We start from the raw sequence: 55,612 nt of genomic DNA on the forward strand, positions 1-55,612 counted from the left end.
ACCGGCGGAATCCCGGCTCACCGGCTCGACGAACAGGCCCTCCTGCTCGTAGAACCGCAACGTGTGCCGCGTCAGCCCGGTGCGCTCGCTGACGTCCCCGATGCTCAGCCGCGGACGCTCGGCAGTCGTCATGCCCGCCAATCTACGCGCGGTTGACTTCGAGCCGACTCGAGCTCATACGGTCGGTGCCATGGCGAAGACATGGTTCATCACCGGCACCTCCTCCGGCTTCGGCCGCATCCTCACCGAACGTCTCCTGGCCCGCGGTGACCGGGTCGCCGCGACGCTGCGCCGCCCCGAGGCCCTCGACGACCTGCGGGAGGCGTACGGCGATCTGCTCTGGACCGCCCGCCTCGACGTCACCGACCCGGCGGCGGTGCGGCAGGTCGTGGCCGCGGCGTTCGACGCGCTCGGCGGCATCGACGTCGTGGTGAACAACGCGGGCTACGGGCTGTTCGCCGCGGTCGAGGAGGCCTCCGACGAGCAGATTCGCCAGGTCCTCGACACCAACCTCGTCGGCTCGATCGCCGTGATCCGGGCTGCGCTGCCGCACCTGCGCGCCCAGGGCCACGGCCGCATCCTGCAGGTGTCGTCGGCGGGCGGGCAGACCACGTACCCGAACTTCGGCTTCTACCACGCCTCGAAGTGGGGCATCGAGGGCTTCTGCGAGACGATCGCGCGGGAGATCGCCCCGTTCGGCATCGGGCTGACGATCGTGGAGCCGGGAGCGACCCCGACCGGTTTCGGCGCGGGCCTGGCGACCGCCCCGGCCATGCCGGAGTACGACGCGACCCCGGCGGGCGACACCCGCCGCGCGATCGCCGGCGGATCGTTCCGGCTGGACAACGACCCGGCCCGGATCGTCGAGGAGATGATCGCCTCCGCGGACTCCGCCGAGGCGCCGCTGCGGCTGCCGCTGGGGCGCGACACGTACGAGGACGTCCGGGCGTCGTTGGTCGCCCGCCTCGAGTCCCACGACGCCCAGCGCGAGGTCGCCCTCTCCGTGGTCCGCGCCGCGGACCCGGCGTGAGCCGTCAGGACAGGAGCGGGAACAGGGCCTCGGTGGACCGCCCGGTCGCCGCCTCGATGAAGTCGACCGCCGGCGCCATCTCGACGAGGACCGCCGTCGTGTGCGCCAGCCCTCCGGCGGGGACGTCCGGCTCGCGGCCCAGGGCGCGCTGCAGGTCGAGCAGGTGGACGGTCGCCTCCACGATGCCGATGCTGACGGCCTCGGCCAGCGGAAGCAGCGCCCCGAAGTAGTCGACGACCACCGGGCCCAGCTGCCGTGCGGCGGCGATCGCACGGGAGCCGGTGCCGGCGAATGCGTCGATCAGCTGCGCGGTGCTCTGCCGGGCGCCGTCCGCCCGGGCGTTCTCCGCCACCCGGTTCCGCTCGCTGTGGGCCAGGCCGCCGGGTGCGTTGATGTACCGCAGCAGGGCGGCCGCGGTGGGCGCGACCGGTTCGGCGTCACGCACCCGGCCGGTCACCCCGGCCAGGATCTCCGGCCAGGAGGCAACGTGCGCGTAGAGGCTCCGGATGTCCCAGTCGCCCAGCCTGGTCGGCTGTCGCCACTGGTCCTCGGTCATGGCACGGCCGTGCTGCGCCCAGGCGGACCAGAGCGCTTCCAGGGTTGATAGGCGATCGTCGATCGTCACGAACCGACCCTACCGGGCTCTACGGCCGAAGCAGGCGGCTGATCTCCTCGGTGACCGACGGCCAGAGGGGGCGGGGGAGGTCGTGGCCCATGCCCGGGTACGTGACCAGCCGCGCCCCCGGGATGGCCGCCGCCGTCGCCCGGCCCGCCTTCGGGCGCATCATCACGTCCGCGTCGCCGTGGATCACGAGGGCGGGGATGCGCAGGCCGGCCAGCCCTTTCCGGCGGTCTCCCGACGCCGCGACGGCCGCGCGCTGGCGAAGGCCCGCCTCGGGTTCCGGTGGGTGGCGGTCGTACGCCTCCCGTCCGATCGAGCGCACCAGCTCCTCGTCCAGCGGGTAGCCGGGCGAGCCCATCAGCCGGTAGATCGCCACCTCGCGGTCGGCCGCCTCCTCGGCGGAGCGGACCGGCCGGGCCAGCAGCGCGGTCATCGCCCGCAGCACTGTGAGCGGGGGTCGCGTGCCGATGCGGACCGACGGGGTGGAGGACAGGGACGTGAGGCTGCGGACCCGTCCGGGGCGGTCGATGGCGACCGTCTGCGCGATCATGCCGCCCATCGACGTGCCGGCGACGTGCGCCGACTCCCAGCCCATCGCGTCGAGGACCGCCACCACATCGCCGGCCATGTCCGTCAGCCGGTACGGCGCTCTCGCCGGTCGGAGGGCGGCCACCAGCGGTCCCGGTGCCCGTACGCCGGTGAGGTGGGTGGACAGGCCGGCGTCGCGGTTGTCGAACCGCACCACCTGGAAGCCGGCCGCGACCAGGCCCGCACAGAACTCCTCCGGGTACATGACCATCTGCGCGTCCGTGGCGCTGATCAGCAGCAGCGGCTCACCGCCGGCCGGCCCGAACACCTCATAGGCAATCCGGAGGTCCCCGTGTGCAGCCGTCTTGGTCATGGCTACGACGTCACGTCCTTGCGGGTGAAGCGGTAGAACGCCAGCGACCAGAACAGCGTCGCGTAGCAGACCGCCGAGATCGCGCCCTTGACCACGTCGTCGGTCTGCATCGGCGTGGAGAGCAGCCCGAGCCACGCGTCGCTGTAGTGGGTGGGCAGGAAGTTGCGGACCGAGCCCAGCGCGGTGATCTGGTCGAGGATGCTGGACAGGATCCACAGCAGGACCGCGCCGCCGACCGCGCCGAGCGCCGCGTCGGTCAGCACCGACAGCAGGAAGGCCAGGCCGGCGACGCCGAGCAGGGTCACCGCGAGGTAGCCGAGGATCGCGAGCAGGCGCAGCACGCCCTGACCCGCCGGGATCTCCGCGGCCACCGTGCTGCCGAGCGGGTGCCAGCCGTACCGGAGGGTGCCGACCAGCAGGGCCGTGCCGGCGAGGGTGAGCAGCGCGGTCAGCGAGTAGGCCAGCGCGACCACCAGCTTCACGGCGAGCAGGCGGGCGCGGGGCACCGGGATCGCCAGCAGGTAGCGCAGGCTGCCCCAGCTCGCCTCCGACGCCACCGTGTCGCCGCAGAACAGGGCCACGACCACCACGAGCAGGAAGCCGGCCGACACGAAGATCGCGAAGAGCGCGAAGTTGAGGCCGCCCGACGTGGCCAGGTCGACCAGCGACGAGAACGCCCCGCCGCCGTTGTCGTCGTCGTTGCCGCCGCCGAACTCGAACGCCAGCAGCACGATCAACGGCAGCAGAACCATGAAACCCAGGGCCAGTTGGGTACGCCGCCGCGAGGCCTGCCGCCGGATCTCGGCCCGGATCGGGAGCGTGGCGGACGGCCGGTAGCCGGTGGCTGCGCTGCTCATCGGTCCCCACTTCCCCGGGAGTTGTCGCCCACCAGGGCGAGGAACGCGTCCTCGAGGCGGCGGCGGGGCACCACCCGGTCGACGCCGACGCCGGCGCGGACCAGGGACGCCACCACCTCCTCGCGGGGCGTGCCGTTCATGTCGACGATCAGGTCGGAGGCGCCGTCCTGCTTCACCCCGCGGACGTTGAGCGTCTCCAGCACGGAGGTCGCCGCGGAGACGTCGGAGACGGAGAGCTGCACCGACGGCGACTCACCCACGATGTCCGACACCGGCCCGGCCGCCACGATCCGGCCCTTGTTGACCACCACCGCGTGCGTACAGGTCTGCTCCACCTCGGCGAGCAGGTGGCTGGAGACCAGCACCGCCCGTCCGTCGGTGGCGTACCGCCGCAGCACCCGGCGCATCTCGGCGATCTGCGGCGGGTCGAGCCCGTCCGTCGGCTCGTCGAGGACCAGCAGCTCCGGCAGGCCGAGCATCGCCTGGGCGATCGCGAGCCGCTGGCGCATGCCGTGGCTGTAGTTCTTCGTCCGGCGGTGCACCGAGTCGCCCAGACCGGCGATCTCGAGCGCCTCCTCGAAGCGCGCGTCCGCCTCGGGCCGGCCCGTCGCCTGCCAGTACGCCCGCAAATTCTCGTACCCGCTGAGGTGCGGCAGAAAGCCCGGCCCCTCGACCAGCGCACCGACGCGCGACAGGATCGGCGCGCCCGGGGTGAGCCTGCGGCCGAACACCAGCGCGTCGCCGGAGGTCGGCATCGTCAGGCCCATGAGCACCCGCAGCGTCGTGGTCTTGCCCGCTCCGTTGGAGCCCAGCAGGCCGACGACCTGGCCCCGTTCGACGCGGAAGTCCACCTGCTCGACGGCCACGAAGCCGTCCCCGTACGCCTTCCGCAGCCCCCGCACGACCAGCGGCGTGTCGGCGAACTCGGCGACCGGCGGCGCTTCCCGGCGGCGGCGTACGAGCAGCACCGCCACGACGCCGAGGATGATCGCCGCGAGCACACCGAGCAGCACCCACCGCCACACGACCTGCGGGTTGGCGATGGGGGTGCCCACCACGGTCGGCAGCGTCACCGCCGGTTCCACCGCGACGGTGTAGACGGCGGGGTCGGCGGGGGTGAGGAACGCCTGGTCGGACGTGGCGACGACGACGCGTACGGTGTGCCCCGCGTCGATGCGCCGCACGATCGCCGGCAGCGTGACCGTCACCGGCTGCGCGGCCGCGATGTCCTTCGGCAGGCCGGTGAGCCGCACCGGAGCGATCAGGCCGCCGCTGAGCGTGGCCGTACCGTTCGGATCCGCGTCGTAGAGCTTGACGAACACCGTCGCCGAGCCGGTCGGCGAGGCCACCCGCAGCCGCACCGTGGGCGCGCCGACGACCTCGGCCGCGGTGGTCAGCGGCGCCGACTCGAACGTCGCGTGCTGGCCGCCGAGGTCGCCCGCGACGCCGCCGATCAGCGAGCTGAGCTGGCTGCCGACGCCGGGCAACGACGACAGCGCGCCGGGGTTGCCGTTGGGCGGGTTGGCGATCGGCTGCGCCGGCCCGCTGACCGTGACCTCGGTACGCCCGCTCCCCGCCAGCCCCGGGTATGCGGGATCCGAGTAGCCGTTGGTGACGAGCCCGCGGTCCAGGGCGCTGAACCCGGCCACCCGCGAGTACGTGAAGCTGTTCTCCGGCGCGGCGCCCTCACCCTTGACGTAGTGGTCGAGCCACTGGGCGGTGAGGAACTTCGTCCGGTCCTGGTCGGTCTGCGGGCCCTGGCCGCCGTCGTGCCCGCCGGTGAACCAGGCCACGCGTACGGGGGTCCCGGCCGCCGCGATGCCCCGCGCGTTCGCGTCCGCCTCGGAGAGCGGGAAGAGCGTGTCGACCGCGCCCTGGATCAGCAGCGTGGGCGCCTTGATCCGAGCGAGCGCAGTGTCCGGGCTCGACCGGCGCAGCAGCGCGGTGGTGGCGGCATCCGGCGCGCCGGTGGTCGCCATCTTCAGGTAGGCGGCGCACACGTCGGCGGCGAACCGGCCGCACGCCGGATCGCCCTGTGCGCGGGGCGGGCCGCCGACCGGCGACGACGAGCCGTTTCCGAAGAACAGCCCGGCCCAGCTCTTCTTGAACACACCGGGCGCCGTGACACCGTCCGCCGACTGCGGGAAGAACGACTTCCCGAGGTCGTTCCAGGTGATCAGGGGCACGATCGCGTCGACACGCGGGTCCTGGCCGGCCAGCAGCAGGGCGAGCGCGCCGCCGTACGAGCCGCCGACCACGCCCACCCGAGGGTCGCCCGCGGCGTCGGTGCGCACCTCGGGCCGGGCGGCCAGCCAGTCGAGCAGGCGTTGCGCGTCCTTGACCTCGTAGTCCGGGCTGTCCAGGTGGATCTCGCCGCCGCTGGCCCCGAAGCCGCGGGCGGTCCAGGTGAGGACGGCGTACCCGCGGTCGGCCAGCGACTCCGCGTCGTCGTCGACCGAGTCCTTCGTACCCCCGAAGCCGTGTGCCAGGAGCACCGCCGGCACCTTCCCGTCCCGGTCCTTCGGCAGGTAGAAGCGCGTGTCCAGGTCGACCGGCTCGGTGCCCGACGGCCCGGACCGTACGGTGATCCGCTGGTCGGTCGCGGTCCAGGAGTGCCGCTCGGGCAGCGCGGCCCAGGTCACCAGCGCGGCCACGATCACGAGGACCGCCGCGCTCGCCACGACCCGGCGCCGGGTCATCCGGGGGAGGGCGCGGCCTTTGAAGGGGTTCATATTCAGTTTTCCGCTGCGGGCAGGCACAGCCGCGAGGGCAGAGACATGCGGCAACGCTATCCGCGTGCCGCTGAGCGGGAGCTGTGAACCTGATCAGCCGCCCTGCCGGCCCACCGGTCCCTGGTTCGCCTTGCCGCCCTTCTTCGGCGGCTTCTGCGACGACGTGCCCTCGGTGGGCGTCCCGGTCGGCGCGGCGGAGGCGTCGGGTGCCGCGGACGTGGCGCCGGCGGCCGGGGCGCTCGCGGAGCCGCTGGGCGGCACGAAGGCCGGCTTGCCCTTGTCGTCGGAGTCGTCTCCGCAGGCGGCGGTGCCGAGCAGAGCGAAAGCGGCGACGGCTGCGACGAGCGCGGCGCTGCGGCGGTGCCTCATGGTGTGTGCCTCCCCGGGGCGACTGACGGCGATAGCGTGTCAACCTAGTCCCCTTGTCCAAACGGAAGGGCCCCGCGGTGCCAGACGACCTCACGCTGACCGTCACTCAACGGCCGGCGGCCCTCGACGCGCGCCGCGGCATCGTGCGCCTGCACCCGGAGGTGATGGCCGCGCTCGCCATCAACCCGGGCGATCCGCTGCGGCTGACCGGGCGCCGCAGCACCGCCGGCATCGCCGCGAAGGCCGAGCCGGGGGCGAGCCGTGCGCTGCTCTACGCCGACGACCTGACCATCGGCAATCTGGGCCTTCGCGACGGCGGCCAGGTGACGGTCACCCCGGTGCCGGTCGTCGCGGCGCGCCGGGTCGCGCTCACCGGCCCGGCCGAGATCGTCGCGATCGTCTCGCCCGAGATGCTGCGCCTCGCCCTGCTCGGCAAGGTCGTCACCGCCGGCGACGACGTGTCGCTGCTGCCGCAGGACGTGATGCCGGAGGCCGCGCACCGGTCGCTGGTCGAGGCGGCCCGGCGCAGCCTCGCCAACCGCGTCGGCTACGCCTGGACGAGCACGCTGCTGCAGGTGCTCGCGGTCGAGGGCGCGGACGCCGCGCTGGTCACCATGGACACGGTGGTGGGGTGGCAGGACGGGCAGTTCTCCACCGTACGGCCGGAAGCCGAGCCAGTACTGGCCACCGCGCACCCCGCGTCCACCGACCCGGACATGCCGCCGCCCAGCGTGGACGACCTGCCCGGCCTCAGGACCCAGGCGCAGGAATTGACCGAGCTGCTGGACCTGGGCTTCCACCACCGCGAGGTGCTCGGGCGCCTCGGCACCACCGTGTCGCTGGGCGTGCTGGTCTCCGGTCCGGCCGGGTCGGGCAAGTCCGCCCTGGTCCGCGCGGTGGCGGCGAGCCTGGGGGCCGGCGTGCTGCCGGTGTGGGGGCCGGAGCTGGCCGCGCTCACCAACGACGCCGCGGCGACCCGGCTGCGCGGCCTGGCCCGCGACGTCCGGGCCGGCGGCCCCGCGGTGCTGCTGATCGCGGACGTGGAGGCGCTCGCCCCCCGGGACGAGCCGGGGCCGCTGTCCACGGTGTTCCGCCAGATCGTGGCCGAGCTCATCGCGTCCGGGGCGGCCGTGGTGTGCACGACGAGCCGGCCCGAGGCGGTCGACCCGTCGCTGCGGTCGCCGGATCTGCTCGCCGTGCAGCTGGCCGTACCACTGCCGGACGCGGCGATGCGCCGGGAGCAACTGCGGGTGCTCACCCGCGGGATGCCGCTGGCCGAGGACGTGCGGCTGGACGACGTCGCGGGCCGTACGCCCGGCTTCGTCGCCGCCGACCTGGGCGCGCTGGCCCGCGAGGCCGGGGTCCGCGCGGCCCTGCGGCAGAAGGAAGCGGAGTCGCCGACGGTGGCGATGGACGACTTCGAGGCGGCGCTCGACGTGGTGCGCCCGACCTCCATGGCGGAGTCCACGCTGGAGGTCGCCCAGGTCACGCTGGACGAGGTCGGCGACATGGTCGAGGTCAAGCAAACCCTCACCGAGTCGGTGCTGTGGCCGCTGACGTACCCGGACACGTTCGCCCGGCTCGGCGTGCAGCCGCCGCGCGGGGTGCTGCTCTACGGCCCGCCCGGCTGCGGCAAGACCTTCCTGGTCAAGGCCATCGCGGGTACGGGCAAGGCCAACGTGCTGTCGGTCAAGGGCGCCGAGCTGCTGAGCAAGTGGGTCGGCGACAGTGAACGGGCGGTACGCGAGCTGTTCCGCCGTGCCCGCGAGGCCGCGCCGACCCTGGTGTTCCTGGACGAGGTCGACGCGCTGGCCCCCACCCGCGGCCAGGCCACCGACGGCGGTACGACCGACCGCGTGGTGGCGGCGCTGCTGACCGAGCTGGACGGGGTGGAGTCGCTGCGCAACGTCGTGGTGATCGGGGCGACGAACCGGCCCGACCTGATCGACCCGGCGCTGCTGCGGCCGGGCCGCCTCGAACGGCTCGTCTTCGTCCCGCCCCCGGACGGTGAGGCCCGCGCGGCCATCCTGCGGGCGTCGTCGAAGTCGGTGCCGCTGGACGAGGCCGTGGATTTCGACGCGCTCGGCGCCGACCTGGACGGCTTCTCCGCGGCCGACTGCGCGGCGCTCATCCGGGAGGCGGCGCTGACGGCGATGCGGGAGTCCTTGGAGGCGACCACGGTCACGGCCGAGCACGTGGCGGCCGCCCGGAAGCGGGTACGGCCGTCCCTGGACCCGGTGCAGGTGGCGTGGCTGGAGGCGTACGCGTCGACGCACGCGGCGGGCTAACGGCGGCGGGTGCGTGCCCTCGTGGAGCGGAGCCGGCGCAGGCGTCCGACCAGGACGGGGTCGTGCTCCAGCGCCGCGGGGTTGTCCAGCAGGCCGTTGAGCAGCTGGTAGTAGCGGGTCGAGGAGAGGCCGAACGAGTCGCGGATGGCCTGCTCCTTGCTGCCGGCGTGCTTCCACCACTTCTGCTCGAAGGCGAGGATCTGCCGGTCGCGCTCGCTGAGCGCCGGCGCCTCGTCGGCCTCGCGGGGTGCCGGGACGTGCTGCTCGTTCGTGGCGGCGTCGGGTTGCATGGCAGTCCTCGCAGGTGGTGGGAGGTCCCGCGCGGCAGGGACCGCCACCATAGTGACAGCTGACGATCCCCGCCGCGCGCCTTCCTCCGCACGTTACCTCAGGTGATGTCTCGCTTACGGAGAGTCCACATTGCCGTACCCACGACGAGGGCGAGCACGGCCACCAGCCCGACGCCGGCCATGCCCCAGGTGAGCGTCAGGGTCGGCTGCTCGCAGGTGCCCCCGGCGCCGACGCACGGCGCGTTGTAGTCCACCAGCTCCACGGACTTGTTCATCCAGGCCGCGATCCAGGTCGGGGCCAGGTACATCTCCAGGTACTTCACCTGCGCCATGGCGAGCACCGTGCCGAGCCCGGCCTGGAGCACCACCACGACCCCGATCGCCACGCCCATCGCCACGGCGGTGTGCCGGCCGATCGACGCCAGCCCGAAGCCCAGCGCCCCGGCGGCCAGCACGATCACCAGGCCGCGCAGCTCCATCAGCAGGATCGACTGCCACGCCCCGGACGTCATCCCGCCGAACGTGCCGCGCAGGTTCGCCACCAGCGCGAACACGCCCGTCCACACGGCCGAGAGCAGCACCGTGACGGCGGTCAGCACCGCGAGCAGCGCGGCCAGCTTCGTGTTCAGCACCGTGAGCCGCTGGGGCCGCCACAGCAGCAGGTTCATCATGCCGCCGCTGCTCCACTCGGCGCCCACGAACGACGCCCCGATCACGAACGCCGCCATCGCCAGGATCGCCGCGAGCGTCGTCACCATGTCGCCGAAGTTCTTCCGGAAGTTGAAGGTCGGCGGCATGTACCACTGAGCCTGGAATTCCTCGCGGGTCGGCGTCCACATCTGCGAGCAGTCGTTGCCCGGCTGGGCCTGGGCCTCGCAGGCCTTGCGCTCGGCCTCGGCCTGCACGACCGCCTGCTGGAACTCCCGGTCGGCCTTCGCCTGCGCGGCGGCCACCACCTCCGGGGTGTTCTTGTGGTTCGTCAGGAACATGCCGGCCGCGATCGCACCGAGCAGCAGCACGACGCCGATCAGGAAGAACCGGGTGAAGCGGCGCTTGGTCAGCCGCCGGGTCTCCGCCGTGTACAGGCTCACTGTCCCCACCCACCCTGCGCCGGACCCGCCTGGGCCATGACCGTCTGGTCCACCTGCCGGTGCTCGCCGGCCACCGGAGCGGTGCCGGTGAGCTCCAGGAACACGCTCTCGAGGTCCACCGACACCGGGGACAGCTCGGCGACGTAGACCTCGCGGGCGGCGAGCGCCCGGGTGATGGCGCTGGGCTGCGCCAGGCCGCTGACCATGAGGTGGTCGTGCTCCACGACCACCTGCGCGCCGAGCTCGCGCAGTGCACCGGCCGAGGCCGTGAGGTCGCTCGCCGACTCCAGGCGTACGCGTACCGAAGAAGTGGCGTGCTGGGCCAGCACGTCCGTGACCGCACCCGCCGCGACCCGCCGACCGGCCGCGATGATCGTGACGGAGTCACAGATCAGCTGGATCTCGCCCAGGATGTGGCTGGACAGCACCACCGTCATCCCCGACTCGGCGAGGGTGCGCATGAGCGTGCGCATCTCCCGGATGCCGCCCGGGTCGAGGCCGTTCGCCGGCTCGTCCAGGATCAGCAGCCGCGGGTTCTTCAGCAGCGCGGAGGCGACGGCCAGGCGCTGCTTCATGCCCAGCGAGTACGTCTTCACCCGGTCCCCGGCCCGGTCCCGCAGCCCGACCAGCTCCAGCACCTCGTCCACCCGGACCCGCTCGACGCCGCCCGCGTCGGCCAGCAGCGACAGCGTGTCGCGCGCGGAGAAGTTGCCGAAGAACTGGGGGCTCTCCACGATCGCGCCCACCGACCCGGCCACCTCGGGCAGCGACTGGGGAACCTCCCGGCCGAGGATCGCCATCCGGCCGCCGTTCGGCCGAATCAGGCCGAGCAGCGTACGCAGCGTGGTGGTCTTGCCCGAGCCGTTGGGGCCGAGGAAGCCGTGCACCTGCCCCGCCTCGACGACCATGTCGAAGCCGTCGAGCGCCCGGCGTACCCCCTTCCGGCTGCGATAGGTCTTCTGCAGACCCTGGATCTCAAGGACGGCGCTCACGCCGGACCTCCGGAGCGTAGTGGGAATGACGTGCGTCACCCTATGCACTCGGTGCCACCTCGGCGCGCACTTCCCGCGCCGGTCGCCTCGCTCACACCTCGGGACAACCGACTTGTCGTTCCGGCGCGGCCACGTAAGGTGTTGGAAACACAACTGAATACCTCATCCAGAGGGGCTGAGGGATACGGCCCGACGACGCCCCGGCAACCACCGCGCATGACTCGATGACGAGGCAAGCGCGCGGCAGGTGCTAATTCCGTCCCGGAACCGCGGTGATCCCGCGCCCGGGGAAGATGAGAAGGAGCCTCGTTATGACGTCGACGGTCGACGCCCCCGCCAACACCACCAGCCCGGCCCGCGCGCTCGTCTGTCGCGGCTGCGGCACCGAGTTCCCCCTCGCCGCGCAGCACGCGTGTTACGAGTGTTTCGGCCCCCTGGAAGTCGCGTACGACCCCGCCGCCCTCGCCGCCGTCACCCGCGAGCAGATCGAGGCCGGCCCGCAGAACATCTGGCGCTACGCCGCGCTCCTGCCCGCCGGCCAGGACCCCGCCACCCGCGTCACCCTCGACCCCGGCCTCACCCCGCTGATCAGCGCCCCGGCCCTCGCCGCGGAGATCGGCCTGCGCGCGCCGCTGTGGGTCAAGGACGACTCCGCCAACCCGACCCACTCCTTCAAGGACCGGGTCGTCTCCGTCGCCCTCACGGCCGCCCGCGAGCTGGGCTTCTCCCGCTTCGCCTGCGCCTCCACCGGCAACCTGGCCAACTCGGTCGCCGCGCACGCCGCCCGCGCCGGCGTCCCCAGCATCGTCTTCATCCCCAGCGACCTCGAGCCCGGCAAGGTCATCACCTCCGCGGTGTACGGCGGCGACCTGGTCGCCATCGAGGGCTCGTACGACGACGTCAACCGGCTCTGCGGCGAGCTCGTGGAGACCGACGAGTTCGAGGACACCGCGTTCGTCAACGTCAACGTGCGCCCGTTCTACGCCGAGGGCTCCAAGACCCTCGGGTACGAGGTCGCCGAGCAGCTCGGCTGGCGCATCCCCGCCCAGGTCGTCATCCCGATGGCCTCCGGCGAGCTGCTCACCAAGGTCGACAAGGCGTTCAGCGAGCTGGTCGAGATCGGCCTGTGCGAGGCGCCCGAGGGCGGCTGGACCGTCTTCGGCGCCCAGTCCGCCGGCTGCAACCCCATCGCCACGGCGCTGCACAACGGCACCGACCAGATCATCCCCGTGAAGCCCACCGGCATCGCGAAGAGCCTCAACATCGGCGACCCGGCCGCGGGCGCGTACGCCATCGAGGCGGTGGAGCGCACCGGCGGCTGGATGGACTACGCCGACGACGACGAGATCCGGGAGGGCATCCGCCTGCTGGCCCGCACGACCGGCGTCTTCGCCGAGACCGCGGGAGGCGTCACCGTGGCGGTCCTGAAGAAGCTGGTGGCCTCCGGCAAGCTCGACCCGGAGAAGGAGACGGTCGTCTACAACACCGGCGAGGGCCTCAAGACGATCGACGCGGTCGAGGGCCAGGTCGGCCCCACCCACCGGATCAAGCCCTCCCTGCGCGGCGCGCGCGAGGCCGGCCTGCTCGGATAACTCGCTGTAGCGGGCATCCTGCCGTACGTCGAGAATTCCTTCCCGCGAGGGCTTGCGCGAGAGTTCCGGGATCGGCAGGATGCTCTACGCGGGAGGACGCGACGCCGTACGCGGCCCCACCTACGAGCTTGGCGACAATCTCCTAGGGGCCCAACGACCCAGTGCCGGAGGCGCTGTGCGCGTGTCCTCCCGACCAAACTTTCCCGGCCCTTTCCGGGTCGGCCTTGTCAACCGCTGAGCCTCTCAATCGCTGAGCCTCTCAGCCGCCTGCTTCCGGGCGTTGCGGCTCCGGGCGTTGCGGCTCCGGGCGTTGCGGCTCCGGGCCTTGCGGCTCCGGGCCTGTTGCGCGGCTGCGGCGCAGTTTGTGGACCCAGGGGCGCAGCGGCGCGTCGGCGTAGCCGCCCCGCTCCAGGCCCGCGTGCCGCTCGAAGGCGTTGCGGGCGCCGTACGTGCCGGTCGTCAGCCACGAGTAACCGCACGCCGCCCAGTAAGCAGGCCAGAACAGCGGGCCGAGGACGGCGTACTGGCCCGCGTGCCGGCTCTCGTGGGCGAGCAGCTCCGCGCGGCTGTCGTGCAGCAACCAGTCGGCCGTCCGGCGGGTGATGATCACCGAGCCGACGGTGAAGCAGGTGGCCGGCGGCATGCGGCGCCGGTACCCCTCGGCCACCAGGATGCCGTGCCGGCCGCGGCGGACCTTCGCGCCGGCGAGCACCGCGACCGCCAGCCCGACCAGGGTGGTGCCGTTCGCGGCGGTGAGCACCGAGCGGGCCAGCGGCCACCGTCGCAGCGGCGGCCGGTCCATCGGCGGCGGCGGTTCCCGGGGCGGGATGCCGGTCATGCGCGTCGCCGCATCTGGAGTTCGCGGAGGCCGGGGACGACCGGGTGCGGGACGCGGACGCCGGTGTCCTCGAAGCCGAGGCGCTCGTACGCCCGGACCGCCCGGTCGTTGCCCACCACGACCTCGAGCATCAGTTCCCGCCGGCCCACCGTCAGCGACCATTCCGCGACCGCGTCGACCAGCGCGGCCAGCACGCCCTGGCCGCGGTGGGAGGGGGTGATGTAGACGGCGAAGACCACCGTGGCGGCCGGCTCCTCGGGCAGCACCGTGCCGCCGGCGTGGCCGATCAGCCGGCCTCCCGGGTCCGCGACGAACTGCGCCAGCTGGGTGCCCGACGAGGCCTGCATGATCCGCCGGCGGTAGTCGGCGTGCGGCCGGGCCGCGGCCTGGGCGAGCGTCTCCAGGAACGCGAGCGGGCTGTCGGCCAGCATCTCGAGCCGCAGCGCGCGCATCCGCGCCGCGTCCTGCGGGGTCACCCGGTGCACGGTGACGGCGGGGGCCAAAGTGCTGGTCATGCTGCCTGCCTACCCGCTGAGGGCGCGGCAGGCAACCCGGATGGCGAGATGCCGACCGACGGCCCCGGAAGCCCGCGGGCGCCGAGCCGGAAAACGCCGCCGGGAGGTGGCCCGGACAGCACCGCCGCCCCGGCCCGGGTGGGCGGCGGGGCGGCGGCGACGGTTCTCAGCGTTCCGAGCGCAGGTCGTTTCCGAGCTGCAGCATCCGGTCGACCACCCGCTCGGTCGCGTGGCCGTCGTCCAGGTCGCAGAAGCGCTCCTTGAAGGCGGCGCGCTGGTCGGCGTACGCGTTCGGGTCCACCGCGATCTCCACCAGCGACTTGATCACGTCCTCGGACGTCATCAGCAGCGGGCCGGGGGCTTCGTGTTCGAAGTCGAAGTAGAAGCCGCGCAGCTTGTCGCGGTAGTGCTCGAGGTCGTACGTGAAGAGCAGGATCGGCCGGCCGGTGTTGGCGAAGTCGAACATCACCGAGGAGTAGTCGGTGACCAGGACGTCGGTGATGCACAGCAGGTCGGCCATGTCCGGGTACGTGGACACGTCGATGACGAAGCCCGAGCCGTCGTCCGGCATGGGGTCGACCACGTTGGGGTGGCGGCGTACCAGCAGGACGTGGTCGTCACCCAGCATCCGGCGGGCGGCGGCCAGGTCGAGGTGCATCGACAGCTTGTACCGGCCCGACCCGTAGAACTCGTCGTCGCGCCACGTGGGGGCGTAGAGGACGACGCGTTTGCCCTCGGGCGCGCCGACGCGCCGGCGGATGGCGTCGATCGTGGCCGGGTCGTTGCGGAAGAGGATGTCGTTGCGCGGGTAGCCCGACTCGAGCATCTCCCCTTCGTAGCGGAACGCGCGCTTGAAGATCGGCGTGCTGAACCTGTTCGGCGAGACCATGAACGACCAGTTGGGCGTCTCCTTGGCCACGTGGTCCAGGTAGTTGCGGTCGGCATGCCGGATGTCGGCGGCGTCGTACGCGAGCCGCTTGAGTGGCGTGCCGTGCCAGATCTGCGCCACCACCTGGCCGGGGCGGCGGACGAACCAGTCCGGCAGGTGCGAACTGGTGACGATGTAGCGCGCGGTGGCCAGCGCGTCGTACCACTCGATGCCGCCGAACCGGGCCGGGGTGAGCGTGTCCGGCACGGGTGCCTGCCCGTCGCGGACGGTCAGGTACTGCGCGTCGAACTGCAGCCCACGGCGGAGGATCTCCTCATGGACGCGCTTCGGGCTGTCCGAATACTGCCGGCCGCCGAAGCACTCGTACAGCACGACGTCGCGCAGCGGGCTCCGGCGCATGGCCGGCGACCGCTTCTCCCGCAGCTGGGTACGGGCGAAGGCGCCGCGCTCGTCGACGTTGAGCACCGGCCCCGCGCGCAGCGCCACGAAGTCGCCGTCGGACAGCTCCAGGAAGAACTCACGGTGGTCGTCGGGGGAGTACGCCGGGCACATCGTCCGGACGGCGTTCGCCACCATGAGGTTGGTCAGCCTGTTGGGCCGGTCGGCGGTGTGCGAGACCAGGAGGTCCCAGAGTCCGGGCCGCAGCTCGATGAGGTCGCCCCAGGACGGGACCTTGCTCGGGTTGAACCTCGCCACCCACCGGTCACCGTCCACGGTGACGTCGAGCGGGCGCTCCTCGGCGCCGCCGCTGCGGGCCCGGAGTTTGATCTGGGGCGGGCCGTCGACCGGTCGGAAGTCGCCGGTCAGCACCAGCGTGCCGTCCGGTTCCCATTCCGCGGTGTTCGCCACCGGGCCCTGGGGCCGGGCGCACAGCCACAGGAAGCCGGCGGCGGTGCGCCGGACGAACACGTGACGGTCGAACACGGCCGCCCGGGCGTCGGGGATGCTGTCGCTGAGCAGGTGCTCGGACTGCTGGCCGCCGCTGAAGAACCCGATCTGGATACGCCAGCGGTCCATCGGGCCGCCGGGCGGCGGCATGGCGGGCGTACCGGCGTCGGCGAACAGCTGCTTGAGCTCCAGGACCGACCGGAACGGCGTGCTGCCGTTGCGGGTCTCGCCGAACTCCACCGACGCGTGGGCGTCGGCGACGTCGGGAATCCGGCACAGCCGGATCCGTCCGGCGCTCGGCTGACCGCCGAGGATGGTGCCCGCGATGACCAGCTTGTCGTCGTCGAACGTGATGGAGGTCGCCCGGGCGGTGACCTTGTCGACGCGGAGGTTGAGGTAGGTGCCGTCGGTCACCGGGGTCAGCTGGGTGGAGGCGTCCAGGGCCAGCGGGGTGAGGCGCAGCTTGGTCGGGAGCGGGGCGGCCTTGAGCCGGCCCTTGCGCAGCTTCGTGCCGGAGAGGATGCCGACCGCGATCTGCCAGCGGCCCTCGCTCCAGCGGCCGCCGGACTGCAGGGCCACCGGGTCGATGGTGACCTCGAAGCCGGACCAGTCGTACGACTGGTTGGGGCGGGTGGAGCTGGCGGTCGCCTCGGGCTCGCGGCGCGGGGTCGCGGGCAGGGTGACCGTACGGCCGGTCGCGCGGTCCCGCAGGCGCACGACGCGCACGGAGGTCCACCGGGAGTTGGCGGCCGTGCCGTCCACGTACGCGTAACCGCGGATGACCAGCTTGCCGTTCCGCCAGGAGACATCCGTGACCCGGCTGCGGAACGGCGCCTTGCCGAGATCGTAGAACTCGCGCGGGACCCCGGCGGTCGGGTCGTCGAGGAAGGGCAGCTCGGCGTAGCGCTTGCTGCCCTCGTGCTTGGTGCCGACGGCCATGCCGGGGCGGCTGGCCTGCAGCACCTCGATGACCTCGGCGAGCTTGTCCTGGCGGACGAGGTGCCAGAGCACCTTGAACTTCGCGGGCAGGCTGTCGAAGGTGGCGGGGGAGACGCGGGCGAGGAACAGCTTGGCCTCGCGCATGAACGCCGCCTGGAACTCCGCGTCGGCGTCGGGCAGCTGGCGGGCCACGATGGCGAAGTCGTCGACCAGGACGTTGTAGTCGTACGCCTGCTTGACGTCGTTCTGGCCGTGGTCCTCCAGGAACGTGGTGACCGTGTGGATGGCCCGGAACCGGTCGCCGGTGGTGCTCCAGTCGTTGCGGCGCTGCGTGATCGAGTGCTCGCCGGCCTCGCGGCGGCGCCAGTAGTAGACCGGCACGTTCAGCACGTCGACCGTGGTGGCCATGGCGTGCGCGATCAGCGACGGCGGGATGTCCTCGTGCAGGCCGGGCGGGAAGGTGATCCCGTTCTCGTCCCAGAACCGGCGACGGTAGACCTTGTTCCACATCGTGCGGTCCTTGAGCAGGGTGTGCCGCTCGCGGACGTGGGTGCGCAGCACGGTCCTGCTGAAGATCGCCGTGTGCAGGCCCGACGGGGTGGCGCCCTTGGAGGTCAGCAGCCGGACCGCGCCGCAGGCGAAGTCGGAGCCGGTGTGGTCCAGGGTGTTGATGAGCATCTCGTAGGCGTACGACGGCACGACGTCGTCACCGTCGCAGAACGCCAGGAAGGTGCCCTGGGCGGCCGCGATGCCGGTGTTGCGCGCGATGCCGGGCCCGCTCTCGACCTGGTGGATCGCCTTGAAACGCGGGTCCTGGGCGGCCCACCGGTCGGCGATCGCGCCGGTGCCGTCGACCGAGCCGTCGTCCACGACGATGACTTCGAGGTTGTGGTACGTCTGCCGGGCGAGCGACGTCAGGCACTCGTCGAGGTAGATCTCGATGTCGTGCGCGGGCACCACGACGCTGAGCAGGGGCCGGGTGGCGGTGGCCGGACGCACCGGCCGGTGGTCCGCCGATTCGGTGCTGCCGGGTGATCGTTGCGCAGGGATCTGCTGGTCCCCCGCCTCCCGTAGGTGGGCGCGCCCGTCCACACCGACAGTACGGTTGTCCACTCCGCTCACTCCTCAATCCGGTCAGAACGACCACCCGCAGTGCCGCGCCACGCGATCTGTTCCCGCGCGCTTCAGGCAATGTCAACAGCCTGTTGTTGTCCGCTTCAGCCTGCGGCAGTGCTGAAATTTAGCATTGATCCGCGCGGATCGAAAACGGTCATATGTGCACATATATCGGTAACTGACGTAGCGATCCGGTGCCATGGTGAGGCGCCGGATGCTGGCTTGATGCAAGCGCGGAGCACCGTGCGGAGGCCATCCCCCGCCCGGGTGGATTGTTCACGCATCGTGATCAGGGCGACCGGCGCGAGAGCCGCCCCGGGCATGGCCGTTGTCCTTGCACTCGCCCCACCAGAGTGCTAAACAAGTCATTGGCACTCGCGAGGTGTGAGTGCCAACAGGTCGGGACGGTGGGGTCACGGCTGCGGCGCCGCCATCGGCGCCGGGCACGGGACCGGTCGTCGCGGGCTATCCGGCTCGACCTGAGGACGTCGCATCGCCAGGTGGCGACGTCCGCAGAGTTCCTCAACGTGCGGAGGGCGGGGCCGACGAGGCCCGGCACCGCGGATGTCCAGGAGGACACAGCCGTATGGCCAAGATCATCGCATTCGACGAGGAAGCGCGTCGCGGCCTCGAGCGGGGCATGAACCAGCTCGCCGACGCCGTCAAGGTGACGCTCGGCCCCAAGGGTCGCAACGTCGTGCTCGAGAAGAAGTGGGGCGCGCCCACCATCACCAACGATGGTGTGTCGATCGCCAAGGAGATCGAGCTCGAGGACCCCTACGAGAAGATCGGCGCCGAGCTGGTCAAGGAGGTCGCCAAGAAGACCGACGACGTCGCCGGTGACGGCACGACGACGGCGACCGTCCTCGCCCAGGCGCTGGTCCGTGAGGGTCTGCGCAACGTCGCGGCCGGTGCGAACCCGATGGCCCTGAAGCGGGGCATCGAGGCCGCCGTGGCGAGCGTCTCCGAGGGCCTCACCCAGATCGCCAAGGACGTGGAGACCAAGGAGCAGATCGCCTCCACCGCCTCCATCTCCGCGGGCGACTCCACGGTCGGCGAGATCATCGCCGAGGCCATGGACAAGGTCGGCAAGGAAGGCGTCATCACCGTCGAGGAGAGCAACACCTTCGGGCTCGAGCTGGAGCTCACCGAGGGCATGCGCTTCGACAAGGGCTACATCTCGGCGTACTTCATGACCGACGCGGAGCGGATGGAGGCCGTCTTCGACGACCCGTACATCCTCATCGCGAACAGCAAGATCTCCGCCGTGAAGGACCTGCTCCCCGTGCTGGAGAAGGTCATGCAGGGCGGCAAGCCGCTGGTCATCATCGCCGAGGACGTCGAGGGCGAGGCCCTGGCGACCCTGGTCGTCAACAAGGTCCGTGGCACCTTCAAGTCCGTCGCCGTCAAGGCCCCGGGCTTCGGTGACCGCCGCAAGGCCATGCTGGACGACATCGCCATCCTCACCGGCGGCACGGTCATCAGCGAGGAGGTCGGCCTCAAGCTCGACGCCGCCGACCTGAGCCTGCTGGGCCAGGCCCGCAAGGTCGTCATCACCAAGGACGAGACCACCATCGTCGACGGTGCCGGCAACGCCGAGCAGATCCAGGGCCGGGTCAACCAGATCCGCGCCGAGATCGAGAAGTCGGACTCCGACTACGACCGCGAGAAGCTGCAGGAGCGCCTGGCCAAGCTGGCCGGCGGCGTTGCGGTCATCAAGGTCGGCGCGGCCACCGAGGTCGAGCTCAAGGAGCGCAAGCACCGCATCGAGGACGCCGTTCGCAACGCGAAGGCGGCCGTCGAGGAGGGCATCGTGCCCGGTGGTGGCGTCGCGCTGGTGCAGGCCGGCAAGACCGCGTTCGACAAGCTGGACCTGGTCGGCGACGAGGCGACCGGCGCGCAGATCGTGAAGATCGCGCTCGACGCCCCGCTGCGTCAGATCGCCGTGAACGCCGGCCTCGAGGGCGGCGTCGTGGTGGAGAAGGTGCGCAACCTCGAGGCGGGTCACGGCCTCAACGCCGCGACCGGCGAGTACGTCGACCTGCTGGCCGCGGGCATCATCGACCCGGCCAAGGTCACCCGTTCGGCGCTGCAGAACGCCGCGTCGATCGCCGCGCTGTTCCTCACCACCGAGGCCGTCGTGGCCGACAAGCCCGAGAAGAACCCGGCTCCGGCCGGTGCCCCGGGCGGCGGGGACATGGACTTCTGAGTCCACCCCTCCCAGCACCACGAGAACGGGCCGTCCCGCGAGGGACGGCCCGTTTTTCCGTACGCACTACCGGACCGCTGCGGGCAGGGCGACATCGGTCAGGTCGCGCAGGCCGCGTACCGGCGACAGGAGCCAGGCGGCGGGGGCGCACAGGGTCACCGCGGCCAGGGCGAGCAGCGTCCACCGGGCGCCGATCGGGCCGGCGAGCGCGCCCGCAGCCAGACCACCGACGGGGATGACACCCCAGGTGACGAACCGTACGGTGGCCATCACGCGGCTGAGCAGCTCGGGCGGGCTGGCGATCTGCCGGTACGTGCGGGTGGTGACGCTGAGCACCACCACGCCGGCCGAGAAGACGAGGTTGCCGACGACGAAAGCCGCGTACGCGCCCAGCCCGTTGCCCCACGGCACCAGCAGCGCGCCGGCCGAGGAGGCGAATCCGGCGAGGATCAGGCCCCGAGCCGTGCCGACGGCGTCGGTGAACCGGGTGGTCAGGGCGGCGCCGGCCAGCGAACCCACCCCGTCCGCGGCCAGCAGTACCCCGACGAGGCCGGGTGCGGTGTGCAGCTCGCGGACGAGGTAGAGCGGGTACAGGGCGAGCTGGGCGCCGCAGACGAAATTGACCGCCGCGGCGGCCCACATGCCCGGCCCCATCGCGGGATGCCGGACGACGAACCCGAACCCCTCGCGGATCATCTCGCCCACCGGCGGCCACCGGTCGGGGCGGTCCACGCGCCGGGCGGGCAGGGTGCGGAGCAGGGCCGCCGAGACGAGATAGCTGACGGCGTCGACCAGCATCGTCGGTACGGCGCCGAGCGCCTGCACGGCGAGGCCGCCCAGGGACGGGCCACCCAGCTGCGTCGCTGCGTGCGTACCCGAGGTCAGGCTGTTGCGGGACTGCAGCTGGTCGCGGTCGACGATCTCCGGCAGGAACGTCATGTTCGCGACGTCGAAGATCACGTTGGCGAAGCTGACCACCAGCGCGGTCACCACGAGGTGCGTGACGGTCAGGTGGCCCCACCACCACGCGAGCGGCACCGATCCCACCGCCGCGGCGCGGGCCAGATCGGCACCGACCTGGGCGCCGCGCAACGGGAGCCGCTGCACGATCACGCCCGCCGGGAGCCCGATGACGATCCAGGCGGCGAAGCCCGCGGCGGCGATCAGGCCCATCTCGAACGGCGTCGCGTCGAGGACCGCGAGCGCGGTCAGCGGCAGTGCCACGCCCCCGATGGCCGAGCCCAGGCTGCTGGTCGTACCGGCCGTCCACCACCGCCAGAACACGCTCACGGTCCCCGCCCCGTTCCAGTGAGTTTCACTTTGGAACGGACTATAGTGAGCGGCGTGCGCCAGGTCGATCCCATAGATGCCGATTGCGGCATCTCGCAGGCCCTTGGCGTGCTCACCGACTGGTGGACGTTCCTCATCGTGCGCGACGTCGCCGGCGGCGTGACCCGCTTCGACGCCCTGCAGCGCGAGCTCGGCATGAGCCGCCGCGCGCTCAGCGAACGGCTCGGGAGCCTCGTCGCGCACGGCGTGCTCCGCCGCGCCGCGTACTCGGACCGCCCGCCGCGCTACGACTACCTGCTGACGGACAAGGGCGAGGGCCTGCTGCCGGTGCTCATCGCGCTGCAGGACTGGGGTACGCGGCACGTGATGGGTGACGGCTCGCTGACCGCCACGGCCGCGCCGACCTCCGCCGAGGCGCGCCGCGTCCACGGGCTCAACGGCCACCGCATCCCCGCGTTCACCGTCGAGGCGCCCACTGTTCTGTACTTCTTCCCCGGCGCGTACGCCCCCGGCGCGCAGGGCTATCCCCCCGGCTGGACGGACATTCCGGGCGCGGCCGGCTGTACGCTGGAGTCGGCGACGTACGCGGCCCGGGCGGACGAGTTCGCGGCCCACGGCGTACGCATAACCGGTGTGAGCACCCAGCGCCCGGACCAGCTGGAAGCCTTCGCCGAGCACGCCCGGCTGCCGTTTCCCCTGCTCTCGGACCAGGACGGCAGGATCGCGGCGAGCCTGCGCCTGCCCACCTTCCGCGCCGGGGGTACGGACCGGTTCAAGCGCCTGACGCTGCTCGTGGACGAGCGGGCGACGATCCGGGCCGTCCAGTTCCCGGTCACCGACCCGGCCGGCTCGGTGGCCGAGATGCTGGACGCGGTGAAGGCGTCGTTCTGAAAGGCGCGGCGCTACGGTGGGGTGGTGCGCTCTCCCTCGGTTTCCCGGTATTCGGCCGGACGGCTCTCGCCCATCCGCCGCGCCGCCGACCTCGAGCGGCTGCGTGACGAGCAATTCGACGTGCTCGTCATCGGCGGTGGCGTCACCGGCGCCGGCGCGGCCCTGGATGCGGCGTCGCGCGGGCTGAACGTTGCGCTGGTCGAGGCGCGCGACCTGGCCGCCGGCACGTCCAGCCGGTCCAGCAAGCTCATCCACGGCGGCCTGCGCTATCTGGAGCAGCTCGAGCTGCACCTCGTGCACGAGGCGCTGACCGAGCGTGGCCTGCTCACCAGCCGGCTCGCGCCGCACCTGGTGCGCCCGGTGCCGATCCTCGTCCCGCTCGAGACCGCCACGCCGCCCGCCCGGGTGTGGCACCGCCTCTACTACGGCCTCGGCGTCGCCGCGTACGACGTGTTCGCCGGAGTGTTCGGCCAGGGCCGGGGGATGCCGCTGCACCGGCACCTCACCCGCGACGGCGCCCGGCACCTCTTCCCGAGCCTGCGCGCCGACAAGATCACCGGCGCGATCCGCTACTACGACGGCCAGGTCGACGACGCCCGCCTCGTGGTCAACCTCGCCCGCACCGCGGCCAGCCTCGGCGCGGCCGTGGTCACCAGCGCCCGCGTCACCGGCTTCGTCCGCGACGCCCGCCAGGTCGTCGGGGTCCGGGTGCGTGACCTGGAGGCGCCGGACTCACCCGACTTCGAGGTACGCGCCCGCACGGTCGTCGCGGCCACCGGCGTGTGGAGCGACGACATGTCCCGGATGCTCAGCGACGTGGGCGTACGCCCGGGGTTCCGGGTACGCGCGTCGAAGGGCGTCCACCTCGTGGTGCCCCGCTCGGCGATCACGGGCGACGCCGGCCTGATCCTGCGTACGCCCACCTCGGTGCTGTTCGTGATCCCGTGGGGCGGCCACTGGATCATCGGCACCACCGACACCGACTGGCAGCTCGACCGCTCGCACCCGGCCGCTTCCGCGCGCGACATCAGCTACCTGCTCGACCAGGTCAACACCGTGCTCGAGCGGCCGCTCACCGTCGACGACATCGAGGGTGTGTACGCCGGCCTGCGCCCCCTGCTCTCCGGCGAGGCCGACTCCACCTCCAAGCTCTCCCGCGAGCACGCCGTGATCGAGCCGATGCTGGGCCTGATGCTCGTGGCCGGCGGCAAGTACACGACCTACCGGGTGATGGCCGCCGACGTGGTGGACCGCGCGATGCGCCGGCTGGGCCTGGACACGCCCTCCCGCACCGACCAGCTTCCCCTGCTCGGCGCCGACGGGTACGCGGCCGCGTGGCGCGACCGGCACGACCTCGCCCGCCGCCACGGGGTGACCGCGGGCGTGGTGGAGCACCTGCTGGAGCGCTACGGCACCATGACCATCCACCTGCTCGCGATGATCACCGCGGAGCCGGAATTGGCCACGCCGCTCGCCGGGGCCCCGGAATACCTCGCGGCCGAGATCGCGTACGCGGCCACCGCCGAAGGCGCCCTGCACCTGGAGGACGTGCTCACCCGGCGTACCCGGATCTCGATCGAGACGCCGCACCGCGGGGCGGAGACGGCCCGGCACGCGGCCGCGGTCATGGGTGACGCGCTGGGCTGGGACGAGGCGGTCCGCGACCGCGAGGTCGAGCACTACCTGGCCCGGGTCGAGGCCGAGCGGCAGTCGCAGAAGATGCCCGACGACCTGACCGCCGACGCCGCCCGCCTCGGCGTGGCCGACGTGCGCGGCTACGCGGCGGACCGCGGGACGGACCTGCTCGACGTGGACCGGTGATCCTTGTCGACGAGCCGCGCTGGCCGGCGCGCGGGCGGCTCTGGTCCCACCTGGTCAGCGACGTCTCGTATGCCGAACTGCACGCCTTCGCCGAGATGCTGGGCGCGCCCCGGCGCGGGTTCGACCGCGACCACTACGACATCCCGGAGAACCGTTTCCGGATGGCGCTGTGGCTCGGCGCGACCCTCGTCGCCCCGCGGGAGGTGGCCGCGCGGCTGCGGGCGTCGGGGCTGCGCCGTCCGAAGCACCTCAACCAGCCGCCAGCACCCTGAGCTCCCGCTCCAGGTTGGCGCGCGCCCGGGCCTCCCACTCCTCGTGCAGCGGGGCGTGCCGGTAGATCGCCGACAGCTCCAGCAGCGACACGAGGACCTGCGCCCGGGCCGCGCGGAACGTGTCCTCCGGGACGTGGGCGTACTCGCGCCGGATCGCCTCGGTGTAGGCGGTGTACCGGTCCGGGTCGGCGGCGAGGATGGCCAGGTCGGCGTCGCAGAGCAGCTCGCCGTCCGGGTCGGTCTCCTCGGTCGCGTGCCCGGCCGTGAGCCCCACCAGGCGCGCCACCTCGGCGGCCACGTCGTCCGGCGCGCCGAGCGTGGTCAGCAGCCCGCGCGCGAACTCCGCGCTGTCGCGCTCGTTGGCGTCGCCGAGGGCCCGCGGGTCGTAGACGGCGTCGTGCATCCAGGCGGCGAGGCGTACCCGGTCCGGGGCCGCCGCCAGCCCCGCGTGCTCGTCGATCACGTCCAGCACGGCGGTCAGGTGGCTCACGTCGTGATACTGCCGCTGCGGCTCCGACCAGCGCCCCAGCAGATAGCCGCCGGCGGCCTCGAGGTCGGGCTCCGCGGCGGTCGCGCCGGCACCCCGGGCCGCGGCGACCCAGCGATCGAGAAGTGATGTCACGGCCGCCATCCTGGCATGCCCGCCGTTAGGGTCAGTGCGTGACCGACTGCACCGAACCTCACCCGCGCGAGTGGCCCACGGCCGCGACCGTGAGGGCCAGGAGGGCACGCGGGGCAGGCACAGCATGACGGACGCCGGGGCGCAGCGCAGGCTCGCCGCTGTCCTCGCCGAGGTGCACGGTCGTTCCCGGTCCGGGGCGGGCGCCGGCTGGTCCCGGATCCGCGCCGCCTTCGGCCTCGCGATGCAGGCGGGCGTCGCGGCGGGCATCGCCTGGTTCGTCGCCCACGACCTCATCGGGCGGCCGGCGCCGTTCTTCGCGCCGATCGCGGCGGTGATCACGCTCGCGTCGTCGGTCGGGCAGCGGGCGCGGCGTACGGTCGAGCTCGTCGTCGGCGTGGCCATCGGCATCGGCATCGGCGACGCCCTCATCCTGCTGATCGGTTCCGGCGCGTGGCAGATCGGCCTCGTGGTGGTGCTGGCCATTCTCGTCGCCGCCGCGGTCGGGGGCGGTACGCCGCTCGTGGTGCAGTCGGCGTCGTCCGCGGTGCTGGTGGCCACGCTGACCAGTACGACCGGGCTGCCGTGGACGCGCTTCTTCGACGCCCTGGTCGGCGGTGGAGTGGGCCTGACCGTGATGACGCTCCTGCTGCCGCTCAACCCGCTGACCGTCGTACGCCGTGCCGCCGACCCCGCGCTCGAAGCCATGGCCGACGGGCTGCACGCGGTCGCGCGGGGGCTGCAGGCGGCCGATGCCGACGCGGTGCGCGAGGCGCTGGCCCAGCTCCGCTCCGCCGAGGCGACCTTCGCCGCGTTCGCCCAGGCCGCCACGGCAGCCCGGGAGAACGTCGCCTTCGCGCCCGCACGCTGGCGGGTCCGCGGGGCGTTGAGCCAGTACGTCGAGGGCGCCGCGGAGCTCACGTACGCGCTGCGCAACGTCCGGGTGCTGGCCCGCCGGGTGATCACGGCGCTGGACGACAAGGAGGGCATGCCCGCGTGCCTGCCGACGGCGATCGCGCTGCTCGGCGACGCGGTCGGGTTGCTGCGGGAGGAGTGGTCCCGGGCGGCCGAGCCCGAGGCGACGCGGGAACGGGCGCTGCGCGCGGCGGCGGAGGCGGGGCGCGCGTACGACGAGGGGGTCGGCTTCTCCGGCAGCGTGGTCGTGGCGCAGGTCCGCACCACGGTCACGGACCTGCTGCGCGCGACCGGGGTCGAGCACGGCCAGGCCCCGCGCCTGGTCCGCCGCGCGGTCGGCCGGCACGCCCGCAACCAGGCCGCCCGCCGCAATGCCGCTCCCCGCCGCCGCATCTTCGTCCCCCGCCGCCGCGACGCTTGATCCGTCCGTCGCCGGGCCGCTTGATCCGTTCGGTCGCCGTGGGCACGCCGGGGGCGCGGCCGGGTGGCTACGCTGGCGGCATGGCCGACGTAGCTTCCGGACCGCCCGATCCGACCCCGCAACCGGGGACCGCCGCGTCGTCCGCCCCCACCGCCGCTTCGCCGGCGCCTCACCTCGCGCCGCCCGCGCCCAACCCCGCGGAGGCGGCACCCCACTTCGCGCCGCCCGCGCCCAACCCCGCGGAGGCGGCACCCCACTTCGCGCCGCCGGCGCCCAACCCCGCGCCGCCGGCCTTCACCGCCGCGCCCGCCGCCGGGTGGCCCGGCCCCGCGGGCGGGGTCGCGCCCGCGGGTGGGTGGGCCGCAGCCGGGCCGGCCGTGCAGCCGGTTGCCGGGACGACGGTGCCGTTCGACGCGGCCTACCGGGTACCCGACCCCGCGACGCTGCCGCCCCTGCCCCAGCGTCGTGCCGGGTGGCGGCGCTGGCTGCCGCTGGTCGGCATCATCGGCTTCATCGCGATCTGCGCGATCGCCATGCTGGTCATCCTCGGCTTCAGCAACGGCCCCGTCGGGCTCGTGGTCGGCCTCACCGCGGCGATCCTGCCCGTGCCCGTGCTGGTCGGCTGTTTCCTGTGGCTCGACCGGTACGAGCCCGAGCCGATCCGCTACCTGGTGTTCTGCTTCGCGTGGGGCTCCGCGGTCGCGACGCTCGTGGCGATCGGCGTGAACAGCTTCGCGGCCTGGGGCTTCGACAAGCTCGGCCTGCCCGAGGCCCTCGTCGCGGTGCTCGTGGCGCCGTTCATCGAGGAGTCGATGAAGGCGCTCGGCCCGATCCTGCTGTTCTGGCGCCGCCGCCGGGAATGGTCCGGGATCACCGACGGCATCGTCTACTGTGGGCTCTCCGCGCTCGGCTTCGCGATGGTGGAGAACGTGCTCTACCTCGGCGGCCACGGGTACGCGTCGGGCGCCGACCAGTACGGTCCCGCCACCGGTGTGCGGAACCTCTTCCTGATCTTCATCGTGCGGATCATCTTCACCGGCTTCGCGCACCCGCTGTTCACGTCGATGACCGGCATCGGCCTGGGCGTCGCGTCCCGGTCGGGGGACCGCCGGGTGCGCTGGCTCGCCCCGATCGCCGGCCTGCTGCTGGCGATGATCCTGCACGGCACGTTCAACCTGCTGCCCACGCTGTCCGTGGCGACCGGCGAGACCCTGATCATGCTGTACGGCTACCTCGGCTTCATGGTCCCGTTCTTCTTCGCGGCGGTCGGCTTCGCGATCGCGTTGCGCGGCTACGAGGGGCGGCTCAGCGAGCGGGTCCTGCCGGAGTACGTGCGGACGGGCTGGCTCTCCCCGCCGGAGGTCGCGACGCTGGGCAGCCTCGGCCGCCGCCACTCGGCCCGGCAGTGGGCGAAGCGCGTCGCGGGTGACCCGGGCCTGCGGGCGATGCGCGGCTTCCAGGCGGCCGCCACCCAGCTGGCGCTGCTGCGCGACGGCATGCGGCGCGGTATGCACCGCAAGCCCGAGGACCAGCAGCGGGCGCAGGAGGAGGAACGCAAGCTGCTCGCGGACATCTCGGGCTACCGGTCCGTCTTCGTGGGGCGTGACCCGCAGATGCCGCGGGCGTTCTGGGACGGCGCCAGCTACCAGATCGCCTTCCCGGACGGGGTGACGCGGACGGTGCGGCCGCCGGAGGAGCCGGTCGTGCCGGTCCCGGTGCGCCTGGCACCCCAGATGCCGGCGTACGCCTACCCGGGCTATGCCCCGCCGCCGCCCTCCTACGGACCGCCGCCGCCGTACAACTACGGTCCGCCTCGCTACTAGAGGTAGAGCCCGGTTCCGTCCGACTCGACCCGGCTCGCCGCCACGGCGTGCACGTCCCGCTCGCGCAGCAGCACGTACTCCTTGCCGTGCAGCTCCACCTCCGAGCGCTCCTCCGGGTCGAACAGGACCCGGTCGCCGACGACGATGGATCGGACGTTGGGTCCCACGCCGACCGCCTTGGCCCAGGAGAGGCGGCGGCCCACGGACGCGGTTGCCGGGATCACGATGCCTCCGCTGGACCGGCGCTCGCCCTCGCCGCCGTCGAGACGGACCAGGACTCGGTCGTGCAGCATGCGGATGGGCAGCCCGGCCTCGGACTCGGTGTCGGTGCTCACGAGAGGACGGTACGCCCGCGCCTGACGTGCGCGTGTGCCGGTCTGGACTACGGTGTTAGCGCGTGTCGAGGGCGAGGGGGTCGGGCGGTTGAGCCGCTTGCAACGGGTACAGGAGAACCTTCGCAGGGCGTACGAGTCGGGGCGGGAATCGGTGCGCACCGCGCGCGCCGAGAATGACCACCCCGCCGACGAGCCCGAGATCGAGTTCGAGCCGCCGCCGCCCCCTCCGGGGGAGGAGCACCACTCCACGACGAGCCGGGACGACGCCGAGGTGCCGCACTCGCTGCGGATCGCCGCCGCGTGGTCGTGGCGGCTGATCGTCGTCGGCGTGGTCGGCTGGGTGCTGCTGCGCGTGATCAGCGTGGTCAGCGTGGTCGTGGTCCCGCTCGCGATCGCCCTGCTGCTCTCCGCGCTGCTCGCCCCGGCCGTCGGCTGGCTGCTGAAGCTGCGGCTCCCGCCCTCGCTGGCGACGTTCCTGGTCCTCATCTGCGGGCTCGGCGCGGTGGCGGGCACGCTCACGCTCGTGGTCAACCAGTTCATCAACGGCCTGCCGCAGCTCGTCGACAACGCCAGCACGGGCATCCGGCAGATCCAGGACTGGGCCCGGACCGGCCCGCTGCACCTGTCCGACGCCCAGGTCGACCAGGCCATCGACTCGGTGCAGGACTGGACCAACTCGAACACCTCGCAGCTGACGGCCACCGGGGTCGCCACCGCGGCCACGCTCGCGGAGGTGCTGACGAGCGCGGTGCTCGTGCTCTTCGCGACGTTCTTCTTCCTGCGCGACGGGCGGAAGATCTGGCGCTTCATCGTCCGCCTGTTCCCGGTCAACGCCCGCTGGAGCCTGTCCGACGCCGGCGACGCCTCGTGGGCGACGCTGGGTTCCTACGTCCGGGCCACCGTGCTGGTCGCGTTCATCGACGCCACCGGCATCGGCCTCGCGCTGGTGTTCCTGGACGTGCCGTTCCCGTTCCCGCTGGCGGCCCTGGTCTTCCTCGGCGCGTTCATCCCGATCGTCGGGGCGAGCGTCTCCGGCGCGGTCGCCGTGCTGGTCGCGCTCGTCGACCAGGGCTGGATCGTCGCGCTCATCGTGCTCGGCGCGGTGATCCTGGTGCAGCAGGTCGAGGGGCACATCCTGCAGCCCCTGATCATGGGGCGTGCGGTCGCGATCCATCCGCTCGTGGTGATCGTCGGCATCGCCTCCGGCGTGGTGATCGCCGGCATCATCGGCGCGCTGGTCGCCGTGCCGCTCATCGCGGTGCTGAACACCGGCATCAGACGGCTGGTCCGACGCCGGCCGGAGGTGCCGCCGAACGCGGTCGTGGTCCCCACGGGCGGCGCCCTCGACGCGCAGTGATCAGCTCTTGTTGAGTCGCTGGAGGGCGCCCACGGCGACCTCCGGCCGGGTCGTGTACCAGAACGGCGGCAGGGACTTGCGCAGGAAGGCGCCGTAGCCGCGCGCGGTCTCCAGGCGGGAGTCGAGCACGGCGACCACGCCCTTGTCGCCGTGGGAGCGGATCAGCCGGCCGACGCCCTGGGCGAGCCGGACCGCCGCGATGGGGACGCTCACCGAGGCGAAGCCGGAGCCGCCGGTCGCGTCGACGGCCGCCGCCCGCGCGGCCGCGAGCGGTTCGTCCGGCCGCGGGAACGGCAGTCGGTCGATGACCACCAGCTGGCAGGCGTCACCGGGAACGTCGACACCCTGCCAGAGGGACATCACGCCGAACAGGCAGCTCTCCCGCTGCTCCTTGAACTTGCGGACCAGGATCGGCAGCGTCTCCTCGCCCTGCAGCAGGATCGGCAGGTCGGTCCGTGCCCGGAGCAGCTCGGCCGCCTGCGTCGCCGCGCGCCGGGAGGAGAAGAGTCCGAGGGTACGCCCGCCGAGCGCCTCCACCAGCTTCAGCAGCTCCTCGCCGGCGGCGTCGGGCAGGCCGGAGGCGGCGGGCCGGGGCAGGTGCGCCGCCACATACAGGATGCCCTGTTTCGGATAGTCGAACGGCGACCCGACGTCGAGCGAGCTCCAGCCGTCCCCGGAGGTCGGCGGCGCCTCCGCGCTCAGGCCCGGGCCGGTGCGCGCCGCGGGGACCGCCGGTGCGGCCGGCAGGCCCAGGGACCGGGCGACCGTGTCGAACCGGCCGCCGAGGGTCAGCGTCGCGGAGGTCGCCACCACGGTGCGTTCGTCGTACAGGTTGGTGGCGAGCGTGCCCGCCACCGACAGCGGCGCGACCACCACCGCTCGCCGGCCCGAGCCGAGATCGCTCTTCTCGACCCAGGCCACGTCGAAGTCGGACTCCTCGAGCAGGCGCTGCGTCGTGGTGGACAGGTCGTCCAGGGTGGCCTTGGCCTGCTGCTTGCGGACCGGGTCCGGGTCGTCGGCCTTGATGTCGCCGATCGCCTCCAGCGCGGCGCGGGTCGCGGAGTCGACGAGCAGCAGGGCCTGGTGCAGCAGCGGGGGCAGGCCCGTGGTGAGCCGGCCCGCGGGGATGTCGGCCAGGCCCACGGTCAGCGAGTCGGCCGCCGTCGCCAGCGCCTCGGCGGCGTCCGGGGAGATCAGCGGGCGGGCCCGTTTGGCGGCGCGCTCCACGGCGTCGGGGGTCACCTCCGCCTGGGCCGCCGAGGAGACCCGGTCGGCGAGCTCGTGCGCCTCGTCCACGATGAGCAGCTTGTGCGGCGGGACGATGTTGCGCTCCGCCAGCATGTCGACCGCCAGCAGGCTGTGGTTGGTGACCACGATGTCGGCCTCCCGGGCGCGGACCCGGGACGCCTCCGCGAAGCAGTCGGCGCCGTACGGGCAGCGCGCCGCGCCGACGCAGTCGCGGGCCGGCATGGAGACCTGCCGCCACGCGGTGTCGTCCACCCCCGGGTCCAACTCGTCGCGGTCGCCCGTGGTGGTCTTCTCGGCCCACTCCTGCACGCGCAGGATCTGTTTGCCCAGCCGGCCCGCCTCGCCGAGCCACTGCGTCGTGCGCGCCGGCGCGTCGTCGAAGAGCGTGTCGGTGGGCGCCTCCTCGTCGGCGTGCTCGAGCTTGGCCACGCACAGGTAGTGGTGACGGCCCTTGAGCACCGCGAACGTGGGCCGGCGGCCGAGCACCGGCTCGACCGCGGCGGCGAGGCGCGGCAGGTCGTGCTCGACGAGCTGGTTCTGCAGCGCGAGGGTCGCGGTGGAGACCACGACCGGGCCGTCGACCAGCAGCGCGGGCGTCAGGTACGCCAGGCTCTTGCCGGTGCCCGTGCCGGCCTGGACGAGCAGGTGCTCCCGCTCCTTGACGGCCCGCTCGATCGCCTCGGCCATCTGCTCCTGACCTGGGCGGGAAGCGCCGCCGGGGACCGCGCCGACCGCGGCGGCGAGGAGTTGCTTGGCGGTCGTGGACTTGCGGCGGGACTTGGCGGGGGCGGTCACGACGAAGACCGTACCCGCCACCACCGACGAAACCGTCGCACCGCTAGGGTCTTGTCATGCCGAGTGAGATGGTCCGGGTGGTCTACACCAAGTACGACGGATCCGCTCACCGGGACTATCCGGCCCGCCGCCTCAACGAGGACGACCTGGGCGTCTGGGTCGGCGTGACCCGGGGAACGGCGTCGGTCTACCACGGCCAGCCGTCCGTCGAGCAGATCCCGTTCGTGCTGCTCATCCCGCACAGCGCATGGTGGACCGGCATGTTCAACCCGCCGCCGCGCACCAGCGAGGTCTACTGCGACATCACCACCCCGGCGCGCTGGGAGGGCGACACCGTGCACATCGTCGACCTCGACCTGGACGTCTCCCGCCGCCGGGACACCGGCCTGATCGAGCTGCGCGACGAGGACGAGTTCGAGGACCACCGGGTGCGCTTCGGCTATCCCCCCGAGGTGGTCGCCGAGGCGCACGCCGCTGCGGAGCATCTCGTCGTGGCCCTCGGCGACGGCACCGAGCCGTTCGCTTCGGCGTACCGGAAATGGCTATCGGCCGTCAGTGACTGACCCCAGCTTGGCCGGGTTGAGCTGGTTGTAGACGGCCGTGATGCGGCCGTCGGAGACCGCCACCGACATGACCGTCAGCAGCCGGCGCCCGTCGGCGTAGCGTCCGGTGACGAGCACGCCGGCGTCGCCGTTGACCAGCACCGGTTCCACGGTGAACTCGGGAACCTCGCGGAGCCGCCGGCTGAGGATGCCCACCCAGAAGCGCGCCACCTTGTCGAGCCCGACGACCGCGTTCTGGCCCGCGTTGACCACGCCGCCGCCGTCGCCGATGGAAACCACGTCCGGCGCCAGGACGGCGGCCAGCGCGCGCAGGTCGCCGGAGGACGCCGCGGCGAGGAACGCCTCGAGCACCCGGCGCTGCTCCGCCAGGTCGGCCGTGTGCCGCGCCTGGCCGTCGGAGATCGCCCGGCGACCCCGGGAGGCGTGCTGCCGGGCGGCGGCGACGCTGGTGCCGAGGACGTCCGCGACCTCCTCGAACGGCAGCCCGAACGCGTCGTGCAGCACCACGGAGACGCGCTGCTCGGGGGTCAGCTTCTCCATCACCACGAGCAGGGCGAGGCTCACCTCCTGCTTCTGCGCGATCTTCTCGGCGGGGTCGTCGAGGCGGGACACGAAGGTCTCCGGGAGCCACTGCCCGGGGTACGCCTCCCGCCGCACCCGGGCCGACTTGAGCACGTCGAGGCAGATGCGCCCGGTGGCGGTGGTGAGCCAGCCGCGCAGGTCGCGGATCTCCTCGCCGGCTTCGAGCGCGCGGTGGTAGCGCAGCCACGCCTCCTGGACCGCGTCCTCGGCCTCGGCGCGGCTGCCGAGCATCCGGTACGCGACCGACAGCAGATGCGGACGCTCGGCCTCGAAGTCAGCCGGAGAGGGAGCTGGGAGCGCGGAGGGACCCGGAGACGGCATGGAGGAATTCTCCGCGAGATTGCCCGGCCACCGGTGTCACATGTGACACAGTGGTGAACACTATGGGGGCATTTGGCCCCTTTCGTGTGCCGGGGGAGACGGGGGTAGGACGGTGTCCGACGACGTAGCAACCCTCCTGGGCGGCCTGGCGACGCTCGCCGGGGCCACCGGCGCGGCGACCCTGGGCGTCGCGGTGGCACGGCGGCCGCGGCCGTACCTGCCCGCCGCGCATGCGATCGCCGGCGCCGAGGTGGCCGACCCGCTGCCCGCCGTGCTGCGCCACGGTCTCGCCGGGCTCACCGTGCCGGTCCGGCCGGGTCCGCACGGCGAGTTGTACGTGGGACCCGGCGCGCCGCAACCGGGGCGGACGCTGCGCCGGCTCGTGCTCAACCCGTTGTTCGCGCGGGCTCAGGCCCGGGGCGGGCGGCTGTGCCGTGACCAGCGCGTACCGTTCCGGCTGGTCGTCGAGTTCGCCGGGCCGAACCGGGATGCGGGGGCGTTGCTGCGGGCGTACCGGATGCTCGACCAGCAGTTGCGCGACCATGCGCCGCTGCTCAGCCGTTGTGTGGACGGCAACCTGGAGGCCGGCGCGGTGACGGTCACCGTCACCGGCATCGTCGACGTCCGCGAGCTGCTCGCCGTCCAGACCGAGCGGTACGCCTTCGCCGACGGCTCCTTCGACGACATCGGTTCCGTGGCGGCCCCGCCCACGCTGGTGCCGATGGTCAGCGAGCAGTGGACGCGGCGGTTCGGCTGGGACGGCTGCGAGCCCATCCCGGCTGAGGAGCGGCATCTGCTGCACGCGCTCGTCCGGTCGGCGCACGAGGACGGCCGGGGCGTACGCATCTGCGGGCTGCCGACCGGTTCCCGCCGGGCGCGGCAGGCGATCTGGACCGAGCTGAGCGAGGCCGGCGTCGACGTCATCGCCGACACGGATCACGTGGCGCTGGCCCGGCACCTGCGCAAGCATCCGGTGCGCCGGGTCGCGGTGGCGCCCGCCGTCCGGCGCCCGTCGCCGTCGCCGCGGCGACCGGACGTGACGCAGTCCGTCTGAAAGGTCCGGATAAGCGAGCGTTCAAGGTTAACGGCAAGTGAACGCGCCCTGAACTGCTGCTGAGCAGGGGTAGGCGGGCTCTGCAACCTCCGGACGTGTTACCTAGCATTCCCCGGGAATCCGCCTGACCCGTCCATCCTTCCTCGAACGAGGTTCGTCGTGAAGTTCTCTTTCCGCCCCACCGAGGGCGCCTTCTACGAGCTGTTCACCCGGGCTGCTCAGAACCTCGTCCGGGGCACCGAGCTGCTCAACGAGCTGGCCCTGCCCGGGGTGGACGTGCAGTCCGTCAGCGACCGGCTCACCGACGTCGAGCACGACAGCGACCAGATCACCCACGATCTGTACAAGAAGATCAACTCCACGTTCATCACGCCGTTCGACCGCGAGGACATCTACTCGCTGGGCTCGCTGCTCGACGACGTCATGGACCACCTGGAGGCGGTCGGCAACCTGCTCTACCTGTACGGGCTGACCGAGCTGCCCTCGCTGCCCCGGGAGATGCACGAGCTGGTCAACGTTCTCGACCAGCAGGCCAAGATCACGGCGGACGCGATGCCGAAGCTGAAGTCGATGAAGGGCCTCGAGGAGTACTGGATCGAGATCAACCGGCTGGAGAACGACGGCGACCGGGCGTACCGGATGCTGCTCGTCCGCCTCTTCTCCGGCGAGTACGACGCGCTGACGGTGCTGAAGATGAAGGAGGTGGCCGACGAGCTCGAGGCCGCCTGCGACGCCTTCGAGCACGTGGCGAACACCGTCGAGACCATCACGGTCAAGGAGTCCTGAGCCTTGTCCGCTGAGCTCATAGCGGTGCTCGCGGTGATCATCGCCGCGATGGCCTTCGACTACACCAACGGGTTCCACGACGCGGCGAACGCCATCGCCACCAGCGTCAGCACCCGCGCGCTGACCCCGCGGGTCGCGCTCGCGATGGCCGCCGTCGGCAACTTCATCGGTACGCACTTCGGCGCCGGCGTGGCCAAGACGGTCGGCGACGGCCTGGTCAAGCTCCCGGTCGGCATCCCCAGCCTCGGCGTGGTCTTCGCCGGGGTGGTCGGCGCGATCGCCTGGAACCTCATCACCTGGTACTTCGGCCTGCCGTCGTCCTCGTCGCACGCGCTGTTCGGCGGCCTGGTCGGCGCCACCTTCTTCGCCGCCGACGCGACGATCGAGTGGGGCACCATCATCGAGAAGGTGCTCATCCCGATGGTGGCGTCGCCCTTCGTCGGCTTCCTGCTCGGCTTCGCCGTCATGGTCGCCATCATGTGGTCGTTCCGGCGCGGCCAGCCGGGCAAGCTGAACCGCGGCTTCCGGGTCGCGCAGACGATCTCGGCGGCGTTCATGTCCGTCGGCCACGGCATGCAGGACGCGGCGAAGACGATGGGCATCATCGTGCTGGCCCTGTACACCGGCGGCTTCCAGAGCAGCGCCACGCACATCCCGTGGTGGGTGTTCTGGACCTCGGCGGCGGTGCTGGCGGCGGGCACGTACGCCGGCGGCTGGCGCATCATCCGCACCCTCGGCCGCAAGATCATCGACCTGGGCCCGGCGGAGGGCTTCGCGGCCGAGATGGTGGCCAGCTCGGTGCTGTTCTTCAACGCGCTCGTGCTCAAGGCGCCGATCTCCACCACCCACACGATCACCTCGGCGATCATGGGCGTGGGCTCGACCAAGCGGCTGTCGGCGGTGCGCTGGAACGTGGCGGGCAACATCGTCATCGCCTGGATCACGACGTTCCCGGCGGCGGCGGCCATCTCCTGCGTCGTCTACTTCTGCGTACGGCCCCTCTTCAGCTGACCCGATGAACCCCGCTCTCCGCGTGGAGGGCGGGGTTCATCGCGTTCAGGCCCGAAGGTCGAAGTCGCCGTCCCGCACTCCGCCGACGAATGCGGTCCATTCGGCGTCCGAGAACAGCAGAACCGGTCCGGCCACGTCCTTGCTGTCGCGCACCGCGACGCTGCCGGGAAGGTTCGTCGCGACCTCGACGCATCCGTTGTCACCGGAACGCCGTGACTTCCGAAAGATCGCCGTCTTCAGATCAACTCTCACGATCGTTCAACTCCTTCAAATACTTCTGCAGCAGCTCGGCGGAGTCGGGCCCGGACAGCGCGGCACCGTGTACCGCCTCCCAGACGTCGGAGTAGGCCTCGATCTCGGAAGCCTTGTCCAGGTAGAGCGCGCCGGTCAGATTCTCGCTGTAAACCGTGGGTGGCGGTGCGCTGCCGTTGTGCTCCGGGAAGTCGAGCATTCTGAACGCGCCCGCGATCGAGGCTCGATGCGGGCCGACGCGCCGGTCGAGGACCCGGACGGATACGTTCGGCAGTTGCGTCGCCTGCAGCAGGTGCCATACCTGCCGGCGCATGGTCCCTTCGGGTTCCGGCTCGGCCATGAGCACCGCCTCGCTGATGACGACGTCGACCGCCGGCGGAGCCGGGAAGGAACGGGTGAGCAGCTGCTGCCGGGACTGCTTCAGCTCGATGATCTTCTCGACCTCGTGCTCGGACAGGTCGGGACGTTCGATCCGGACGAAGGCGCCGGTGTACTCGCGGTGCTGCAACAGCCCCGGAACCATGCTCGGGTCGAAGATCCGGATGCGCCGGGCCGCCTGCTCGAGCCCCACGTACGCCTCGAACCACGTGGGAAGGACGTCACCGTACGCATGCCACCACCCTCGTGACCGGGTCTCCCGGGCCAGCCCGACGAACACGCCGCGCATGTCGTCGCGCACTCCGTACGCGTCGCAGAGCGCCTGCACATAGGGCGGCCTGGTGGAGGTGGTTCCCTGCTCGATCCGCCAGATCGTCTGCTCGCTCACGCCGAGCAACGCGGCCGCGTCCTTGAGCTTCACACCGGCCTTCTCCCGTGCGGCGCGCAACCCGATGCCGAGCGTGCGGCGAGGCACTGTCGAGCCGCTACCCTCAACCACCATACTGCGACCGCCTTCCGTCCTGAACGCCGTAGCCTTCCAATCCGGGACCCTCCATCGCGCGATGTGAAAGGTCTACCGCCGACATCAGGCATCGTCAATGATCAACATGCAAATCCACGCTTTGGAACCTTGCATGCCGGTTTCCAGCGCACGACCATCGACGGATCGCGCAGTCACCGGGAGGGCGAGATGGTCACCACAGTCGCTGTCGGAGCGGCATCCGTGCTCGGATTTCTGGCAGGTCTCCTGACCCTGAAGGCCAAAGGCGCCTGGTGCGCGGTCTGCGGCGTCACGAAGGAATGCCCGGACCCGGCCCACCGCGCCTGAACGGTTTCACGACGAACTTGGAGAGCTCAGATGACCGTGCAGATAACTGTTGGGGAAGCTGCCTGCGATGGTGATTCCGATAATGCGCGGGGAGCGGTAACGGTGGCGCTCGCCCGCGGATCGGACGCCGGCCGCGCCGCGATGATCGAATTGGTGACGGCGTCCGGCCACCACCGCTGCGCGGCGAAGCTGACGATTGCTGAGGCCGAGGTGCTGCAGACGGCGCTCGACTCCCTCATTTTCGACGCCGCGATGCGGAACGGCTATGTCAGGGAATTGCCGTAGTCGACGCCGACCTCGGCGCGGATCGTGTCCATCATCGTCATGACGTCGAGCGTGGCCATGTGCGGGACCAGTGGGCTTTCCGGCAGGCCCTCGGCGAGGCAGCGCTGCACCTCGATCGCCTCGAACTGGTAGCCGCGGCCCTCGAACGGCACCTCGACCGTCTCCGCCTTGCCGTCGCGGTGCAATACGAACGACTGCGGCATGAAGAAGCCCTCCGGCAGGTCGATGCGCCCGAGCGTGCCCGTGATCGACGCGGCGTTGCGTGAGGCCCCCGAGATGCTGCAGGTCAGCGCCGCGACCGCACCCGACTCGTAGCCCAGCAGCATGCCGGTCGTCTCGTCCACGCCCTCCGGCGTCAGCCGGGCCCAGCTCTGCACGGTCGCCGGGGTGCCCAGCAGCAGGTGCGCCAGGTGGATCGGGTAGACGCCAAGGTCGAGCAGGGCGCCGCCGCCGAGGGCCGGGTCGCGCAGGCGGTGCGTCGCCTCGAACGGCCCCTGCAGGCCGAAGTCGGCGTGCACCGTGACGACGTCGCCGATCGCGCCGTCGCGGACGAGTTCCTGCACCCGGCGGACGGCCGGGTTGCAGCGCATCCACATGGCCTCCATCAGGAACAACCCGCGGGTGCGCGCCTCCTGGATGAGCTGGGCCGATGTGGCCAGCTCCAGCGTCATCGGCTTCTCGCAGAGCACCGCCTTGCCGCCCTCGAGGCACGCCATCACCCCGGCGTGGTGGTAGGCGTGCGGGGTGGCCACGTACACGACGTCGACGTCCGGGTCGGCGGCCAGCTCGGCCCAGGAGCCGTGGGCCCGGGCGAAACCGTGCCGCTCGGCGAACGCGGCGGCGGTCTCCGGCGTCCGCGAACCCACCGCGGCGAGCTCGGCGCCGGGCACGAGCGGAAGGTCGGATGCGAACGTGGCGGCGATGCCGCCGGTGCCCAGGATGCCCCAGCGCGTGGTCGTCATGATCGCCACGGTATCGCTCCCAGGGCCCGGGGTTGGAAGATGGGAGGGTGAGCCGTGTGATGCCGTTACCGCCCGCCCTGGTGAAGAAGGCCCGCGAGTTCCGCGGCAGCCCGGCTCCGGCACGCGCCGCGGCCACCGTCGTGCTCCTGGATCCCGAGACCCTTGACGTGTACGTCCTCAGGCGCGCGAGCACGATGGTCTTCGGCGGGATGCACGCGTTCCCCGGTGGCCGCGTCGATCCGGACGACCGTCCCGAGACGGTTCGGGGCGACTGGGCCGACCGGCTCGGCGTCCCGGACGAGCAGGCCAGGGCGGTCGTCGGCGCGGCGGCCCGCGAGCTGTTCGAGGAGGCCGGCGTGCTGCTGGCCGGCCCGCTCGACGAGCCGGAACGCACGGTCGGGGACGTGAGCAGCGCCGACTGGGAGGCGGACCGGGCGGCCGTGGCGGCCCGCGAGCTCTCGATGACGGACCTGCTGGCCCGGCGCGGACTGCGGATGCGGGACGACCTGCTGCTGCCGTGGTCGCGGTGGATCACGCCGGAGTTCGAGCCGAAGCGGTTCGACACCTGGTTTTTCGTGGCTCTTCTGCCGCAGGCCCAGACGGCGCGCGACGTGTCCGGTGAGGCCGACACGACCACGTGGATCAGCCCGGCGGCCGCCAACGGCCTGGCCATGCTCCCGCCTACGCGTGTGACACTCGACGAGCTGTCCCCGTACCGAAGGATCGATGATCTCGTGGCAGCGAGCGGGCAGCGGAACGCCGCCGTGCCGATCATGCCCCAGGTGGAGCTGACCGGCGACGGCGGCGCCGTGGTGAGGATCCAGGTTCAGCCGAATCGGCCGGTGATGTAGTCCTCGGTCTTCTTCTGGCCCGGGTTGCTGAAGATCTTCTGCGTGTCGTCGTACTCGATCAGGCGGCCGGGCTCGCCGGTCCGGTCGATCGAGAAGAAGCCGGTCTTGTCGCTGACCCGGGCGGCCTGCTGCATGTTGTGCGTGACGATGATGATCGTGAAGCGGTCCTTCAGCTTGAACATCAGGTCCTCGATCGCCAGCGTCGAGATCGGGTCGAGCGCCGAGCAGGGCTCGTCCATCAGCACGACCTGCGGCTCGACCGCGATGGTACGGGCGATGCAGAGCCGCTGCTGCTGACCGCCGGACAGCCCCGCGCCGGGCCGGTTCAGCCGGTCCTTCACCTCGTCCCAGAGGTTCGCGGACTTCAGCGACTTCTCGGCCGCCTCGTCCAGCACCGCCTTCTTGCGAACCCCGTTGAGCTTCAGGCCGGCGACCACGTTCTCGTAGATGCTCATCGTCGGGAACGGGTTGGGGCGCTGGAACACCATGCCGATCATCCGGCGTACGGCGGTGACGTCCACGTCCGCGTCGTAGATGTTCTGGTCGTCGATGGTCAGCCGGCCCTCGATGCGGGCGCCCGGCAGCACCTCGTGCATGCGGTTGATCGACCGCAGGAACGTCGACTTGCCGCAGCCGGACGGGCCGATCAGGGCGGTGATCGTCTTCGGCTCGACGGTCATCGAGATGCCGTCGATCGCCTTGAACGAGCCGTAGTAGGACGAGACGTTGCTCGCCTCGATGCGCTTGGCCATGGGGGACACCTCTTACCTGGCGGACAGTCGGTTGCGGCGGGCGAGCAGCTTCGCTGCGATGGTCAGGAGCAGGACCAGGGCGACGAGCGTCAGCGCCGCCGTCCAGGCGCGGTCCGGCGCGTACTTCGACGCGTCGCCGGCCTGCTGGTAGACGAAGAGCGACAGCGACGACTGGTTGCCGTTGAACGGGTCCATGTTGATCGCGGCGGCGCCGCCGGCCACGAGCAGCACGGGCGCGGTCTCGCCGGCGGCGCGGGCCACGGCGAGCATGATGCCGGTGACGATGCCGGGCAGGGCGGTCGGCAGGACCACCTTCAAGATCGTCTTCCACTGCGGTACGCCCAGCGCGTACGCACCCTCGCGCAGCGGGCCGGGCACGAGCCGCAGCATCTCCTCGGTGGACCGCACGATCGTCGGCAGCATCAGCACCGTGAGAGCCAGCGATGCGGCGAAGCCGGAGAACCGGGGTGTGCCGTTGTTGAACCACGGGCTGACGATGAGCACCCAGAACGCCAGCACGAACAGGCCGGCCACGATCGACGGGATGCCCGTCATGACGTCGACGAAGAAGCGGACCGTCAGGGCGAACTTGCCGCGGCCGTACTCGACGAGGTAGATCGCGCCCAGCACACCCAGCGGCACCGCCATCAGCGTGGCGAGCCCGACCTGCTCCAGCGTGCCGACGATCGCGTGGTACGCCCCGCCGTTCGGGTCCCGCGCGCCGATGTTGTTCATCGAGCTGCCGAAGAAGTCGCCGTCGAGGCGGGCGGCGCCCTTGGAGACCAGCGTCCAGACCACGGACGCCAGCGGGAGGATCGCCAGCACGCAGGCGGAGTAGATCGCGGTGCGCCACATGCGGTTGCGCGCCGACCGCCGGCCCTCGACCCGGCTCGCGCCGACGTAGAGGCCGACGAGGTACAGGGCGGCGCCGAGGACGAGGACGAGCACCCAGTTGCCGATGCCGAGGCCGTACACGACGGCGGCGGAAAGCAGCAGGGCGACGACCGCGATGCCGAGGTCAGCGGCGACCGGCAGCTTGCGGGACCGGATGTGGTCCGGCGTCATCACGACGCCCGGGGTTTCTCTTTCCAGCAGACTCATACTGTGCTCCACTTCGGCATGCCGGCCTGGCCCTGCACTCGCACGCTGGCTTCGGTGCAGGCCGTCATGCTGTGCTTGACGGGCATGCCGGCCTGGCCCTGCACTCGCACGCTGGCTTCGGTGCAGGCCGTCATGCCGCACTGTCCCGGAACTCGCGGCGGCGGTAGATGATCGCCCGCGCGGCCATGTTGACGACCAGGGTGATGGCGAAGAGCAGGAGGCCCGAGGCGATCAGCGCGCCGCGGCCGGTGGCGTTCGCCTCGCCGAAGGTGTTGGCGATGTTCGCGGCGATCGAGTTGCCGCCGCTCTCGATCACGTTGAACGAGATCACGAACGTGGTGCCCAGGGTCAGGGCCAGGGCGATGGTCTCGCCGAGCGCGCGGCCCAGGCCGAGCATCACCGCGGCGAGGACGCCGGGCTTGCCGTACGGCAGCACCGCCGTGCGGATCATCTCCCACTTCGTGGCGCCCAGCGCGAGGGCCGCCTCCTCGTTCATCCCGGGCGTCTGCTGGAACACCTCGCGCGACAGCGAGGTGACGATCGGCAGCACCATGATCGCCAGGACCAGGCTGCCCAGCAGGATCGACCGGCCGAACGGCCCGTCCCCGCCGAAGATCGGCAGCCACCCGAAGTACTCGTTGAGCCAGACCGAGAAGCTCTTCACCGGCTCGGAGAAGACGTCGCGGCCCCACAGGCCGAACACCACGCTGGGTACGGCCGCGAGCAGGTCGATGACGAAGCCGAGCGGCGTGGCCAGCCGCTTCGGCGCGTAGTGGGACAGGAAGAGCGCGATGCCCAGGGCGATGGGTACCGCGACGATCAGCGCGATGACCGAGGTCAGCACGGTGCCGAAGGCGAGGGCGGCGATGCCGAACCGCGGCTGGGTCTCGTTCGGGAACCAGGCCTTGTAGGTCAGGAAGTTCTCGGTGTTCGCGTCCAGCGCGGGTACGGCCTTCGAGACCAGGAAGATCGCGATGGCCACGATGATGACGAGCACCATCGCGCCGGCCGCTGTGCTGAGCCCGCGGAAGCCGGTCTCCATGGAGAACCGGGCCTTCGTGGGGAGCGCGCCCCCGCCGCCCAACGGCGGCCGGTCATCGGGAGGGATCGGCGACACGCCGTTGCCGGCGGGCCGGGAGTGACGTGCCGTCACAGCCGGTCCGCCGGCGCTGGTGCTCGCCGAGCGGGAGGGATAGTCGCCCATTCGCTCGCTCGCTGTCGTCTAGAAGGGGGATCTCTCGGGGGGACCTGGGTCAGGAGATCTTCGCGACCGAGGCCGCGACCTTGCTCCGGACCGACTCGGGCAGCGGGGCGTAGCCCAGCTCACCCAGCGCCGACTGGCCGCCGGTGCTCGAGGTGTAGGTCAGGAAACCCTTGATCGCCGCGGCCTTCGCGCTGCCCTTGCTGCAGGCGATCTCGTACGTGACCAGCACGATCGGGTACGCGCCGGCCTCGGTCGTGGCGTAGTCGATGTCGAGCGCGACGTCGTCGCCGGTGCCCTTGACCTTGGCGCCCGCGATGGTCTTGCCGGCGCTCTCGCCGGTCAGCTCGGTGAACTCACCCGCGCCGTTCTTGATCTTCGCCTTCTTCAGGTCGCTGTTCTCGGCGAAGGAGAGCTCGACGTAGGCGATCGTGCCGGCGGTGCTCTTCACCAGCGAGGCGACGCCGTCGGACTTGTTGGCGCCGGTGCCGCCCGGGGCCTTCCACGCCTTGGCGTGGTCGTACGACCAGTCACTGGCGGCGCTCTTGCTCAGGTACTTGGTGAAGTTGTCGGTCGTGCCGGACTCGTCCGAGCGGTGCACGGCCTGGATCGCGGCGTCCGGCAGCTTCGCGCCCGAGTTCTCGGCGGCGATGGCCGGGTCGTTCCACTTCTTGATCTTGCCCGAGAAGATCTTCGCCAGCGTCGGGGCGGAGAACTGGAGGTTGTCCGCGCCGTCGACGTTGTAGACGATCGCGATCGGGCCGACCACCATCGGGAGGTTGAGCGCCTGGCCGCCGGGGCACTTGGCGTTCGCCTGCGGCTGCTCCTCCTCCTTGAGGGCGGAGTCCGAACCGACGAAGTCGGCGGTGCCGGCGATGAACGCCTGGATGCCCGCGCCGGAGCCGGTCGACTCGTAGCCGATCTGCGCGCCCGAGCACTGGCCCTGGTACGTCTTGATCCACTCGTCCATCGCGTTCTTCTGCGCGGATGAGCCCTGCGCGGTCAGCTGGCCCGTGGCGCAGCTGCCGCTCGCGGCGGAGGCGCCACCGGCGGCGGGCGAGTCGGTGTTGTCAGAGCCGCACGCGGTCAGCGCGAAGGCGGCGGTCATGGCAATGCCGGCAACGTAGTACCGCTGGAGCTTCACGGTTTTCCCTTCGAATGATCGGCCGAACTCTCATCGGCACACCCGGAAAGCTAGGAGGGCCAGGTGACCGGCTCCCCGGGCCTACATGAACGAAGGGTGAACGGTTCGACCCCGGCTCGTTGCCTTTGGCTGAGGAGGGGTTGTCCGTTGAGTGAACCGCGACGCGACTGGGCGGATTGTCCGTCAGTATCCGTTAACCTGCGACGCTTCGACGTGGCGCGCGCCACTGGCCCGGGACAGGCATATAGCTGCATAATACAGCTATAACCATCACCCCGGGAGATCGCTCCATGACCGCACCGCACGGCCACAAGCCGGCCACCAACCCGTTCAAACAGCCCCGAGCCGTCTGGGCGGTGGCGTTCGCCTGCGTCATCTCGTTCATGGGCATCGGGCTCGTCGACCCGATCCTGCCCGCGCTGGCGAAGGACCTGCACGCGTCGCCGAGCCAGGTCTCCCTGCTGTTCACCAGCTACCTGGTCGTGACGGCGGTCGCGATGCTCGTGGCCGGCGCCGTCGCCAGCCGGATCGGCCCCAAGCGCACGCTCATCGTCGGGCTGCTGATCATCGTGGTCTTCGCCGCGCTGGCCGGCACCTCCGACACCGTCGGGCAGATCGTCGGCTTCCGGGCCGGCTGGGGGCTCGGCAACGCGCTGTTCATCGCCACCAGCCTCGCGGTCATCGTGGCGTCGGCGACCAGCGGCTTCGCCGGCGCGATCATCCTCTACGAGACCGCGCTGGGCCTCGGCATCGCGGTCGGCCCGCTGCTCGGCGGCGAGCTCGGCAGCATCAGCTGGCGGGGCCCGTTCTTCGGCGTCGCGGTGCTGATGGCGATCGCGATGGTCGCCACGATCGCCTTCGTCCCGGCGCTGCCCAAGCCGGCCCGGCCCACCTCGGTGGCCGCCCCGCTCCAGGCGCTGCGCCACCGCGGCCTGCTCACCATGGGCATCATGGCGCTGCTCTACAACTGGGGCTTCTTCACGATGCTCGGCTACGCGCCGTACCCGATGGAGCTGGACGCCCACAAGCTCGGGCTGGTCTTCACCGGCTGGGGCCTGCTCGTCGCGATCTTCAGCGTCTTCGTCGCGCCGCGGCTGCAGGCGCGCTTCGGCACCGCCCCGGTCCTCTACGCGAACATGGCGGCGCTCGCCGTGGTCATGGTGGTGATCGCGGCCGGCGTGACCACCCCCGCCACCGTCATCACCGCGGTGATCGTCAGCGGCGCGTTCATCGGCATCAACAACACGCTCACCACCCAGGCGGTCATGCTGGTCGCGCCGGTCGAACGCCCGGTGGCCTCGTCGGCGTACGGCTTCGTCCGCTTCATCGGCGGCGGGCTGGCCCCGTACGCGGCCGGCAGGCTGGCGGACGCCCTCGACCTCAGCGTGCCGTTCTACGTCGGCGGCGTGGCGTTCCTGCTGGCGATCCCGGTGCTGGCGACCGGCCACAAGCTGGTGGCGGCCGCCGAGTCGGGCACGGCTCCCGCGGCGCTGGAGCCCGTCGGGCTGGCCACGGCGCCCGGCTCGCGCCCGGTGGTCGTTGCGGTCGGCGCCACCCCGGACGCCGGCGGGATCGTCGACGCGGCCGCGGCCATCGCCCGCGACCAGGGCAGCCCGCTCGAGGTCGTCCGGGTCCGCGAGACCGTGGTGATCGAGGAGCTCGCCATCGAGCCCGAGGACGGGGAGGACGCCCGCGCTGCGGTCCGCGCGCACCTCGACCGGCTCGCGGCACAGGGCATCGCGGCGACCGGGCTCGTGCTGACCAGCGTCGGCGACCACGCGGCGGCCGGCCGGGTGCTGGCCCAGCACGCCGAGGACGTCGCCGCGCGCGCTGTCGCGGTGGGACGGTCCCCGCGCGGGCCCGCCGCCCAGTTCGCCGACGGCAGCTTCACCGCGGCCCTGACTCACGCCGCCGCGTGCACGGTGGTGCTCGTCCGGCCGGAGGAAGAGCCGTACACGCTGACCGCGGCGACGCTGCACGAGCTGCGGGGCGTGTAGTGCCGGGCAGGTCTGAGGTCGGTCAGGCGGGGCGCTGGTACTGCACGTCGGTCGAGTAGATGTCGAAGCCGAGGCGGCGGTAGAGGGCGACGGCCGCGGTGTTCGACTCGTCCACATAGAGCAGGGCGTCGCGCAGGCCCTGCGAGGCGAGGTGGCGCAGGCCGGCCACGCTCAGCGCCGCGCCGAGCCCGCGGCGGTGGCCGCCCGGGTCGACGCCGAGCACGTAGATCTCGCCGAGGGCCGGCTCGTCGCCCTCCGGCGGGTGCACCTTGGTCCAGTGGAAGCCGGCCAGCCGGTCGTCCGGGTCCACGGCGAGCAGGAAGCCGGCCGGGTCGAACCACGGCTCGGCGAAGCGCAGCCGCAGGTCGTCGGCGGTCCAGCGGCCCTGCTCGGGGTGGTGCGCGAAGGCCCGGGAGTTGACGCCCAGCCAGGCCTCGTCGTCCGCGCCCGGCACGAACGCGCGCAGCGAGAGCCCGTCCGGCAGTGGCACATCCGGCAGGTCGGCGAGCGGGCGGCGCATCTGCCAGAGCACGCGGGCGCGGGTGAAGCCGTTGCGCTCCGCGAAGGCCCGGGCGGCCGGCTCGTCGCCGTGCGCCCAGAACTGCAGGTCGCCGGTGCCCGCCGCGGCGAGCAGCGCGGTGCCGTGACCGCGCAGGCGGTGCTTCGGGTGCACGACCAGTTCGCCGGACGACCCGGCGAGGTACGCGTACCCGGCGAGCTCACCCCCGTCGGCGCGCGAGAGCAGGTGGCGGTGGGCAGTGCCGCGCAGGCCCAGGACGCCGTCCTCGGACAGCGGAGACACGCCGTCGGCCTCGTCCGCCGCGGCGGCCAGCGCGAGCACGTCGGCCACCTCGGCGGAGGTCAGCCGGTCCGAGGACCGGACGTCCGTCATCTGCGGCGGCTCAGACCGGCAGCGAGACGGGCTCGTTGTCGGGGAGCTGGCGGCCGGACGGCGGGACCACGAACTTGTAGCCCACCTGGCGCACGGTGCCGATCATCGACTCGTACTCCGAGCCGAGCTTGGCGCGCAGCCGCCGCACGTGCACGTCGACCGTGCGCGTGCCGCCGAAGTAGTCGTAGCCCCAGACCTCGCGCAGCAGCTGGTCGCGGGTGAAAACCCGGCCGGGGTGCTGGGCGAGGAACTTGAGCAGCTCGAACTCCTTGTACGTGAGGTCGAGCGGGCGGCCCTTGAGCTTGGCCGCGTACGTGTCCGGGTCGATCATGAGCTCGCCGGCGCGGATGGAGCCGCCCGCACCCGCCGTGGCGTTCGACAGCCGGCCGACGCCCAGGCGCAGCCGGGCCTCGACCTCGGCCGGACCGGCGCTGGCCAGGATGACGTCGTCGACGCCCCAGTCGGCGTTGAGCGCGATCAGGCCCGCCTCGGTCACCACTGCGACCAGCGGCACGCCGATGCCGGTGGCGTGCAGCATGCGGCAGGTGGCCCGGGCTTCGGAGAGCTCCGAACGGGCGTCGACGAGCACGGCGTCCGGGCTCGGCCCGGAAACCAGAGTGCGTACGTCGCGGGGCGCCGTACGCACGGTGTGGGGCAGCAGGTCCAGCGCGGGAAGCACGGCGGAGGGTTCGCCGGCACGCGTCGTCACCAACAGGAGGATTTCCACACTCACCTCGATCCTCGCGGCACGGGGCCGCTCGGGTGACCCGGTCTGCGCGGCACAGCTGGCGAGCAGCCGAGAACTGCGCAACCGGAGGGTCTCGTCCCGGCGTCACCGACGGGTGGGCTGCGCATACCTTAACCGATGCATCTGCTCGAAAGCCCTCTCCGGATCATCGAGTGATGTGATGAACGCCCTCGAGGTGACCGAACGGCCGAGTCGTGACCATCCGTTCACCCGACCGTCGCACGCGAAGAACCTCGGGCGGCGATGGGGACGTGGCGGCCCGGGTCTGGCACCATCGCAGGCGTGTTGCCCTCCAGCCCGCGTGACCGTGACTCCTGGGACGAAGACGTCTCCCGGGAGATCGCGCGTGCCGCGCCCGCCCGGTCGTCCTCGGGCTTCTACGCGGGCGCGCCGGAGAAGGACCCGGTGACCGTACGCCCGATCGAGGACGCGGACGACGAGCACGAGGAGGAGATCCCGGTCGCCCCGGTCCGCCGCCAGTTGTCGGTGGCGATCGCCGGCTTCTCGGTGCTGCTGGGCGCGGGCCTGATCCTGGGCGCACAGACGTCCGGCCCGGATGCGCGGCTGCCGTACGCGATCGTGCTGTTCGGAGTGCAGCTGCTGTACATCCTGGCGTTCACGATGGCGGTGCGGCCCCCGGCGGCCGGAACCGTCGCCGGGGTCTGCGTGGTGGCCGGCGCCGTCGCCGACCGGATGGCGGTGACCACCGAGCCGGCCGCGCTCCTGCCGCTGGTGTACGTGCTGGCCGCCGCCTATGCGGCCGCGCTGATAGGGCAGACCGTCCGGGCCGCCGACCGGGCCCGCCTGCGCGACTCGCTCGGCGGCACGTTCCTCGTCGTGCTCGGCGTGGTGTCGTTCGCCCTGCCGATCCTGCTGACCAGGAAGCCCGTCGGCACCCAGGCGCTGCTGGTCTGTCTCACCGCGGTCGGCGTCTCGCTGATGGTCGCGCACCTGATCGACGCGGTGTGGCCCAAGCCGCGGATCGCGCCGCAGGTGCCGCGCGGCGCCACCGGCATCATCGTCGGCGCGATGCTCGGCACGCTCGCCGCCGCCGCGCTGGGCAGCGTGCTGGTGCTGCCGTTCACGCCGGCCAAGGGCGCGGTGCTCGGCCTCGTCGTCGCGGTCATCGCCGGCCTGGTCGACCTCGCCGTGAACTACTCCGAGGCCGGGCGCAGCATGGCCGGCGAGGCGCCCACCCTGTGGGTCGCCCGGCACATGCAGGGCCCGCTCGGCGCCTTCGGCCTGAGCCTGCCGGCCACGTACGCCCTGACAGTTCTCTACCTGTCCTGAGCAAGTGTCCCGGCACCTGGCAGTGGGCATATACCGTGCCCAGTCCCGCGACGGCGGCAACAAGGAGGACCGGTGGCAGAGGTGTACGGGTCGGCGCGCCCACGCAAGCGCTGGGGGAGGCGTCTTCTGATCACCCTGCTGGTTCTGCTGATCATCGCCGGTGTGCTGCTCGTCGTGGCGGACCGGGTGGCCGCCTCGTACGCGGAGCGTGCCATCGGTGATCGCGTCGCCCAGGAGGTCGCCGATCAGAAGGCCACGTCCGAGAAGCCGGACGTCACCGTCGAGGGCGTGCCGTTCCTGACCCAGGTGCTCGACGGGAAGTACCAGGAGATCCAGATCCGGCTGAAGAACTTCTCCGGGCCGGTGGCCGCCGACAAGACGATCAAGATGCCGCTGCTGGACATCCACGCCCGGGACGTCACCGCGCCGCTGGACACGATCCGCAGCGGCAACGGCGACATCGTGGCCGGCACGGTGACCGGCGCCGGGACCATCGACTACCCGACGCTGGCCGACCTCATCGGCCAGCAGGGGTTGAAGGTCACGGAGAAGGACGGGAAGCTCGTCGGCTCCGCGCCGATCCAGGCGCTCGGCCAGACCTGGAACGTCTCCGGCACGGCGAACCTCGAGCTCAAGGACGGCGTCGTGCAGGTGCGCTTCGCCGACGTGACCGCCGACGGCCTGCCCAACGTGCCGCTGGTACGCAACCTCGTCGACAACTACGTCAAGCGACTCGCGTACGACCTGAAGGTCCCGGCGCTGCCGCTGGGGCTCAAGGTGCAGAAGGTGGAGCCGCGGCCGGAGGGGCTCGTGGTGACCGCCGGCGCGAGCGACGTACCGCTCAACTCGGGCGGCCTGTGACAGCCGACTCCTTCCCGGATGGTGGTCGGCAGTGTTCCGGCCCCTGGAACCGCTGGTAGGGTCGCTTCCCATGAGCCTGTTGCTCACCAAGAGGCGCGCGGTCGACCTGTGCCGCGTGGCCGCCTGCCTGTGTCGCCCTGTCGTCTGACGGGGCCATCCGGCATTTCCTTCGCCCGGCAGTGGCGCCGTACGCAAAGCGTGATCCGTTTTATCGGGTCGGCGCGCGTGCGACCTCTTCACCTCCCGCGCGTCGACTCACCCCCATCTCTCACCTGACAAGGGAGTAATGCGATGAGTCGCGACACCGCACTCGTCTCTGCCGACTGGGCCGAGAAGAACCTGGACACCCCGGGTGTCGTCTTCGTCGAGGTCGACGAGGACACCACCGCCTACGACGGCGGGCACATCCCGGGCGCCATCAAGCTCGACTGGAAGAAGGACCTGCAGGACCCGGTGCGCCGGGACTTCGTGAACCAGGAGCAGTTCTCCGCGCTCCTGTCCGAGCGGGGCATCTCGAACGACGACACCGTCATCCTGTACGGCGGCAACAACAACTGGTTCGCGGCGTACGCGTACTGGTACTTCAAGCTGTACGGCCACGGCGACGTGAAGCTGCTCGACGGCGGCCGTAAGAAGTGGGAGCTCGACGCCCGCCCGTACTCGAAGGACCTGCCGCAGCGCGCCGCCACGCAGTACCAGGCCAAGGAGCCCGACCTGTCGATCCGCGCCTTCCGCGACGAGGTCGTGCAGGCCATCGGCGTGAAGAACCTGGTCGACGTGCGCAGCCCCGACGAGTTCGCGGGCCGCCTGCTCGCCCCGGCGCACCTGCCGCAGGAGCAGTCGCAGCGCGCGGGCCACATCCCCACGGCGATCAGCGTGCCGTGGAGCAAGGCCGCGAACGAGGACGGCACCTTCAAGTCGGACGAGGAGCTCGCCAAGATCTACGGCGACGCCGGCCTCGACGGCGGCAAGGACACGATCGCGTACTGCCGCATCGGCGAGCGTTCCTCGCACACGTGGTTCGTGCTCAAGGAGCTGCTCGGCCAGGAGAACGTGAAGAACTACGACGGTTCGTGGACCGAGTACGGCTCGCTCATCGGCGTGCCGATCGCGCTCGGCGACGAGCCCGGAAAGGCGTGATCGCGATGACCACCCCCCACATCGCGGACGGCTGCGCCGCGCCCGACCAGTCGGCTCCCATCCCGGCCAGCGTCGACCTCGAGAAGGAAACCGTGATCACCGGCGTCGTCACCACCGCCGAGGGTGACGCCGTGGGCGGCGCGTACGTCCGCCTCCTCGACTCGTCCGGCGAGTTCACCGCGGAGGTGGTGACGTCCCCCGAGGGCGTCTTCCGCTTCTTTGCGGCGCCGGGCTCGTGGACGCTGCGCGCCCTGTCCCGCCACGGCAACGGCGACCTCGCCGTCGACGCCACCCGCGGCGTCAACGAGGTCGGCCTGAACGTGGCAGCTGCCTGACCCACGCTCTGTTGAAACGAAGGGCGGGACCGTGCGGTCCCGCCCTTCGTGCTGTCTGTGACCCGCATGCGAGCATGGCTGCCGTGAGCCTGCCCGCACCTCCCGCGTACGCGCCCCCGCCCCCGCCCGAGCGGCGCCCGACGCGGTGGTGGCTCGTGGCGGTCGTCGCGGCCTGGGCGCTCGTGCTCGCGGGGCTGGCGGTGTGGTCGGTACGCAACGATCCGCCGACCGTCCCCGAGCAGCGGGACCTCGGCCAGGCGCTGCCGGTGCTGCACCGGACCGCCGGTGTCGTGGTCGCTGCGGCGGACGGGCCGGACCGGGTGATCGTCATCGGCGCGGTGACCCTGGACCGCGACTGCGCGCTCACCCCGGTGCGTGAGGGCGTGGAGGCCGCCCAGGAGGTGACCGTACGGGTGCGTCCCGACGAGGCGTTCGGCGTGCTCGACTCGATCGCGCGGGCGCTGCCGGGGGCGTACCGGCCGGCGATCCGGCACAACGCCGAGGACACCCGGCAGGTGCTGCGCGCCGACGCGGGCGAGTTCGTCGGGGTGGAAGCGGAGGTCGATGCGACCGCCACGTCGTTCGCCCTGCGGATCTCGACCGGCTGCCGTCCCGGCTCCGCGCCCGAGGAGCCGCCGGGGCCGGTCGCGCGGCCGCCGGCGGCCTTCGTCGCGGCGAGCAAGGCGCTGGGCGGCGACGGCACGGCCACCGGTGTGTCGGTCACGTGCCCCGACGGGCGGACCGCGACGACGGCGACCGCGGGTGACCTGGCGGCGCCGAAGGACCTCGGGCGTGCGCTGCGCGACGTGGTGGGCGGTGCGCTGGTGATCCAGGCGGAACCGCACGCGTGGGCGTACCGGGCCGGCGAGGTCTCGGTGCTGGTCAGCGACGGCGACGGGACCGCACGGGTCAGCGCGACCGCGAGCTGTCGCTAGTAGACGAGCGCTTGGGCGCCGTCCGACATGATCTCCTCGACGAAGACCGCCGCGCCCGCGATGCGGATCTTCGGGAGCACGTCGTCCGGGCCGATGTCCCGTCGGGCCGCGCACTGCGTGCACAACGTCACCCGGCCGGCCTCCAGCAGCAGCTCGAGCAGGTCCGGCAGCGGGGCCGCGTGCGGCAGCTCGAACCCGGCCGCGCGGCCGGGCAGGGCGAACCACGCCGACTCGCCCGTGAGCCAGAACGACACCGGCACGCCGGACGACACGGCCGTGCTCGCCACGGTGAACGCCTGCGAGCAGCGCTCCGGGGCGTCGGCTCCGGCGGTGGTCTTGACGACGAGAAGGCGGGCCATGGCGGTCAGCATAGGATGGCTCCGTCATGGTTACGGAGATCGGGTACGTGAGCCTGCTGGTCGCCGGTCTGGGCGGGCTGGCCGGCGGGTTGGGCTATCTGGCGATGCGCATTGCAAGGGGACGATGGTGAGCAGCGATACCGAGAACCCGTTGGGACCGCCGCCCTGGCTGAACGCCCCGCCGGTCGGTGAGTACCCGTACGAGGACACTCACGACCTGCGCCGGGGCCCCGACCTGCACCCCGCGCTGCTCGGGCTGCTCCCGTTCATCGGGCTGTGGCGCGGCCGCGGGCAGGGTGGCTTCCCGGAGCCCGAGGACTTCAACTTCGCGCAGGAGGTCCGGATCAGCCACGACGGGCGGCCGTTCCTCGCGTACGAGTCCCGCATCTGGCGTCTCGACGACGACTCGCAGCCGACCGGCATGGCCGACCGCGAGGTGGGTTTCTGGCGCCCGGTGCTCAACGCGGACGGGCGTCCCACCGACGAGATGGAAGCGACGCTGACCACCCAGCAGGGCTTCATCGAGATCTACGAGGGCGAGGCCACCGGCACCCGGCTGGAGATGGCCACGGCCGGCGTCGGGCACACCGCCACGGGCCTCGCGGTCACCGGCGGCCACCGCCTCTACGGCATCGTCGAGGGCGCGCTGCTCTACGCCCAGGAGATGTCGGCCAACGGCGAGACGCTCAAGCCGCACCTGTCGGCGCGGCTGCTGCGGGTGGGCGGCTGAAGCCCAGGAGGTCCTGCAGGCGCGGCGTCCAGGGCGACGCCGCGCGGGGTACGCCGTCCAGCGAGCGCACCTCGGCCGGCCCGCGCAGCGAGCTGGCCAGCCATATCGCCTCCACGTCCGACAGCTGTGCTGCGGTGATCATCCGCTCCTCGGCGCGCAGGCCCAGCTCGCCGGCGCGTCCGAGCAGGTGCGCGGCTGTCGTGCCGGGCAGGATGCCGGACGATCCCGGCGGCACGGTGCACAGCGTGCCGCCGTCGAGCCACACCAGACTCGCCGTGGGCGCCTCCAGAGCGTGACCCTCGCGGAGCCACAGCAGGTCATCGGCGCCCTGGGTGACCGCCCAGCGCTTCGCCGCCAGGTTCTCGGCGTAGGAGAGCGTCTTGGCGGCGGAGAGGGACCAGGGCGTCCGGGGGCCCACGTCGTGGGTGATCAGGCGGATGCCGTCACGGCGTTCGAGCCGGATCGCCTCCGGCACCGGGGACACGGTCGCGAACGAGGTCGACGGCGTGACCACCAGCCGCAGCGCGCCGTCCTCGTGGGTCAGTCCGTGCGCCAGGCCCCCCACCTGCTCGGGGACGTCGATGCCGAGCATGCCGGCGGAGTGTCGCAGGCGGGCCAGGTGGGCGTCGAGCAGCCAGGCGCCGGTGGGGCGCAGGTGCACGGTCTCGAAGACGCCCTCGCCGTACAGCAGGCCGCGGTCGGCGTGGGTCAGCTCCCCTGAGCCCGGGATCACCATGATGGGCGCGTTCACGCGACGGAGGGTATAGCGGCGCGAACTATGCTCGTAACGTGTCCGCCACATCCCTTGCCGAGATGCTCCGGGAGCGCGGCCTGCGACTGACGCCGCAGCGCCAGCTGATCCTGGAGGCGGTCCATGAGCTCGGCCACGCCACGCCCGAGCGCATCCACCAGACCGTGCGGGAACGCGCCGCCGGCGTCAACATCACCACCGTCTACCGCACCCTCGAGCTGCTCGAGGACCTGAGCCTCGTCAGCCACACCCACCTGTCGCACGGCTCGCCGACGTACCACGCCGCGGGCGAGGACCAGCACGTGCACCTCGTCTGCCGCACCTGCGGCTCCGTCGACGAGGTCGACCCCGCCATCATGCTGCCGGTCACCGAGCGCCTGCGCGACGAGCGCGACTTCCGGGTCGACGTCGGTCACGTCTCGCTGTTCGGTGTCTGCGGCGGCTGCAAGGAGCAAGCATGACCACGGTCCTCATCGAGGAGCTCGACCCGCAGTCCGCGGACGCCGGCGTTCCCGCGCACTACGGCGACCCCATGCGCGAGCAGCGCACGCTGGAGACCACGGCCGGGCTCGTCGACCGCTCCCACCGCGACGTCATCGCGGTCCCGGGCGAGGAACGGGCGAGCTGGCTGCACACGCTGACCACCCAGCACCTCACCGATCTGCGCGCCGGGCAGGGCAGTGAGCTGCTCGTGCTCTCCCCGAACGGCCACGTCGAGCAGCACGCGCTGATCGCCGAGGACGGCACCACCGCCTGGCTGGACACCGAGCCGGGCGCGGGCGAGGGCCTGCTGAAGTACCTCGAGATGATGCGCTTCTTCACGCGCGTCGAGCCACGGGACGCCACCGCCGAGACCGCGGTGCTCTCGATCGTCGGGCCGGACGCCCCGGCGACCGTCGCGCGCCTGCTCGACGTCGAGCTGTCGGCGCCCCGGATCTTCGACGTGCCGGGTCCGAAGTTCGCCGCGGGTTCCGTACCGGCCGGGCCGACCGCGCTCTACGACGTCCGGTTCTTCGAGGGCGGGCTCGCCCGGCGGGTCCCGCTCGGCGTCGACCTGCTCGTGCCCCGAGCTCGCCTCGACGCCGTGCTCGACCGGCTGGGCGACGTACCCCGGGCGGGGTTGTGGGCCTATGAGGCCGTGCGCGTCGCGCATCGCATCCCGCGGCTCGGGTGGGAGACCGACCACCGCACGATCCCGGCCGAGGCGGGGTTCATCGCGCCGGCCGTGCACCTGGACAAGGGCTGCTACCGGGGGCAGGAGACCGTCGCCCGCGTGCACCACCTCGGCCGCCCGCCGCGCCGGCTCGTGCTGCTGCACCTCGACGGCGTGGCGACCGACCAGCCGCCGGCCAAGGGCACGCCCGTCACGCTGGACGGGCGCGAGGTCGGGTTCGTCGGCACCGCGGTCCGCCACCACGAGCTGGGGATGATCGCGCTGGCCGTGCTCAAGCGGAACGTCGCCGACGACGCCCGCCTCATCGTGGGTGAGTCCGCGGCCGCCATCGACGTGGGCTGAGGCCTGGGCACCTGAACGTTCGCTCATGGCAGGATCTCGGT

At 72.0% G+C, this 55,612-nt stretch carries 55 protein-coding genes and 1 riboswitch (1 of these 56 running past the window's edge); of the genes, 27 read left to right on the forward strand and 28 right to left on the reverse strand.

Going from position 1 to position 55,612, the window contains the following annotated elements; genetic code table 11:
* Positions 1–132: the 5' portion of a MerR family transcriptional regulator gene (locus IT780_RS05490; RefSeq protein WP_199510298.1), read on the reverse strand. 300 nt of this gene lie to the left of the window's left edge; the window shows 132 of its 432 coding nt (coding positions 1–132); its start codon is at positions 130–132; its stop codon lies beyond the left edge, outside the window.
* 58 nt (positions 133–190) lie between these two features.
* Here IT780_RS05490 and IT780_RS05495 point away from each other — a divergent pair, with 58 nt between their 5' ends.
* Positions 191–1,030: an SDR family oxidoreductase gene (locus IT780_RS05495; protein WP_199510299.1), complete on the forward strand. Its 840-nt coding sequence runs from the start codon at positions 191–193 to the stop codon at positions 1,028–1,030.
* Between the two features lie 4 nt (positions 1,031–1,034).
* On the opposite strand, the gene IT780_RS05500 is transcribed toward IT780_RS05495, so the two are convergent.
* The 5 genes from IT780_RS05500 to IT780_RS05520 all read right to left on the reverse strand — a co-directional run bounded on the left by IT780_RS05500 (position 1,035) and on the right by IT780_RS05520 (position 6,511).
* Complete coding sequence (locus IT780_RS05500) at positions 1,035–1,655, reverse strand: maleylpyruvate isomerase family mycothiol-dependent enzyme (RefSeq protein WP_199510300.1); 621 nt, start codon at positions 1,653–1,655, stop codon at positions 1,035–1,037.
* Between the two features lie 19 nt (positions 1,656–1,674).
* Positions 1,675–2,553: an alpha/beta fold hydrolase gene (locus tag IT780_RS05505; RefSeq protein ID WP_233412255.1), complete on the reverse strand. Its 879-nt coding sequence runs from the start codon at positions 2,551–2,553 to the stop codon at positions 1,675–1,677.
* Between the two features lie 2 nt (positions 2,554–2,555).
* Positions 2,556–3,410, reverse strand: coding sequence for an ABC transporter permease (locus tag IT780_RS05510; RefSeq protein WP_199510301.1), 855 nt, complete (start codon positions 3,408–3,410; stop codon positions 2,556–2,558).
* Positions 3,407–6,142, reverse strand: a complete 2,736-nt coding sequence (locus tag IT780_RS05515; protein WP_199510302.1) for an alpha/beta fold hydrolase — start codon at positions 6,140–6,142, stop codon at positions 3,407–3,409. The genes IT780_RS05510 and IT780_RS05515 overlap by 4 nt, the downstream gene beginning before the upstream one ends.
* Before the next feature lie 93 nt (positions 6,143–6,235).
* Complete coding sequence (locus tag IT780_RS05520) at positions 6,236–6,511, reverse strand: hypothetical protein (RefSeq protein WP_199510303.1); 276 nt, start codon at positions 6,509–6,511, stop codon at positions 6,236–6,238.
* A gap of 77 nt (positions 6,512–6,588) precedes the next feature.
* Here IT780_RS05520 and IT780_RS05525 point away from each other — a divergent pair, with 77 nt between their 5' ends.
* A complete protein-coding gene (locus IT780_RS05525; protein WP_199510304.1) occupies positions 6,589–8,799 on the forward strand; it encodes an AAA family ATPase in 2,211 nt (736 codons plus the stop codon).
* Here IT780_RS05525 and IT780_RS05530 read toward each other — a convergent pair.
* Genes IT780_RS05530 through IT780_RS05540 form a run of 3 tightly spaced genes read right to left on the reverse strand, consistent with a single transcriptional unit; the run spans position 8,796 to position 11,172 of the window.
* Positions 8,796–9,140: a DUF3263 domain-containing protein gene (locus IT780_RS05530; RefSeq protein ID WP_372443610.1), complete on the reverse strand. Its 345-nt coding sequence runs from the start codon at positions 9,138–9,140 to the stop codon at positions 8,796–8,798. The genes IT780_RS05525 and IT780_RS05530 overlap by 4 nt on opposite strands.
* A gap of 47 nt (positions 9,141–9,187) precedes the next feature.
* Entirely contained in the window at positions 9,188–10,180 is a 993-nt protein-coding gene (locus IT780_RS05535) for an ABC transporter permease subunit (protein WP_199510306.1), read from the reverse strand.
* Positions 10,177–11,172: an ATP-binding cassette domain-containing protein gene (locus IT780_RS05540; RefSeq protein ID WP_199510307.1), complete on the reverse strand. Its 996-nt coding sequence runs from the start codon at positions 11,170–11,172 to the stop codon at positions 10,177–10,179. The genes IT780_RS05535 and IT780_RS05540 overlap by 4 nt, the downstream gene beginning before the upstream one ends.
* A 159-nt stretch (positions 11,173–11,331) precedes the next feature.
* Positions 11,332–11,472: riboswitch (SAM riboswitch) on the forward strand.
* Positions 11,473–11,483: 11 nt separating this feature from the next.
* Between IT780_RS05540 and thrC the strand changes: the two genes are divergently transcribed.
* Complete coding sequence (thrC, locus tag IT780_RS05545) at positions 11,484–12,764, forward strand: threonine synthase (RefSeq protein ID WP_199510308.1); 1,281 nt, start codon at positions 11,484–11,486, stop codon at positions 12,762–12,764.
* A gap of 259 nt (positions 12,765–13,023) precedes the next feature.
* Here the strand turns inward: thrC and IT780_RS05550 are convergent, their stop codons facing one another.
* The 3 genes from IT780_RS05550 to IT780_RS05560 form a co-directional block, all read right to left on the reverse strand.
* Positions 13,024–13,602, reverse strand: coding sequence for a hypothetical protein (locus IT780_RS05550; protein WP_199510309.1), 579 nt, complete (start codon positions 13,600–13,602; stop codon positions 13,024–13,026).
* The gene (locus IT780_RS05555; protein WP_199510310.1) at positions 13,599–14,117 is read right to left on the reverse strand and encodes a GNAT family N-acetyltransferase; all 519 of its coding nucleotides are present in this window, start codon (positions 14,115–14,117) and stop codon (positions 13,599–13,601) included. The genes IT780_RS05550 and IT780_RS05555 overlap by 4 nt, the downstream gene beginning before the upstream one ends.
* 166 nt (positions 14,118–14,283) lie before the next feature.
* Positions 14,284–17,946: a bifunctional glycosyltransferase/CDP-glycerol:glycerophosphate glycerophosphotransferase gene (locus IT780_RS05560; protein WP_199510311.1), complete on the reverse strand. Its 3,663-nt coding sequence runs from the start codon at positions 17,944–17,946 to the stop codon at positions 14,284–14,286.
* 589 nt (positions 17,947–18,535) lie between these two features.
* Here IT780_RS05560 and groL point away from each other — a divergent pair.
* Positions 18,536–20,158: a chaperonin GroEL gene (gene groL / locus IT780_RS05565; protein WP_199510312.1), complete on the forward strand. Its 1,623-nt coding sequence runs from the start codon at positions 18,536–18,538 to the stop codon at positions 20,156–20,158.
* Positions 20,159–20,224: 66 nt separating this feature from the next.
* Here the strand turns inward: groL and IT780_RS05570 are convergent, their stop codons facing one another.
* Positions 20,225–21,448, reverse strand: a complete 1,224-nt coding sequence (locus tag IT780_RS05570; protein WP_199510313.1) for an MFS transporter — start codon at positions 21,446–21,448, stop codon at positions 20,225–20,227.
* A gap of 54 nt (positions 21,449–21,502) precedes the next feature.
* Between IT780_RS05570 and IT780_RS05575 the strand changes: the two genes are divergently transcribed.
* Genes IT780_RS05575 through IT780_RS05585 form a run of 3 tightly spaced genes read left to right on the forward strand, consistent with a single transcriptional unit; the run spans position 21,503 to position 24,432 of the window.
* The gene (locus tag IT780_RS05575; protein WP_199510314.1) at positions 21,503–22,339 is read left to right on the forward strand and encodes a winged helix-turn-helix transcriptional regulator; all 837 of its coding nucleotides are present in this window, start codon (positions 21,503–21,505) and stop codon (positions 22,337–22,339) included.
* A 24-nt stretch (positions 22,340–22,363) separates the two neighbouring features.
* Positions 22,364–24,160 carry a glycerol-3-phosphate dehydrogenase/oxidase gene (locus IT780_RS05580; RefSeq protein WP_199510315.1) on the forward strand — a complete coding sequence of 599 codons (1,797 nt, stop codon included), beginning with the start codon at positions 22,364–22,366 and terminating at the stop codon, positions 24,158–24,160.
* Positions 24,157–24,432 carry a DUF4031 domain-containing protein gene (locus tag IT780_RS05585; protein ID WP_199510316.1) on the forward strand — a complete coding sequence of 92 codons (276 nt, stop codon included), beginning with the start codon at positions 24,157–24,159 and terminating at the stop codon, positions 24,430–24,432. Before IT780_RS05580 ends, IT780_RS05585 begins: the two co-directional genes overlap by 4 nt.
* On the opposite strand, the gene IT780_RS05590 is transcribed toward IT780_RS05585, so the two are convergent.
* Positions 24,410–25,054 carry an HD domain-containing protein gene (locus IT780_RS05590; protein ID WP_372443611.1) on the reverse strand — a complete coding sequence of 215 codons (645 nt, stop codon included), beginning with the start codon at positions 25,052–25,054 and terminating at the stop codon, positions 24,410–24,412. The genes IT780_RS05585 and IT780_RS05590 overlap by 23 nt on opposite strands.
* A 124-nt stretch (positions 25,055–25,178) precedes the next feature.
* Between IT780_RS05590 and IT780_RS05595 the strand changes: the two genes are divergently transcribed.
* On the forward strand, positions 25,179–26,387 hold the full coding sequence (locus IT780_RS05595) for an FUSC family protein (RefSeq protein ID WP_199510318.1): 1,209 nt from the start codon (positions 25,179–25,181) through the stop codon (positions 26,385–26,387).
* A gap of 80 nt (positions 26,388–26,467) precedes the next feature.
* Complete coding sequence (locus tag IT780_RS05600; RefSeq protein ID WP_199510319.1) at positions 26,468–28,210, forward strand: PrsW family intramembrane metalloprotease; 1,743 nt, start codon at positions 26,468–26,470, stop codon at positions 28,208–28,210.
* On the opposite strand, the gene IT780_RS05605 is transcribed toward IT780_RS05600, so the two are convergent.
* A complete protein-coding gene (locus tag IT780_RS05605; RefSeq protein ID WP_199510786.1) occupies positions 28,207–28,503 on the reverse strand; it encodes a GroES family chaperonin in 297 nt (98 codons plus the stop codon). The two genes, IT780_RS05600 and IT780_RS05605, sit on opposite strands and share 4 nt — an antisense overlap.
* A 139-nt stretch (positions 28,504–28,642) precedes the next feature.
* Between IT780_RS05605 and IT780_RS05610 the strand changes: the two genes are divergently transcribed.
* Complete coding sequence (locus IT780_RS05610; protein WP_233412257.1) at positions 28,643–29,902, forward strand: AI-2E family transporter; 1,260 nt, start codon at positions 28,643–28,645, stop codon at positions 29,900–29,902.
* On the opposite strand, the gene IT780_RS05615 is transcribed toward IT780_RS05610, so the two are convergent.
* Entirely contained in the window at positions 29,903–31,837 is a 1,935-nt protein-coding gene (locus tag IT780_RS05615; RefSeq protein WP_199510787.1) for an ATP-dependent DNA helicase, read from the reverse strand.
* 164 nt (positions 31,838–32,001) lie between these two features.
* On the opposite strand from IT780_RS05615, the gene IT780_RS05620 reads away from it, so the two are divergent.
* Entirely contained in the window at positions 32,002–32,508 is a 507-nt protein-coding gene (locus IT780_RS05620) for a DUF402 domain-containing protein (protein ID WP_199510321.1), read from the forward strand.
* Here IT780_RS05620 and sigJ read toward each other — a convergent pair.
* The gene (sigJ, locus tag IT780_RS05625) at positions 32,488–33,411 is read right to left on the reverse strand and encodes an RNA polymerase sigma factor SigJ (protein ID WP_199510322.1); all 924 of its coding nucleotides are present in this window, start codon (positions 33,409–33,411) and stop codon (positions 32,488–32,490) included. The two genes, IT780_RS05620 and sigJ, sit on opposite strands and share 21 nt — an antisense overlap.
* A gap of 112 nt (positions 33,412–33,523) precedes the next feature.
* Here sigJ and IT780_RS05630 point away from each other — a divergent pair, with 112 nt between their 5' ends.
* The 3 genes from IT780_RS05630 (at position 33,524) to IT780_RS05640 (ending at position 36,262) form a co-directional block, all read left to right on the forward strand.
* Positions 33,524–34,465 carry a PI-PLC domain-containing protein gene (locus IT780_RS05630; protein WP_199510323.1) on the forward strand — a complete coding sequence of 314 codons (942 nt, stop codon included), beginning with the start codon at positions 33,524–33,526 and terminating at the stop codon, positions 34,463–34,465.
* A gap of 159 nt (positions 34,466–34,624) precedes the next feature.
* Positions 34,625–35,251 (forward strand): DUF47 domain-containing protein, encoded by a 627-nt coding sequence (locus IT780_RS05635; RefSeq protein WP_199510324.1) that lies wholly within the window; start codon positions 34,625–34,627, stop codon positions 35,249–35,251.
* A gap of 3 nt (positions 35,252–35,254) precedes the next feature.
* Positions 35,255–36,262 (forward strand): inorganic phosphate transporter, encoded by a 1,008-nt coding sequence (locus IT780_RS05640; protein WP_199510325.1) that lies wholly within the window; start codon positions 35,255–35,257, stop codon positions 36,260–36,262.
* A gap of 45 nt (positions 36,263–36,307) precedes the next feature.
* Here the strand turns inward: IT780_RS05640 and IT780_RS05645 are convergent, their stop codons facing one another.
* Complete coding sequence (locus IT780_RS05645) at positions 36,308–36,514, reverse strand: DUF397 domain-containing protein (protein WP_372443612.1); 207 nt, start codon at positions 36,512–36,514, stop codon at positions 36,308–36,310.
* A complete protein-coding gene (locus IT780_RS05650) occupies positions 36,504–37,367 on the reverse strand; it encodes a helix-turn-helix domain-containing protein (RefSeq protein ID WP_199510326.1) in 864 nt (287 codons plus the stop codon). The genes IT780_RS05645 and IT780_RS05650 overlap by 11 nt, the downstream gene beginning before the upstream one ends.
* 384 nt (positions 37,368–37,751) lie before the next feature.
* Between IT780_RS05650 and IT780_RS05655 the strand changes: the two genes are divergently transcribed.
* Positions 37,752–38,006, forward strand: a complete 255-nt coding sequence (locus IT780_RS05655; RefSeq protein WP_199510327.1) for a hypothetical protein — start codon at positions 37,752–37,754, stop codon at positions 38,004–38,006.
* Here the strand turns inward: IT780_RS05655 and IT780_RS05660 are convergent.
* Entirely contained in the window at positions 37,985–38,968 is a 984-nt protein-coding gene (locus IT780_RS05660; protein ID WP_199510328.1) for a Gfo/Idh/MocA family protein, read from the reverse strand. The two genes, IT780_RS05655 and IT780_RS05660, sit on opposite strands and share 22 nt — an antisense overlap.
* A 59-nt stretch (positions 38,969–39,027) precedes the next feature.
* Between IT780_RS05660 and IT780_RS05665 the strand changes: the two genes are divergently transcribed.
* Positions 39,028–39,819, forward strand: coding sequence for an NUDIX hydrolase (locus tag IT780_RS05665; RefSeq protein ID WP_199510789.1), 792 nt, complete (start codon positions 39,028–39,030; stop codon positions 39,817–39,819).
* Here the strand turns inward: IT780_RS05665 and pstB are convergent.
* The 4 genes from pstB to pstS all read right to left on the reverse strand — a co-directional run bounded on the left by pstB (position 39,795) and on the right by pstS (position 44,017).
* On the reverse strand, positions 39,795–40,571 hold the full coding sequence (pstB, locus tag IT780_RS05670; RefSeq protein WP_199510329.1) for a phosphate ABC transporter ATP-binding protein PstB: 777 nt from the start codon (positions 40,569–40,571) through the stop codon (positions 39,795–39,797). The two genes, IT780_RS05665 and pstB, sit on opposite strands and share 25 nt — an antisense overlap.
* 12 nt (positions 40,572–40,583) lie before the next feature.
* Complete coding sequence (pstA, locus tag IT780_RS05675; RefSeq protein WP_199510330.1) at positions 40,584–41,672, reverse strand: phosphate ABC transporter permease PstA; 1,089 nt, start codon at positions 41,670–41,672, stop codon at positions 40,584–40,586.
* A gap of 130 nt (positions 41,673–41,802) precedes the next feature.
* Positions 41,803–42,876 carry a phosphate ABC transporter permease subunit PstC gene (gene pstC / locus IT780_RS05680; RefSeq protein ID WP_199510331.1) on the reverse strand — a complete coding sequence of 358 codons (1,074 nt, stop codon included), beginning with the start codon at positions 42,874–42,876 and terminating at the stop codon, positions 41,803–41,805.
* Positions 42,877–42,925: 49 nt separating this feature from the next.
* Positions 42,926–44,017 carry a phosphate ABC transporter substrate-binding protein PstS gene (gene pstS, locus IT780_RS05685; protein ID WP_199510332.1) on the reverse strand — a complete coding sequence of 364 codons (1,092 nt, stop codon included), beginning with the start codon at positions 44,015–44,017 and terminating at the stop codon, positions 42,926–42,928.
* Positions 44,018–44,307: 290 nt separating this feature from the next.
* On the opposite strand from pstS, the gene IT780_RS05690 reads away from it, so the two are divergent.
* Positions 44,308–46,014: an MFS transporter gene (locus IT780_RS05690; RefSeq protein ID WP_199510333.1), complete on the forward strand. Its 1,707-nt coding sequence runs from the start codon at positions 44,308–44,310 to the stop codon at positions 46,012–46,014.
* 22 nt (positions 46,015–46,036) lie between these two features.
* On the opposite strand, the gene mshD is transcribed toward IT780_RS05690, so the two are convergent.
* Positions 46,037–46,906, reverse strand: coding sequence for a mycothiol synthase (gene mshD / locus IT780_RS05695; protein ID WP_199510334.1), 870 nt, complete (start codon positions 46,904–46,906; stop codon positions 46,037–46,039).
* A 10-nt stretch (positions 46,907–46,916) separates the two neighbouring features.
* Complete coding sequence (locus IT780_RS05700) at positions 46,917–47,633, reverse strand: winged helix-turn-helix transcriptional regulator (protein ID WP_199510335.1); 717 nt, start codon at positions 47,631–47,633, stop codon at positions 46,917–46,919.
* A 303-nt stretch (positions 47,634–47,936) separates the two neighbouring features.
* On the opposite strand from IT780_RS05700, the gene IT780_RS05705 reads away from it, so the two are divergent.
* The 6 genes from IT780_RS05705 (at position 47,937) to IT780_RS05725 (ending at position 52,215) form a co-directional block, all read left to right on the forward strand.
* Entirely contained in the window at positions 47,937–48,944 is a 1,008-nt protein-coding gene (locus IT780_RS05705) for a hypothetical protein (protein WP_307831053.1), read from the forward strand.
* A 72-nt stretch (positions 48,945–49,016) separates the two neighbouring features.
* Positions 49,017–49,805 carry an LmeA family phospholipid-binding protein gene (locus IT780_RS05710; protein ID WP_307831054.1) on the forward strand — a complete coding sequence of 263 codons (789 nt, stop codon included), beginning with the start codon at positions 49,017–49,019 and terminating at the stop codon, positions 49,803–49,805.
* Between the two features lie 70 nt (positions 49,806–49,875).
* A complete protein-coding gene (locus tag IT780_RS43405) occupies positions 49,876–49,953 on the forward strand; it encodes an Ms5788A family Cys-rich leader peptide (RefSeq protein ID WP_346015998.1) in 78 nt (25 codons plus the stop codon).
* 143 nt (positions 49,954–50,096) lie between these two features.
* Positions 50,097–50,945: a sulfurtransferase gene (locus tag IT780_RS05715; RefSeq protein ID WP_199510337.1), complete on the forward strand. Its 849-nt coding sequence runs from the start codon at positions 50,097–50,099 to the stop codon at positions 50,943–50,945.
* Between the two features lie 5 nt (positions 50,946–50,950).
* Complete coding sequence (locus tag IT780_RS05720; protein ID WP_199510338.1) at positions 50,951–51,280, forward strand: DUF1416 domain-containing protein; 330 nt, start codon at positions 50,951–50,953, stop codon at positions 51,278–51,280.
* 74 nt (positions 51,281–51,354) lie between these two features.
* A complete protein-coding gene (locus IT780_RS05725; RefSeq protein ID WP_199510339.1) occupies positions 51,355–52,215 on the forward strand; it encodes a hypothetical protein in 861 nt (286 codons plus the stop codon).
* On the opposite strand, the gene IT780_RS05730 is transcribed toward IT780_RS05725, so the two are convergent.
* Positions 52,212–52,586 carry a DsrE family protein gene (locus IT780_RS05730; protein ID WP_199510340.1) on the reverse strand — a complete coding sequence of 125 codons (375 nt, stop codon included), beginning with the start codon at positions 52,584–52,586 and terminating at the stop codon, positions 52,212–52,214. The two genes, IT780_RS05725 and IT780_RS05730, sit on opposite strands and share 4 nt — an antisense overlap.
* 14 nt (positions 52,587–52,600) lie before the next feature.
* Between IT780_RS05730 and mtfM the strand changes: the two genes are divergently transcribed.
* Together mtfM and IT780_RS05735 are read left to right on the forward strand one after the other, a co-directional pair.
* Positions 52,601–52,705: a small membrane protein MtfM gene (gene mtfM, locus IT780_RS42555; protein ID WP_267909931.1), complete on the forward strand. Its 105-nt coding sequence runs from the start codon at positions 52,601–52,603 to the stop codon at positions 52,703–52,705.
* Positions 52,699–53,304: a heme-binding beta-barrel domain-containing protein gene (locus IT780_RS05735; RefSeq protein ID WP_199510341.1), complete on the forward strand. Its 606-nt coding sequence runs from the start codon at positions 52,699–52,701 to the stop codon at positions 53,302–53,304. The genes mtfM and IT780_RS05735 overlap by 7 nt, the downstream gene beginning before the upstream one ends.
* On the opposite strand, the gene IT780_RS05740 is transcribed toward IT780_RS05735, so the two are convergent.
* Complete coding sequence (locus IT780_RS05740; protein ID WP_307831055.1) at positions 53,261–54,055, reverse strand: aminotransferase class IV; 795 nt, start codon at positions 54,053–54,055, stop codon at positions 53,261–53,263. The genes IT780_RS05735 and IT780_RS05740 overlap by 44 nt on opposite strands.
* A 62-nt stretch (positions 54,056–54,117) precedes the next feature.
* Here IT780_RS05740 and IT780_RS05745 point away from each other — a divergent pair, with 62 nt between their 5' ends.
* Entirely contained in the window at positions 54,118–54,516 is a 399-nt protein-coding gene (locus tag IT780_RS05745) for a Fur family transcriptional regulator (protein WP_199510792.1), read from the forward strand.
* Complete coding sequence (ygfZ, locus tag IT780_RS05750) at positions 54,513–55,571, forward strand: CAF17-like 4Fe-4S cluster assembly/insertion protein YgfZ (RefSeq protein ID WP_199510342.1); 1,059 nt, start codon at positions 54,513–54,515, stop codon at positions 55,569–55,571. Before IT780_RS05745 ends, ygfZ begins: the two co-directional genes overlap by 4 nt.
* The last annotated feature ends 41 nt before the right edge of the window (positions 55,572–55,612 follow it).

Source organism: Nucisporomicrobium flavum (assembly GCF_016464385.1).
Lineage (GTDB): Bacteria > Actinomycetota > Actinomycetes > Mycobacteriales > Micromonosporaceae > Actinoplanes > Actinoplanes flavus_A.

What these genes read in the sequence shown, in the direction of transcription:
- IT780_RS05595 (WP_199510318.1), top strand. Translation starts at nt 25,179, where the DNA reads ATGACGGACGCCGGGGCGCAGCGCAGGCTCGCCGCTGTCCTCGCCGAG.
- mshD (WP_199510334.1), bottom strand. Translation starts at nt 46,906, where the DNA reads ATGACGGACGTCCGGTCCTCGGACCGGCTGACCTCCGCCGAGGTGGCC.
- groL (WP_199510312.1), top strand. Translation starts at nt 18,536, where the DNA reads ATGGCCAAGATCATCGCATTCGACGAGGAAGCGCGTCGCGGCCTCGAG.
- mtfM (WP_267909931.1), top strand. Translation starts at nt 52,601, where the DNA reads ATGGTTACGGAGATCGGGTACGTGAGCCTGCTGGTCGCCGGTCTGGGC.
- IT780_RS05550 (WP_199510309.1), bottom strand. Translation starts at nt 13,602, where the DNA reads ATGACCGGCATCCCGCCCCGGGAACCGCCGCCGCCGATGGACCGGCCG.
- IT780_RS43405 (WP_346015998.1), top strand. Translation starts at nt 49,876, where the DNA reads ATGAGCCTGTTGCTCACCAAGAGGCGCGCGGTCGACCTGTGCCGCGTG.
- IT780_RS05600 (WP_199510319.1), top strand. Translation starts at nt 26,468, where the DNA reads ATGGCCGACGTAGCTTCCGGACCGCCCGATCCGACCCCGCAACCGGGG.
- IT780_RS05620 (WP_199510321.1), top strand. Translation starts at nt 32,002, where the DNA reads ATGCCGAGTGAGATGGTCCGGGTGGTCTACACCAAGTACGACGGATCC.
- IT780_RS05495 (WP_199510299.1), top strand. Translation starts at nt 191, where the DNA reads ATGGCGAAGACATGGTTCATCACCGGCACCTCCTCCGGCTTCGGCCGC.
- IT780_RS05735 (WP_199510341.1), top strand. Translation starts at nt 52,699, where the DNA reads ATGGTGAGCAGCGATACCGAGAACCCGTTGGGACCGCCGCCCTGGCTG.
- IT780_RS05520 (WP_199510303.1), bottom strand. Translation starts at nt 6,511, where the DNA reads ATGAGGCACCGCCGCAGCGCCGCGCTCGTCGCAGCCGTCGCCGCTTTC.
- IT780_RS05715 (WP_199510337.1), top strand. Translation starts at nt 50,097, where the DNA reads ATGAGTCGCGACACCGCACTCGTCTCTGCCGACTGGGCCGAGAAGAAC.
- IT780_RS05615 (WP_199510787.1), bottom strand. Translation starts at nt 31,837, where the DNA reads ATGGCCGAGGCGATCGAGCGGGCCGTCAAGGAGCGGGAGCACCTGCTC.
- IT780_RS05555 (WP_199510310.1), bottom strand. Translation starts at nt 14,117, where the DNA reads ATGACCAGCACTTTGGCCCCCGCCGTCACCGTGCACCGGGTGACCCCG.
- IT780_RS05690 (WP_199510333.1), top strand. Translation starts at nt 44,308, where the DNA reads ATGACCGCACCGCACGGCCACAAGCCGGCCACCAACCCGTTCAAACAG.
- sigJ (WP_199510322.1), bottom strand. Translation starts at nt 33,411, where the DNA reads ATGCCGTCTCCGGGTCCCTCCGCGCTCCCAGCTCCCTCTCCGGCTGAC.
- IT780_RS05665 (WP_199510789.1), top strand. Translation starts at nt 39,028, where the DNA reads ATGCCGTTACCGCCCGCCCTGGTGAAGAAGGCCCGCGAGTTCCGCGGC.
- IT780_RS05530 (WP_372443610.1), bottom strand. Translation starts at nt 9,140, where the DNA reads ATGGTGGCGGTCCCTGCCGCGCGGGACCTCCCACCACCTGCGAGGACT.
- IT780_RS05505 (WP_233412255.1), bottom strand. Translation starts at nt 2,553, where the DNA reads ATGACCAAGACGGCTGCACACGGGGACCTCCGGATTGCCTATGAGGTG.
- IT780_RS05660 (WP_199510328.1), bottom strand. Translation starts at nt 38,968, where the DNA reads ATGACGACCACGCGCTGGGGCATCCTGGGCACCGGCGGCATCGCCGCC.
- pstC (WP_199510331.1), bottom strand. Translation starts at nt 42,876, where the DNA reads ATGGGCGACTATCCCTCCCGCTCGGCGAGCACCAGCGCCGGCGGACCG.
- IT780_RS05515 (WP_199510302.1), bottom strand. Translation starts at nt 6,142, where the DNA reads ATGAACCCCTTCAAAGGCCGCGCCCTCCCCCGGATGACCCGGCGCCGG.
- pstB (WP_199510329.1), bottom strand. Translation starts at nt 40,571, where the DNA reads ATGGCCAAGCGCATCGAGGCGAGCAACGTCTCGTCCTACTACGGCTCG.
- IT780_RS05730 (WP_199510340.1), bottom strand. Translation starts at nt 52,586, where the DNA reads ATGCTGACCGCCATGGCCCGCCTTCTCGTCGTCAAGACCACCGCCGGA.
- IT780_RS05720 (WP_199510338.1), top strand. Translation starts at nt 50,951, where the DNA reads ATGACCACCCCCCACATCGCGGACGGCTGCGCCGCGCCCGACCAGTCG.
- IT780_RS05605 (WP_199510786.1), bottom strand. Translation starts at nt 28,503, where the DNA reads ATGCTGCACGACCGAGTCCTGGTCCGTCTCGACGGCGGCGAGGGCGAG.
- ygfZ (WP_199510342.1), top strand. Translation starts at nt 54,513, where the DNA reads ATGACCACGGTCCTCATCGAGGAGCTCGACCCGCAGTCCGCGGACGCC.
- IT780_RS05725 (WP_199510339.1), top strand. Translation starts at nt 51,355, where the DNA reads ATGGCTGCCGTGAGCCTGCCCGCACCTCCCGCGTACGCGCCCCCGCCC.
- pstA (WP_199510330.1), bottom strand. Translation starts at nt 41,672, where the DNA reads ATGAGTCTGCTGGAAAGAGAAACCCCGGGCGTCGTGATGACGCCGGAC.
- thrC (WP_199510308.1), top strand. Translation starts at nt 11,484, where the DNA reads ATGACGTCGACGGTCGACGCCCCCGCCAACACCACCAGCCCGGCCCGC.
- IT780_RS05655 (WP_199510327.1), top strand. Translation starts at nt 37,752, where the DNA reads ATGACCGTGCAGATAACTGTTGGGGAAGCTGCCTGCGATGGTGATTCC.
- IT780_RS05510 (WP_199510301.1), bottom strand. Translation starts at nt 3,410, where the DNA reads ATGAGCAGCGCAGCCACCGGCTACCGGCCGTCCGCCACGCTCCCGATC.
- IT780_RS05745 (WP_199510792.1), top strand. Translation starts at nt 54,118, where the DNA reads ATGCTCCGGGAGCGCGGCCTGCGACTGACGCCGCAGCGCCAGCTGATC.